The organism is Kitasatospora sp. NPDC017646 (assembly GCF_044329365.1).
In the GTDB taxonomy this organism is placed as follows: Bacteria; Actinomycetota; Actinomycetes; order Streptomycetales; family Streptomycetaceae; genus Kitasatospora.
The window spans coordinates 1-56387 of sequence record NZ_JBIRJC010000035.1 but is presented as its reverse complement, the minus strand read 5'-3'; the positions used below and the strand labels follow the sequence as shown (position 1 = coordinate 56387).

Sequence of the window (56387 nt, the reverse complement as noted above, 5' to 3'; positions counted from 1 at the left end):
TGTCGATGTCGACCGGCACCGTCGTGCCGAGGATCGGCTCGATGAGGTCGTCGTCCCACACGGGTGCCACCGAGTCGTCCAAGTGCAGACGCAGCCCGCGGTCCTGGTGCTCGAAGGCGATGTCGACGACGGAGCCGAGCGGTTCACGAAGGTGGACGGTGCCTTGGTGGTCCTGTTCGAGGAGCCAGGTCGTGGCGGCGGACTTCATGTAGAGGTGGTCGGCGCTGGACACGTCCCGGGCCCTGCGCTCGCAAACGTGCAGGCCGGTGGGGTCGGGGAAGTGGGCGAAGTGGCAGACTCGGTCGGTGTAGAGCTTTGTTGTCAGCTGGTCACCGCAGCCGCCGAGCAGTAGTCCGCACCAGAACGTGTCCTCGGCGTGCTGCCGGCGGAAGGCGTCCAGCTCGATCGCTTCCAGCGGAAGAATCAGCGGCTCCTCCGAATCCGCGCTGCCCAACACCGCCGTCTGGATCCGCCGCTTGTCATCCGGCAACGACAACCCCCAACTCGCGCCTGACCGTGGCACTTTATCGTGCCACCACGCCGAACCGGGCACCGAGGAAAACGCAACTTCCCCTTGGCCCGGCCCGATGCCGGGGTCAGGGCGTCGGCGGTGACGTGACTTGACAGACGACGACGATTCCCAGGCACGGGACGACGTAGTAGTCGAGCAGGCCGCCGGCGACGTCGAGGTAGCGCATCGGCTCGCCACTGCCCTGGTAGGGGGTGCCGTCCAGGTAGAGCGCTTCGGCGGCGCGGCCGAGTTCGGCAGCCCGCTGCTCAACAGCGGCGAGGAAGTCGGCCGGGGCATCGGCGGTGACGTGCTGCTCGCTGAAGCCCGATCGCCGCCGCTTCGGGCCTGAGGCTCGCATGCCGAGCAGCCCCCGCGAGCGCGCGGCCGACGAGCCACGGGACATACGGGTGACCGGAGAGCAGGAGCGACTCCCGCTCGCGCGGGGAGGACGGGGTCGGCGTAGGTGCCGGGGTAACACCGGTCGGCTGACCCCCGCTCGCTCGGGGAGGACGCATCCGCATTGAAGCGAAGTTGCATGGCTACCGGCTGACCCCCGCTCGCGCGGGGAGGACATGCCGATCGCGCCAGTGACGGTGTTCCAAAGCGGCTGACCCCCGCTCGCGCGGGGAGGACCATGCCAGCCTGTGGATAACTCCGGCATTCGGCGGCTGACCCCCGCTCGCGCGGGGAGGACCGCCGTGGGAGACCTACACCAACAAGTCGTACCGGCTGACCCCCGCTCGCGCGGGGAGGACTCGCCAATGCCACGCCGGAGACACTCCAGCGACGGCTGACCCCCGCTCGCGCGGGGAGGACACGGTGCGATCGCGGTCCTCGAACTCGGCGACCGGCTGACCCCCGCTCGCGCGGGGAGGACGTGCGCTGGCGGGGCAGGCGGATCGGCACGTGCGGCTGACCCCCGCTCGCGCGGGGAGGACCCGAACACGATCCTGCGTGCCATCGGTGCTCCCGGCTGACCCCCGCTCGCGCGGGGAGGACCGCATCATCACGCCGGACAGCGACAACTACGGCGGCTGACCCCCGCTCGCGCGGGGAGGACTCTGTAGCGGTTCCGCTACCGGGGAAGCCCACCGGCTGACCCCCGCTCGCGCGGGGAGGACGTGCGAACTCATCGGTACTAAAACCGGAGGAGCGGCTGACCCCCGCTCGCGCGGGGAGGACCGCCAGAAATCGCGGTTGCAGTAGAGCACAACCGGCTGACCCCCGCTCGCGCGGGGAGGACCACTCCTGACCACCAGTCAGCCAAGATCAAAACGGCTGACCCCCGCTCGCGCGGGGAGGACACCGCACGGGAGATCCTCCACGACCAGATCCGCGGCTGACCCCCGCTCGCGCGGGGAGGACCATGCTCACTTCCCCTCGATCGTGCGCCGCAGCGGCTGACTCCCGCTCGCGCGGGGAGGACTTCACCGAGGCGGACCGGCTCAACGTGCAGGACGGCTGACCCCCGCTCGGACGGGGAGGACGGCCAGCCCGCCAGCTCCACTTCGGCCGGCTCCGGCTGACCCCCGCTCGCGCGGGGAGGACCGACGCGCACGGGCCGCCTCCGCCCGCTCGTTCGGCTGACCCCCGCTCGCGCGGGGAGGACACCACGACGCTGTGCAGGACGACGACGACATCCGGCTGACCCCCGCTCGCGCGGGGAGGAGGCTCAACGGTCACCGGGTGCGTGCCCGGGACCGGATGACCCCCGCTCGCGCGGGGAGGACAGTCGCTCGGAGCCATCGCGGCTGCTGCTGGTGGGCTGACCCCCGCTCGCGCGGGGAGGACGTCATGGGAGCCGCGTCCCTCGCGGGCGTCGCCGGCTGACCCCCGCTCGCGCGGGGAGGACGACAACGAGTCCCGGATCGACCTGGGCTCCTACGTCCTCCCCGCGCCCGCGGGGGTCAGCCGGTCAGCGGTTTCCTGACGCACTGGGTCGGCCAGTCCTCCCCGCGCAGGCGGGGGTCAACCGGTCTACCGGGGCAGGCCGGAGGATTGTTGGTGGTCCTCCCCGCACCCGCGGAGGTCAGCCGATCAGCGTTTTCCCCGAACCGTGGGGCGTGCGGAGGCCAGTCGGCGGTCTTTCCCAAGCCCATCCCGGCTGACCCCCGCGCAGACGAGGAATGCCACGACCGCGAGGCGAGCGCGCGGCAGCCGCTCCTACGCGCGCTCCGTCGGCCGTACCAGCAGCAGCCCCGCACTGTAGGAGCGGGCGCGGCCGACACCGGTGGCGAGGGCGTCGGTGAAGGCGTGCGGGTCAGTGACAGTGAGGGCGCCCTTGATCTCGGCCCGGCCGATCTTGGCGCCCTGGTGCTTGGCGCTCAGGCCGAGCTTGGGAAGCATCCGGATCGCCATGGTGTCCGGATCGCCGTCGGCGCCGATGCGGCGGACTCCGGCCGGGCCGACGCGGTCGGCGCCGACGGACTGGAGCCGGGCGGCGAACCACTCCTTGACGTGGCGGGGGGTGGTGTCGGAGAGCCGCTTGCGGACGACGGTGCCGTCACCGGCGCGGGTCTGGCGGTCCCGGGTGGGGTTGACGACGATCCGGAAGCCGAAGGTGTCGCCGGTACGCACGGTGGTGTCGACCGGGAGGAGGCCGATCTTGTCGGCGAGCGCGGCCCGCGGGATGGAGGACCAGTCGGGCTGGACGCGCGACTGCACGATCACGACCAGGCTGTTGTTCCTCAGGTCGAGCGTCCAGGTGTTGAGGATGCCCATCTGGGCTCGCGGGTCCGCCTCACCGGGCTCAGTCCAGCCGTAGAAGCCGGACATGACGAGCCGGTGCATGACGTGCGGATCGAGGATCGCCTTCTGCGCCAGGGCGTGGGTGGCGTCCAGGTGCAGAATGCTGTGGCAGGCCACGAAGCGGGCGGTGTCGGTGGAGGCAGTGGTCACAGCAGGTGATCCCATCCGATGGACTCGCCGGGTTCGATGCGTACGCGCCGCTCCCAGCGGGGCGCGTAGGACCGGTGCACGGTGTGGAAGCTGACGGGGTGGTCGGCGACGGAGGAGGCTCCGGCAGTGCCCGGGGGCACCTCGGTCCACGTCCAGGGGCGTTCGGCGGTGGCGTTCGGCAGCAGGCGGGTCCGCGCGAGGACCTCCTCGATACCGCCCTCGTGGACGCCGCCGGAGATCTCGCCGGCGGGCGGGCAGTTCTTGCGCCCGAGCCACAGCAGGCGCCGGGGTTGTTCGAGGGCGGTGGCCAGTTCGTCCAGCAAGTCCTTGTCCGTGTGCTCGACGACGGCGACGAACGCGGCGTCCGCCAGGTAGCTGCGGCTGGTGATCATCGGGTCGCGCCCGACCTTGCGGGCGAGCAAGGGACCGCCCTCCGGGTCGGGGGCGATGCCCTTGGGGGCGCCGTACCAGCCGGTGACGGACAGGGCGGGCAGGGTGCCGAACATCGGCCCGGTGGCGGCCTCGAGGGCGGTGGAGGCCTGCTGGGCCCGCCGGTGGTCGGTGATCAGGTCGCGCGGGCGCAGCGGGTACCTGCCTCCGCCGACGGTGTGGTGGTCGCGCACGGCGGTGCCGGGCCGGTCGGCGCGGACGGCGAAGCGGAGTTCGTCGAGCGGCTTCAGTGGCCTGGCAGTGTCGTGCGGATCGACCGGTTCGTCGCGGGAGTATCCGGCGGCGGCGGCGAGCAGGCCGATGAAGCCGGACTTGGTGGGCCTGAGGTGGGTGTCGCGCCGGTCGAAGCGCGCCACCAAACCCCAGGCCTGGAGCGGCCCGGCGAGCCGGGCCAGGAGGACGTACGGCTGGGTCACGGGGCGGTCAGCTCCTCGGCGGTGCCGGCCTCGGCAGCGGCCAACGTGCCGGCGGCGGACAGCTCGTCCAGGAGGTCCTGGATGCCGAGGTCGTAGGTGAGCACGCGGCCGCCGGCGATGTCGGAGCGCTTGCGGGTGACGAGCCGGTGGTGCTTCAGGAGCCTCTCGGCGGCGGCGCGGCTGGCACCGCCGCTGGCCTGCTCGTCGATGGGGTCCTCGAAGACGGCGGAGTAGTTGAAGGGGCGCTTGCCGTCGAAGGCGAGGACCAGTTTGGGCAGGGAGCCGGTGGAGGCGGTGGTGTTCTTCTTGGCGGCGGGCATGGCGTCGATGAACGCCTCCACGAACTGGCGCTCGGCGGCGACGGCGGCCTCGTCCGCCTTCTCGGCGCTCATTCCGCCGGCCATCAGGTTGACGCGCAGCTGGACGCGGTCGAGGGCGGCGTGCCGGTAGAAGGTGCCGGAGATGAGGGACTGGTAGCCGGTCATGCCGGCGCCCGCGTCATCGGCGGCGTCGAGGTAGTCCAGGGCGTTGGCCTTGCGGCGGATCTTGGAGTCGTCGGCGGCGCTGTAGAAGTCGTCGATCTGGGCGGCCGCGTGCACGGTGAAGGCGGGGCCGGTCATGATGGCGCCGTCCACGTTCGGCGAGTCCGCGATCTCCGCGAGAAAGCGGCCGTAGAGGGCGATGTCGATGGCGTCCCGAGGGGCGAGGGCCGCGAGCACAGCCGCGCGCACGGCCTTGGGAAGGGCCGGGATGCCGGTCTCGGCGGCGCCCTCCTCGACCTCGACGGGCAGGGCGTCCTCGTCGGCCGCCGCCGTGCGCCGCTTGCTCTTGGCCTTGGCCTTGGCCGTCTCCGCGGCCTTGCGAGCCTCCTCGAACTCGCCGACCCAGGAGACGACCTCGTCCCGGTTGGCGTGGAGGAACCCCGCCAGCTTCGCCCCGGCGTCCTCGGGGGCGAACAGCAACACCTTGGTGAGGTTGCGGGTGCGCTCCTTGTCGCCGAACTTGAGGCCCACGCCCTCCAGGACGGCCTTGGCAACGGGCAGGGCGTCCTGCTCCTGCCAACCGAGGCCGCGCAGCGACTCCGCGGTGAGCAGCGCCCACTCGCGGGTGCGGATGCCCATGGTGTAGCTGGCCAGGGCACCCTCGCCCGCGTTGGCCTTCTCGCGGCCGAGGGTACGCTCGGCCCGACGGCGGGCCTGCGAGGTGATCAGGTTCCGGGTCTCGCCACCGAACGGGATGGTCTTCGCCATGCCGTTCTCGTCGCGGACCGGCAGCACGGCGACCAGGCTCTCGAGGGCGTGCAGGGACAGGAACTGGTGGCCGTCGAGCCGCTCGGCGACGGCGCTGGTCCGGATGATCGTCATGTCGTCAGCCGTTCTTCTTGGCGGGGTATTCGGGGGTGTAGAAGTCGCGGGCCCAGCCGTACGGGGTCTTCCTGCCGGGCGCCTTCCACGCGGCCAGGTCCTCGGCGAGTCGGTCCCAGGCGGGTGGAGTGACCTCGCAGGCGCGGGCGCGCTCGACGGCGTGGTGCAGGTGGCGCACGGGGAGCTCGCGGGAGGCCACCAGACGGTCGAGCAGGCGCTTGGCGCCGGGGTCGTCCTTTCCCCGGCCCGCCGGGGAGCCGATGCGGCGCAGGGCGTCGCCCATCGAGCCGAAGCCGGCCTGCGGCACGCTCTTGCCAGCGTGGTAGCGGGCGAAGAGGAAGGCGACCTTCTCGAAGACCGGCCGGTGGTCCTCCTCGGGGCTGAAGGAGGCCGCCCGCAGCCGGGGTTCCGACAGGGCCTCGGGGCGACGCAGGTCGGCGAGGCGGCCGTAGTCGTGGGACCACACCAGGCTGCACAGCCAGTTAGTGAGGCGCTGTCCGGGGGTGCGTTCGGGCGCCTCGGGTGCGACGGGTTCGCAGTCCAGGAGCTCGAAGAGGTCGAACGGCAGCTGCTGAGGGTCAGGCACGCGGGGGCTCCTTGAGGTACGCGGGGCAGGTCGGACCGGTCAGCCGCTTCCGAAGCCGCTGCTCCGCCTGGGCCCGGGCGTTCATGCCGCGCCCGTCGGGCGGCAGCGACCTCAGGCGGTCATGGAGGACGGTCTTGGTCAGGTTCCGGATCTCGGTCCCGAAGGCCTCGAGGGGGCCTTCCCCGGGGTTGGTGCCGCAGCTCACCTCGGACATCAGAGCGAAGAAGTGGTCGGCCGCGCCCGCCCACAGTTCGGGCTCGGCGTGGAAGCGCTTGAGCTGCTTGGCCTTGTCGGCCGGCTTTGGGTTGGGGTAGGCCGCGTCACGGGCGGCGACTGCGGCCGTATAGAGGGACTTGGCGGCGTACTCGCAGATCGCCAGGCCCTCGTCAGCGGCCTCCTTCAGCTTGTCCTCCTCCCCGGGCACGTACGGATATGTGCCCGACGCCCAGGCGGTGGCCGTCGCCTGCCGGGAGATCAGGCCGACCGCGACGAGGTCCACGCGGCGGTCCCGCAGTCGCGCGAGTCGGTCGTAGAGGTCCGCTCCCTTGGTCAGGTCCTGGGAGGCCGTGGCCGCGGCCGCGTACACGGCGTGCGACTCCCGCCACAGCGCCCGATCCTCGCTGGGACGCAGGGGCAGGACCTTCCCGTCCTTCCGCGTCTTCTCCAGGACAGCGTCCTGGAGGTACATCGGCGGCAGCGGGTCGAGCAGTTCGCCGGCCGCCTGCAGGACCCGGTCGACCATGACCCTGCCGTCGACCAGGACAGGGCGAAGGAGGATCGAGCGTCCGAGGAAGGAGTGGAGGTCGGCGGGGCCGTCCGGCTGCCGCGACACCTTGCGGGCCCGGAAGGTGCGCCTGCCGGCTCGGCCGTCGGTCCATGAGTAATTGAAGGTCCCAGTGCGCTTCTCCCCGGTGGGCGTCCTTTCGCAGGGGGCCAGGTTCAGCCGAAGCGTGTCGCCGAGCGTCGGGCCCGTGGCCACCACGCGGATCCGGGTGCCGAGCCGTCCGACGGCCTGGTAGGTCAGCTGCGGGCCTAGCCAGTCCGACTTGGCCATCGCCCGACCGCCAAGGCCGTACGCGTGCTGGGTCAGCATGGCCCGGAAGGCGACGTCGGGCGGCATCGGTTCGGGGCTGTGCAGGTGCACCTTGTCGAAGAACTGGTTGTAGTCCCCCGCGCGCTCGATGACGAGCTGCGCGGAGCCCACCCCGTGCTCGGCCATGAACGGCGCCAGCAGGACGTTCTGCCCGAGCGGGCGCTCGGGGTGGAAGAGGTCCCAGTGGTCGTCAGGCTGCTCGGCCAACCAGTCCGCCGCAGGTCTCAGCGGCTGCCGGGTCTCCACCCAGTACTGCCACTCATCGGCGTCCACGGGCGCGTGGCCGGCCGCGTAGAGGATCGCCATCAAGTACTCGAGCACGGCCACCTCCTCGCCGGGAGTCGAACCGACCAGTGCAGCGAAACTCTCCGCACCGCGCAGGAGGTCGACCAGCCCCACGTGTCGCACCTCAGGCTGCCGCCCTTCCCAAGCCACTGTCAGTGCCGCCTGGAAGGCTTCCGTACGGGGATCCCACGGCCGGTGCGGATCTCTGGATTTGATCAAAACTCGGCACCTCCTTGTGATCTGATGCTCAATCACATCGAGACTCTACTGACCGGGGAGGCATTCGGGTGACGAATTCTCAGAAAATCACCGTTTCGAGGGTCGCGGTCTGGGGTAAGACCGACCAGCTGAACCTCCGTGGTGACACGTGCGGGACGCCGTGGAACCCTCTCCTCGCCCACCTGCTCGATGTCGCCGCCTGCGCGGGAGAACTCTGGGACCGCTACCTCGCCCGGCCCGTCCGCGACCGCCTGGTCGAGGCCCTGGGAGCGGGAGACGCCGACACCGCCCGCCGTAACGCCATGTTCTACGCCGCCCTGCACGACTTGGGGAAGGCCTCGGCCTGCTTTCAGCTCCAGTTCGCCCGCACACCGCGTCGACACCTGCGTGAGGCCGGCGCCAAGTGGCTCCGACTGGCACACCAGGTGGGGCTCCCCCTCCCCGCGGACCACCGCGCGGCCTCCTGGATCCGGCACGAACACATCACCGCCTTCCAGCTCCCCCGCCTCCTCGGCTGCACATGCCGGGACTGCGGCGGCACCGGCGAGCGGCACGACGGCCTGCACCGGATGGCTCTGCTGCTCGGCGGCCACCACGGACACATCCCCAGCGCCGACACGGTGCAGCGGGCCAAACGCGCGGTCCGCGACGGCGCGTGGGACGACCTCCACCGGTACTTCGTCGACGCCCTCGCCGACCTCCTGGAGGTCGACCTCGCCCTGCTGGCGGACCGGACCACCCTCGAACGCCCGGCTACCCTCCCGGTATTCGCCGGCCTGGTCGTCACCGCGGACTGGCTCGCCTCCGACGAGCAGCGCTTCGCCTACCGCCGGACCGACGAATCGGCCGCGCAGTGGTGGGAGCAGTCGAAGAAACAGGCCCGCGCCGCGTTGACCGCGCTGAGGCTCGACGCCTGGAGCCCGAAGTCCACGACCTGGGCGGAGCTGTTCCCGCGCACCCCGACGCCGCGCCAGTTCCAGAACGCGGCCATGGCCGCCGCCCCGGCGCAGGGGCCGGTGCTGGCCATCGTCGAAGCCGGCACCGGATCGGGAAAGACCGCGCTCGCCCTCTGGTACGCGCACCACCTCGCCCGTACCAACGGCTACCACGGCTTCTACACGGCGATGCCCTCGCGCGCCGCCACGGACCAGGCCGCCGTCGAGCACATTGACTTCCTGACCGAGGCGTTCGGCACCCCGGGCGAGGCCAACCTGGCCATCGTCCACGGCACGGCCGAGGCGACCGAGAACGTCGGACGCCTTCTCGACGCGGGGGACGCGGGTGACGCGACAGGCCGTCCGACCGACTTCACCGAACTGATCCCGTTCATCGAGCCCACCCTCTGCGAGCACGACGACGAGGCCCACTCCACCCGCGCGGTCCTCGACCCCTGGTACCTCAGGCGCTGCGTCGGCCTGCTGTCCACCTTCGGGATCGGCACGATCGACCAGATCGCCCTCGCCGCCCAACGCTCCGAGCACTGGTTCCTGCGTCTGTTCGGCCTGGCCAACAAGACCGTGGTCATCGACGAGGGGCACGCCTACGAGCTCTTCCAGGAGCGGCTGCTGGAGGCGGCCGTCGCCTGGCTCGCCGACGCTGGTGCCTCAGTGGTCGTGCTGTCCGCCACCCTCCCCAGCGCCACCCGTGAGGCGCTGGTCCACGCGTGGTGCCGCGGTCATCGCACCACGCCACAGCCCACCGACACCCGTGGCCCCGTCACCCTCGTCGACCGGCACGGGCAGCTCACCCACGCCTCCCCTGACGAAGCACCGCCCCAGCTCCATACCCGGGTCGAGCTGCGCCCCGACCCCGGCCCGGTCGTCCTCGCTGGCCACCTCCTGCACGAGGCCGCCACCGGAGGCATCATCGCCGTCGTCCGCAACCGCGTCGACGCCGCCCACGACCTCTACACGCAGGCCCGGGCCGAGGCCGCCGAACACGGCTGGCATCAGGACGAGATCGTCCTCCTCCACGGCCAGATGCTCTCCCGCGACCGGCTCCCGATCGAGAGCCGGATCCGCAGGCTCCTCGGCCCGGCCGAGAACCGGACGGCCCCTAACCCCGACCGGCCCCACCGTCTCCTCATCATCGCCACCCAAGTTATCGAGCAGTCCCTGGACCTGGACAGCGACCGCCTCTACACCGACCTCGCCCCCGTCGACCTGCTCATCCAACGGCGCGGACGCCTCCACCGGCACGCGTCCAACGACGCCCACCGCCCGGCCGGGATGCGTGCCCCGCGGATGACCGTCCTGTGGCAGCCCGACCACTCAGGCCTTCCCCTCGTCCACCCGCCGACCGGTACCGGCCCCGGCAATCCGGACGGCCACGTCTACGCCCCCTACGCCCTGGCCGCCACCCACCACCTGCTCGACAACATCACCCACGAGCCGGCCTGCCCGGAATGCCAGGAGACCCGCGACACCGCCCCCGGCATCCCCATCGCATGCCTGTCCACCCCGCGCGACAACGAACGCCTCATCGAAGCCGTCTACAACCCCGGGCCCTTCGCCGGCAGCCCGATGGGCGCCCTGCTCTCCGAGGCCTGGAACGCCTGGATCGCCGAACACGACAACCACGAGAACACCGCCTACGCCCGAGCCCTCCAGCCCTACCTCCTCGACGGCTCCCCCACGGACATCGACCGCCTCAAGAGCGGCTCAGCAGAGGGACAGGGCGACGACGGCAGCGCGGGGCTCGCCGCCCGCTCGCGCCTCGGCGAACCGACCACCGACGTCATCGTCCTGTTCCGCCAGCAGGCCGCCGGCGCGGGCCGCCCCCGCCTCTACTACAGCTACGACCAGGGCGGCCTGCATGAAGTGGACTCCAGGTACTACCGGGCCCGCGACGACTCCGTCCGCAACGCCCGACGCGCCCAGGAGCGGGACCGGCTGCTCAACACCGTGCCGATCCCGCACAGCTGGTTCCGACACCTGCCGCCCGTCGAGAGGTGGTACACCCTCAGTGGCGTCCGCATCAACCGACGGCACGTCATCGTCTTCGCTCCGGACGGTGCCTGCCTCAGTGGACCCGTCGGACGGCTGCGCTACAGCCCGACCCGAGGGGTGCACCCCATCCACCGGCCCTGAGGCGATACGCTGCCCCCTCCTACTCCCAGTGAACACCGGGGTGAGCCGGAGGTTCCGAGCTCCGAACCGCTACTCCCCGCGTCAGCGGGGATCAGCCGTTCGGCCAGGCCGAGGACGACCGCGCCGTTACCTCCTCCCCGCACCCGCGGGGGTCAGCCAGTCTTCACCAACGGAGCGGTTCCACCGGCCGAGTCCTCCCCCGCGCCCGCGGGGGTCAGCCGGCCATGGCCCGAGGCGGTTCCTACGTTGGATAGTCCTCCCTGCACCGGCGGGGGTCAGCCGGAAGACGGCCCGATCACGCGGATTCAGGTCCAGTCCTCCCCGCACCCGCGGGGGTCGGCCGCGCACCGACACCGGCGGCAGCCAGGTGGAGTTGTCCTCCCCGCACCCGCAGGGGTCAGCCGCCCGGGCCCTGGACCTCCTGCTGCTGGATGGAGTCCTCCCCGCGCTCGCGGGGGTCAGCCGCCCGCCAACATCGAACCACTCGACATCCTGCGCTCCTCCCCGCACTCGCGGGGGTCAGCCGCGGTCGGCGATCTCCTTGTTGCTGTAGTCCAGCTCCTCCCCGCACTCGCGGGGGTCAGCCGGCGTTCCCGATGATCAGGAGTGCCCAGTTCTTCTCCTCCCCGCACCCGCGGGGGTCAGCCGGTCGAACTCACTTCCGCGGGCCCTCAGATGGACTCCTCCCCGCACCCGCGGGGGTCAGCCGCCGGTTCACACGTACGGTGCGGTCAGTGACGACTCCTCCCCGCACCCGCGGGGGTCAGCCGCCGAGCACGATCCGGGTACCGGGCGGGACCGGGTCCTCCGCGCGCCCGCGGGGGTCAGCCGTCGCCGACCCGGTTGTCTGTCATCAGGCGGTCGTCCTCCCCGCGCAGGCGGGGGTCAGCCGATCAGGGCCATCGCCGCGCCGGAGCCGGCCAGGTCCTCCCCGCGCACGCGGGGGTCAGCCGCCGTCCGCGTAGGGGTGGAGCATGGAAAGGGCGTCCTCCCCGCGCACGCGGGGGTCAGCCGGATGAAGCGGAACCGGCGCCCGGGCTCGTAGAGTCCTCCCCGCGCACGCGGGGGTCAGCCGCCAAGGCGCTCCCAAGCCATCTCCCGCGGCAGGTCCTCCCCGCGCACGCGGGGGTCAGCCGCAGCACCGCCGAGGTCCGCAGACCGAGGACTAGTCCTCCCCGCGCAGGCGGGGGTCAGCCGGTGTAAAGGGGGATGCCGTCGATCGCGCCGGGGTCCTCCCCGCGCAGGCGGGGGTCAGCCGTGGGTCGGCGGCCTGTTCATGGTCGCCCTGGTGTCCTCCCCGCGCAGGCGGGGGTCAGCCGCACGATGGTCTGCCGGGTGCGTATCCGGTGATGTCCTCCCCGCGCAGGCGGGGGTCAGCTGTCGTGGTGACCGTCCGCCGGATCCTCTACACGGTCCTCCCCGCGCACGCGGGGGTCAGCCGGAGCAGGCGCGGCGTGGGAGCCCGACTCCTCCCCGCACCCGCGGGGGTCAGCCGGCTGGCGACGTCCTCCCCGCGCAGGCGGGTCAGCCGGAGCAGCTGGAGGAGGCCTCGCACACTCCGGAGTCCTCCCCGCGCAGGCGGGGGTCAGCCGTGGGCGGATACGTACGCTCGCACGACGTCCATGTCTCCCCGCGCAGGCGGGGGTCAACCGTGCCAAAGCACCTGGAGGTGGGAGAACTCCTCGTCCTCCCCACGCAGGCGGGGGTCAGCCGGCCACCGGCAGCGCGAGGATCGAGCACCCGCAGTCCTCCCCGCGCCCGCGGGGTCAGCCAGCGGCGGTCGGGGGTCCGGTCGGCGTCGTACCCTCCTCCCCGCGCGAGCGGGGGGCAGCCGGAGACCGCGAACTGGGCGCGGTCGGTCATCAACTCCTCCTCGCGCGAGCGGGGGTCAGCCAGCCGGGTACTGCTGGGCGTCGAATGGGATGATCTCCTCCCCGCACGTGCGGGGGTCAGCCGCCGCGGGGGAGGTGCACACGGTGGCCATGGCCCTCCGGGGTCAGCCGACCGACTCCACGGGCCAGGACAGTGTCTGCTACTCACATGCGGGGGTCAGCCGCGGACGTGGCCGGTGTCCGGCTCGTACTGCAGCTCCTCCCCGCACATGCGGGGGTCAGCCGGAGTCGGTCTTCCACTCCTCACCACGCGGGTCCTCCTCCCCGCACATGCGGGGGTCAGCCGTTGAACGTCTGCTGGATCTCAGCCCAGCCGTGCTCCTCTCCGCACATGCGGAGGTCAGCCGCCGAGCTGGACGTCGGTCGCCCGGTAGAGCAGGTCCTCCCCGCACCCGCGGGGGTCAGCCGCTGATGCTCGGCATCCCGACGTCGCTGATCCAGTCCTCCCCGCACCCGCGGGGGTCAGCCGAACTCAAGGGCTACACCCGGGCCCACCCCGAGGTCCTCCCCGTACCCGCGGGGGTCAGCCGGGTCAGCAGCTGCTCAATCCGGTCGAGATGGCGTCCTCCCCGCACCTGCGGGAGTCAGCCGTCGCCGAGGGCGGAGAGGGCTGCGCCGTGGCGGTCCTCCCCGCATCCGCGGGGGTCAGCCGATGTAGGCCAACGACGTGCCGGTACATATCGCGTCCTCCCTGCGCCGCGGGCGTCAGCCGGGCATGACCGCTCGGCATCACGCCCACCCCCTCTTCCTCGCAGGCCCGGGGATCATTCCCCGCCAGACTCCCGACCAGCTACGGTAGGAGCCGTGGGTGTCCGGTCGAACACACCACAGCCAGGCCGGAGGAGGCGAACCGTTGAGCGCGCAGCCGATCGCGTACGCGGACGTGAATCACGAGGCCGCGTTGAAATACGCCGTGCAGCTCATCGATCACCGGTGGGCCCAGGTCATCGAGGGGCGGATCGTCCTGGTGTCACCCACGTGGGACCACGAGAACGTGGCGGCGAAGGTCCGCCGCCAGCTCGACCGCCGCGTCGATGAGCTCGGTTGCATCAGCGGGTCCGGGAACCTCGACCTGCCAGGCTCCCCCAACTGGTACATGCCTGACCTTGCGGTCATTCCCGAAGACCTGGCCAAAGGCGCGGGCGCTCTCACCCCCGACCAGACCCTCCTGGTCGTCGAGGTCACCTCCGAGTCCAATGGCGACACCGACCGTGTCACCAAGCGCAAGCGCTACGCCCAGTACGGTGCCCCGCTCTACTTGCTCGCCGACCGGCAGAACCGCGCCTGCACCCTCTTCTCCGAGCCTCACGACCTCGGCTACGCCGTCATCGACGGCCCCCACCCGTTCGGGACCGCGCTCCGGCTGCCGGAGCCGTTCGATCTGATCCTGGACACCACCGCGTTCTGACCACACGAGGCCAGCCGACACACCAAGCCCAACCGGCCAGTCAAGAAACAGCAAAGCCGCTGCTGCGCCGCAGGCCAGAAAGCCTCCTCCCCGCGCGAGCGAGCGGGGGTCAGCCGACATCAGCAACCACTCGACACGGACACGACAGCTCCTCCCCGCGCGAGCGGGGGTCAGCCGCCCCTACAGGCATCCTGTAGTCAGCTTCAGAGCTCCTCCCCGCGCGAGCGGGGGTCAGCCGCCGTTGCCGAGACCGACCGTCACCTCGGTGGCCTCCTCCCCGCGCGAGCGGGGGTCAGCCGCGCACGCGCCAGCCGCTGCCGGCCTCGGCGGTCTCCTCCCCGCGCGAGCGGGGGTCAGCCGAGCTCCCACCCCCCGGTCCGGGGAGGCGGGCCTCCTCCCCGCGCTAGCGGGGGTCAGCCGTCCGCGAGCGCGCCGCCCAGCTCCTGTCAGTACTCCTCCCCACGCGAGCGGGGGTCAGCCGTTCTACCCGGAGTGGGTTTCCCGGATCGAGAACTCCTCCCCGCGCGAGCGGGGGTCAGCCGGTCGACATGATGCAGCGTACCCGTACGCGCTCCTCCTCCCCGCGCGAGCGGGGGTCAGCCGTTTGAACGCGGAAGCGCCCCCGACTGTTGAGACTCCTCCCCGCGCGAGCGGGGGTCAGCCGCCGAGCGGGGGCGGAGTGGTTCATCGGGCAACCTCCTCCCCGCGCGAGCGGGGGTCAGCCGGCCAAGTCCGACGGCGCCCACTCCGAGTACTCCTCCTCCCCGCGCGAGCGGGGGTCAGCCGTAGACGCGCTCCACGTCGGCGGGCAGCACCCGCTCCTCCCCGCGCGAGCGGGGGTCAGCCGGACGGCTCCGGCCCGTCGACCGGAACCGGCTCCTCCTCCCCGCGCGAGCGGGGGTGAGCCGGTCGGCGGCCTGGTGGCGGGTCAGCTCGACCACTCCTCCCCGCGCGAGCGGGGGTCAGCCGGGGCCACTCTGTCCCCGGGTGTGTCCACAGAACTCCTCCCCGCGCGAGCGGGGGTCAGCCGGTCATCGAGCAGAAGGCGACCATCACCGTCGTCTCCTCCCCGCGCGAGCGGGGGTCAGCCGCTCTCGACCTTGTGGGTTTCCTCCACGTCCAGCTCCTCCCCGCGCGAGCGGGGGTCAGCCGTCCGTGGCGGCCGCGCAGGCCGCCCCGGGCCGCTCCTCCCCGCGCGAGCGGGGGTTGTCGGCAACGGCTCAAAACGGGCCGGTTCCAGCGGTTCAGTTGTGGGCCATCCGTTGGTCTCGTTGGATGGTGTGCGTCAGTCGTTGTCGTCGGTGGGAACGCGTCCGAGTTCGCGGCCCCGCATGCGGTAGGACTCGCCCTTGAGGGAGTGGACCTCGGCGTGGTGGACGAGTCGGTCGATCATCGCGGCGGCGACGGTCTCGTCGCCGAAGACCTCTCCCCAGCGCCCGAACGGCTTGTTCGAGGTGACGATCACGCTCGCGCGTTCGTATCTGTTCGAGATCAGCTGGAAGAACAGGTTCGCGGCCTCGGATTCGAAAGGGATGTAGCCCACTTCATCGATCACGATCAGCGGGTAGCGTCCGAGCTTGACCAGCTCGTCCTGGAGCCGTCCGGCCTGATGGGCGGCGGCCAGGCGGTCGACCCACTGGGCGGCGGTGGCGAACGCGACCCGGTGGCCGGCCTGGCAGGCCCGGATGGCGAGTCCGGTGGCCAGGTGTGTCTTGCCCGTGCCCGGAGGCCCAAGGAAAATCGCGTTCTCCCGGGCGGCTATGAAGTCCAGTGTGCCCAGATGGGCGAGCTGCTGGCGTGTCAGGCCACGCAGGTGGGTGAGGTCGAGTTCCTCGAGGGTCTTGATCGCGGGGAAGCGGGCGGCCCGGATGCGGCCCTCGCCGCCGTGGCTGTCGCGGGCGGAGACCTCGCGCTGCAGGCAGGCGACGAGGTATTCCAAGTGGGTCCAGGACTCGGCCTGGGCGCGTTCGGCCAGGCGCTCGGCGGCGTCCAGCAGGGCGGGGGCCTTCATCGCGCGGGCGAGGAACGCCAGGTCGGCGGCGGTCTGCCGACCGGTGCGGGCGGCGCGTGCCTCGGGTGGACGGTCACTCTTGGCGGTGGTGGTGTTCTGGCTGGTGGGGGCGGTGGCTGGGGTCATCAGGGATTCTCCTTTCCGGCTCCGCCCTCGATGAGGGTGAAGATACGGTCGTAGGTGGCCAGCTCGCGCTGCTCGACCTCGACGCCGAGGCCGTCGGGCGCCATGAGCGCGGCCTGGGCGGTCCGTGCGCGGTCGGCCCGTTGCTGCCAGACCTGATCGCGCAGATGCCGGGCCGCGGCGACGTGCTCGGGGTCGGTGATCGACTGGTGGCGGGCCCAGCAGCGGGCATGGCGGGCCACCACGTCCTCGCCGCAGGTCACGGTGATCTCCTCGGTGTCGGCCCGGACGGTGACGAGGCGGCCGATCGCGCGGGGGTGGACGGAGTAGTCGTTGGTGTCCAGGCGGATGTAGTGGTCGCGGCCCAGGCGGGTGCGAAGCGGCCACCAGGTCGGCGGGTGTCGGCGTACGAGTCAACATGCACCACCTTGTACGAGTGACTGTGCACCAAAGTTAACGCGGTGAATGGCTGTTGTCCGTGAGCCTGCTGTCGTCGGTTCGGGCGGCAAGGGAGGCGGTTGACAGTGGTCTTGGACCCGCATCGCTGGTTGGAGTTGAGGCGATATCGCGCGTTGTACGACTCCGGCGCGATGAGCCAGCGGCAGATCGCGAAGGCGAGCGGGTTGAACCGTCGCACGGTCGCGAAGTACCTGTCCGGCCAGGTCCCGGCCGCGCCTCCGCAGCGGGCACCAGGTGCCCTTCCCCGGCCGCGGACGGTCGACGAGATCGCGCCGCTGATCGACGCGATGCTGCGGTCCGAAGTCCTGCTCAAGGGGACGGTGATCCACGAACGGCTGGTCCAGGAGTACGGGATCGCCATCAACTATCAGCGGATCAAGATCTACTTGCAGGAAGCACGGCCCCGGATCGCCGAGGAACTCGGCATCAATCCGGGCGAACTCGCGGGCCTGCACCGCCGCTTCGAGGTCGTGCCCGGCGCCCAGGCCCAAGTGGACTGGGGCGATGAGGGCAAAATTCTCGCCCACGTCGGCATCCCGAAGGTCTACTCGTTCCACATGACGCTGTCGTACTCACGGGACCCGTTCTGCTGCTTCACCACCAGCCAGGACCTCGCGACGTTCTTCGACTGCCACCGGCAGGCGTTCGCACACTTCGGCGGTGTGCCGATGAGCATCGTTTACGACCGCACCAAGACCGTGGTCCGCCGGCACGTCGCCCCCGGCGAGGCGGTCCGGCTCCACCCGGAGGCGGTCGCGTTCGCCGGCCACTACGACTTCGACATCGATGTGCTGGCCGCCTACCGCCCCACCGGCAAGGGCCGGGTCGAGCGCCAGGTGCTGATCGTCCGCGACCACGTCCTGGCCGGCCGGGCCTTCTCCTCCGTCGAAGAGCTCGACGCCGCGTTCACGGCCTGGGTTCCGCTGCGGCGAGCGCGGGTGCACGGCACCCACGGCGAGGTCATCGGCGTGCGCGCGATCCGCGACCACGTGGCCCTGAGGCCGCTGCCGCGGACCCCCTACGTGGTCGCGCAACGCCACCTTCGGCACGTCGGCAAGGACTGCCTGGTCGCCTTCGACGCGAACCTCTACTCGGTTCCCGCCCGCCGGGTCCGCCCGCGCCAGTTGGTCGAGATCCGGGCCACGAGGTCGCAGGTCGTGCTGCACTCCACGGTCCCCGACTCGGCCGGCAGCACCCTGCTGGCCGTCCACTCCCGGGCGGTGGGCCGCGGCGCCCGCATCGTCGACGAGCGGCACTGGGACGGCCTGCCCAAGGGCGACACCAGGCGGGTCACGACAGGGGACGTCATGCCCCGACCCCGCCACGAACGGCGCCTGGCCGAGGAAGCCAGCCCGCTTCGGGCCCTGCTCAACCGGGCCGCTGCTGCCCACATCGAGGTCGGCCGACGTCCGTTGTCTGTCTACGACGAGCTGACCGGAACCCGTCCGTTCACCACCAACTCCAGCAAGAGGGACGCCCGTTGAGCCAGCTGGTCAGCAACCGCATCCGGACCATGGCCGTGAAGCTGGGCCTGCCTCACCTCGCCGAGAGCCTGAACCAGTACGCCAAGCGGGCGGACGAGGCGAAGATGGGCTACCTCGACTTCCTCGACCTCCTCCTCGCCGAGGAACTGGCCGTTCGAGACGACCGCCGCTTTCGCCAGGGCCTGAGGCTGTCGAAGCTGCCGCACCACAAGACCCTGGACGACTACGACTTCTCGTTTCAGCCCGAACTCGACCCGCGCAAGGTCAAGGACCTGGCCACGCTGTCGTTCGTCGAGGCCAAGGCGAATGCCGCCCTGCTGGGGCCGCCCGGGGTCGGCAAGACCCACCTGGCCGTCGCTCTGGCGGTCGCGGCTTGCCGGGCCGGCTACTCGATCTACTTCACCAGCCTCGACGACATGGTCCGCCACCTCAAGGCTGCCGAGGCCGCCGGGCGCCTGACCAGCAAGCTCCGCACCTACCTGCGGCCGAGCGTCCTCGTGGTTGATGAGGTCGGCTACCAGCCCCTTGAACGCACCGAGGCGAACCTGGTCTTCCAGGTGATCTCCAAGCGGTATGAGAAGGGCTCGATCATCCTGACCTCGAACAAGACCTTCAGCGAGTGGGGCCAGGTCTTCGGCGACGAGGTCCTCGCCACCGCCATCCTCGACCGGCTCCTGCACCACTGCGACGTCATCTCGATCAACGGCAACAGCTACCGCCTCAAGAACCGCCTCCAGGCCATCGACCGGGATACCGACGTAGCTTGAGCGGTTGACCCGTCTCACCGAAGTTTGGCTGCTACCTGAGCTGCAAAGCGGCTTCAAGCTGTCACTGGAGCACGGAGGCCTTATCGTCGCTCAGAGCCTGGTAGACGGTCACGATCTCGGCGACAGCGTCGACTTCGATCGGTCCGGTGATCCTCAGCCAGACCAGTTCGGGCAGGTCATCGGAGCGGTCGAGTCAGCCGACCGCCTCGGCGGGCCAGGGCGACGGCAGCTTCGGCAGGTGGATCAGGGAGATCCCGTCAATGAAGATGGGGGCCAGTCCGGGTTCCCACGGGCGGACCGAGCGGAGATCGGACAGCGAGATCACTACATCGGGCTTCCGCGGCCCCCCGCCCAGCCACACATCCAGCGTGTTCTCCTTGCGGTCCTCGTTGGACTCGTCCAACGAGATGCGCTCGATGAAGTAGTTGATGCAGGATTCCAGCATCCGTGCCGCATTCGTGCATCGGTTCTTGAAGGCGTCGGGTGCCCCATGTTCGTCGACCACGGCACGAGCCTACGATGAGCGGAACGGTCCACAGGAGCACTCTTCAGCACCCGGTCACACCTCGTTGAGACGGGTCAGTGGTGCACAGAAGTCCGTACGCACTGGAGCACTCAGATCAGTACACGGACAGCGGGTCGACGGGCGGGATGGCCAGCATGGCCGCTCTGTCCGTCTCCCAGCGGTCGAGGGGCCGGGCATCGATCGTGCGGTGCCTGCGGCGATTGGCGATCCGCAGCCAGGCGGCCAGCTGGGTGTTGAAGTCGCCAGGGCCGGTGAAGGTTCGACCGGGCAGGAAGGACGTCTCCAGGTAGCCGTTGGCCCGCTCGACCAGGCCCTTCGCCTCCGGATCCCGGGGCCGGCAGAAGTGGATCCTGGTGGCGAGCAGTCCCGCCAGGGCGGCGAACTCGCTGGTCGGCCTGCCCCTGCCGACGCCCGGCTCGTTGTCCCAGACCAGCGTCTTCGGGACGGCGCCCCAGCCGGTCAGCAGCCGCCAGTGCCCGTCGATCAGATCGTTGGTCTGCCGTGAGGGCAGCATCCTGGCGGTGATCATCCTGGAGTAACCGGCGACGATGACCAGCACCGGAGGACGCCCGCTCTGGCCGTAGCCGAGCGGGATGTCCGCCTCCGGGAACCACAGATCGCACTGGGCCAGCTCGCCGGGCTCGTAGACCGTCCGCGAGACCGGGTCGACGGGAAGGTAGGCAGGCCGTAGCTCGCGTACCCGCTCCCGCAGGATCGTCAACCCCCGCTCCCAGCCGATCCGCTCGGCGATCACGGTGGCCGGCATGGTCGGGGTCTGCTGCAGCAGCTCGCGGATCCGGTCCTCGACGGTGTCCACCGCGGAGCCCTTCAACGGCCGCTGGTAGACCGGCGGCCGGTCCGAGCCCAGGGCCCGCGCCACCGTGCCCCGGGAGATCCCCAGCTGCCGGGCCACAGCCCGCGCCGATAAACCCTCGGCCCGATGCAGCCGCCGGATCTCGGCCCAGTCCTCCACCCCGATCACCTCTTTCCTCCCTGACTCCCGCTACCCATGAAGTCAGGATGATCAAGAGATCACGAAGTGACCCGCTTTTGATCCGCTGTCCGTGGTCCTCGTTTCACCCGTTGCGTGTGCCACGAATGCGAAAGGAACCGTATGTAGGAACAGTTCTGAAAGCAATGCTGTGCAAGAGATGAAGGTCTTGGCCCTTCGGAGCCGCCCTGTGGGGGGAGGCTTCAAACCGCCACATGCTGCGAAAGCGGCGACGTGATCGTGGTGAGCGATGTGGAAAAGGCGTCCGGGAGGCGTCAGGTGGGGATCAGGAAGACGAACGCAAGTGAACCACTGCTGAAGTGTCGTTAGTGAAATCTAAGTGGCATCAAAACCGGGAGCCTGCGACGGAGTCCGGGATAAGTCTGGCGGGAGCCCGCGTATTGGCCAGGCGGTGTCCGGCATGGAGGTGGCGTGATCCTGGTCTGCTGCTCTTGCATGGAACGCGGGAAGGCACGTCCCGACACCGCCGCCGAACACGGCGGCAAGAGGGAGCACCTCAAGTGGCTGAACCGCAAGGGGCTGAGTACCGTCGCGGGGCGTGTTGGCGGACCGGTTCGTAGTAGTGACGAAGCCTCTGTAATGGGGGTGGAGCGAAGGGGCCGGGTCATCCGTGGCTGTGTGTGTCTGGTCAACCGGACGTTCTCCGGGAGGAGCCGATGGACAAGCTGAAGTCACCGGGCAAGTCGTTTGATATCTCGAAGTGGGAAGTTCTGGAGGCGTATCGGGAGGTCAGGAGAAACCAGGGAGCGCCAGGTGTGGACGGGCAGTCAATCGATGACTTCGAAAAGGATCTCAAGGGGAACCTCTACAAGATCTGGAATCGGATGTCATCTGGGACGTACTTTCCACCTCCGGTGCGAGCGGTGGAGATTCCCAAGCAGCACGGCGGCGGCACAAGAATGCTCGGCATTCCCACTGTCGCTGACCGCGTTGCTCAGACCGTGGTGGCACGGCATCTCATGAGACGGGTGGATCCTGCATTCCATCCGGACTCTTACGGATATCGACCCAACCGGTCGGCTCTTGACGCTGTGGAGACCTGTCGGCAGCGGTGCTGGAAGAAGGACTGGGTCATTGATCTGGACATCCAGAAGTTCTTCGACACCGTCCGCTGGGACCTCGTCGTCAAGGCCGTGGAAGCTCACACTGACGCCGTTTGGGTGAAGTTGTATGTCGAGCGGTGGCTTCGCGCCCCGCTGCAACTACCCGACGGCACCTTGCGGAAGCGGGACCGGGGGACCCCACAAGGGTCGGCGGTCTCGCCCGTCCTCGCCAACCTGTTCATGCACTACGCGTTTGACCTCTGGCTCGTCCGGACATACCCCGGCGTCCAGTTCGAACGGTATGCCGACGACGCGGTCGTGCACTGCGTCAGCGAGCGCCAGGCCCAGCAGGTCCTGGCCGCCCTCGCGGACAGGATGGAGGAGGTCGGGCTGCGGCTTCACCCCGACAAGACCCGGATCGTCTACTGCCAGGACGGCTATCGGCGAGGCTCGTACGAGCACACGTCGTTCACCTTCCTGGGGTTCACGTTTCGGGCCCGCGGGGCGCGCAGCAGGAAAGGGAAGAACTTCACCGCCTTCCTGCCGGCGATCAGCAAGGACGCCCTGATGAAGATCAGCATGGAGATCCGCTCCTGGCGGATCCACCAGCAGATCAACCTCACCTTCTTCGACCTCGCCCGTCGGATCAATCCGATAGTGCGGGGTTGGATGCAGTACTACGGCGCGTTCTACCGCTCCGCTCTGCATCCCCTCCTTCATCGCATCAACGCCTACCTGATGCGGTGGATCCGCGCGAAATACAAGCGACTGCGGGCGTTCAAGAAGGCCCATGCGTGCTGGCTGCGTGTGACCCGCCAGTACCCGAGGCTCTTCGCCCACTGGGCATGGACGCCCCGAGCCTGGCGATCAGGATGACAAGAGCGGAGTGACGGGAGACTGTCACGCTCCGTTCTGTGGGAGCCCGGGGGTGCGATTCCCCCGGGCGACCCGACCGACAGGGGTCAGCCGGACGACCCCGACAGCCCCAACCACTCCATCGTCTCCTCCCCGCGCGAGCGGGGGTCAGCCGCGGCTGGTCGGCGGCGACCAGATCGAGGCGAACTCCTCCCCGCGCGAGCGGGGGGCAGCCGTCACAGACCGTCACAATGGGGCGGCCCCAGCGCTCCTCCCCGCGCGAGCGGGGGTCGGCCGGGCAAGCCCCCGTTCCACGCGTGGTTCCAGATCTCCTCCCCGCGCGAGCGGGGGTCAGCCGCCGTAGTAACGCAATCCGCCGGATGTCCGGTCCTCCTCCCCGCGCGAGCGGGGGGCAGCCGGAGGTCCTCCCCGTGCAGGCGGGGTCAGCCGTCGTCCGGCAAGTGGGGGTTCGACGGGAGCCGGTCCTCCCCGCGCCCGCGGGGTCAGCCGTCAGACGCACCCCGGTGTGGTGGGTGTGTGTGGTCCTCCCCGCACCCGCGAGGGTCAGCCGACGCACCGCGACCGGCATGGGCGAAGGCACATGCAGGGGTCAGCCGCCGGTCTGCGCGGTCACACTGACCTGGTTGTCCGGACAACGCATTGAGGGTGGGCTGCATCCGTTGGTAGCACGACGGCACCCCCATCACCGGTGACTCCCAGCAGGTCCTGGCCCGCGAGACCGTCTGTCTCCTCGACGTCCCGCCCCACAAGACCGGCACCGCCTTCACCAAGCCGGTCGACCCGATCCTCTGCCAGGCCGTCGATGCCTGGCAGGCCGTCCGCCCGGATCAGCCGAAGTTCACCGACCGCCGCGCCGGCGAGCGCGTCGACCTGCTGTTCACCATCCGGGCCTGCCGCGTCCGCTGCGCGGAGGTCGTCCCGCGCCTGCGGGGTCCCCCGTCGGTCCTCCCCACCAGCACGGGCCCGCCGCGAACTCGTCAAACACCGACCATGCGCCGTGACACGATGAGAACCCGCACCTTGACACCACAACAGCACACCACGTCGCGCAACCAGTCAAGAAACAGCAAAGCCGCTGCTGCGCCGCAGGTCAGAAAGCCTCCTTCCCGCACCCGCGGGGGTCAGCCGCGACTGGTGAAAGGGACTCGGCTCGCGAGGTGCTCCTTCCCGCACCCGCGGGGGTCAGCCGGAGATCTGACATGGCCGCCCCGCGTCACGCCCCTCCTTCCCGCACCCGCGGGGGTCAGCCGTCGGGGTGGTGAGTTCGGGAGTTCACCGGCTCCTCCTCCCCGCACCCGCGGGGGTCAGCCGGCCATGAGCGCCGAAGCCGTCGCCGACGCCAACTCCTCCCCGCACCCGCGGGGGTCAGCCGGTGTACCTTCCGCACGCCCCGCCGGTCCATTCCTCCTCCCCGCACCCGCGGGGGTCAGCCGGGCCAGGACACCGGCACCGGCGGCATCATCAGCTCCTCCCCGCACCCGCGGGGGTCAGCCGCCCGCGCAGTAGGCGACCACCCCGGTCCCGGCCTCCTCCCCGCACCCGCGGGGGTCAGCCGCCGGGACCCGTTCCGGGCCCTCGCTCGATCGGCTCCTCCCCGCACCTGCGGGGGTCAGCCGCCTCCGGCGAAGCGGGCTGAGCTGCCCCGTTCCTCCTCCCCGCACCCGCGGGGGTCAGCCGCCCCGGTTCCTGTACACGCTCGCGGACCCTCACTCCTTCCCGCACCCGCGGGGGTCAGCCGGCGGCCTGGAAGCTCGCCAGGAACCTGGGCCACTCCTCCCCGCACCCGCGGGGGTCAGCCGGCGCTCCGCCTCCGCGACGATCTCCGCCATCGCTCCTCCCCGCACCCGCGGGGGTCAGCCGGCCGCGCGGGCGTCCACGTCGCCGACCTCCTCCTCCCCGCACCCGCGGGGGTCAGCCGATACGGCAATGCAGCTCATCGCGGTTTCCGCGCTCCTCCCCGCACCCGCGGGGGTCAGCCTCCCGGGCGGGGCGCTTTCTGCTGTCTGGGGCCCTCCTCCCCGCACCCGCGAGGGTCAGCCAGTTGCCCACGTAGTGGCGGCGGTCAGCGGCCGCTCCTCCCCGCACCCGCGGGGGTCAGCCGGCCTCTCCGGCACCGAACCTCACTGCTGATCACTCCTCCCCGCACCCGCGGGGGTCAGCCGTTTGACCGCCGCCAGTGCAGATGTCGGCGGCGGCTGAACCGTGACCCACTTTGGACGGTTGAGTTCTGACCCTCGCGTCGTCGGTGGTCTTGTTCAGTCGTTGTCGGTGGTGCGGGTGCGGCCGAGTTCGCGGCCCCGCATGCGGTAGGACTCGCCCTTGAGGGAGTGGACCTCGGCGTGGTGGACGAGTCGGTCGATCATGGCGGCGGCGACGGTCTCGTCGCCGAAGACCTCTCCCCAGCGGCCGAAGGGCTTGTTCGAGGTGACGATCACACTGGCTCTTTCGTATCTGTTCGAGATGAGTTGGAAGAACAGGTTCGCGGCCTCGGCCTCGAACGGGATGTAGCCGACCTCGTCGATCACGATCAGCGGATAGCGGCCGAGCTTGACCAGTTCGTCCTGGAGCCGGCCGGCCTGGTGGGCGGCGGCGAGGCGGTCGACCCACTGGGAGGCGGTGGCGAACGCGACCCGGTGTCCGGCCTGGCAGGCCCGGATGGCCAGACCGGTGGCGAGGTGGGTCTTGCCGGTGCCCGGCGGCCCCAGGAAGATCGCGTTCTCCTTGGCCGCTATGAAGTCCATTGTTCCCAGATGGGACAGTTGTTGGCGCGTCAGGCCGCGCAGGTGGGTGACGTCCAGCTCTTCGATGGTCTTGATCGCGGGGAAGCGGGCAGCTCGGATGCGGCCCTCGCCTCCGTGGCTGTCGCGGGCGGAGACCTCGCGCTGCAGGCAGGCGACGAGGTATTCAAGGTGGGTCCAGGACTCGGCCTGGGCGCGTTCGGCCAGGCGCTCGGCGGCGTCCAGCAGGGCGGGGGCCTTCATGGCGCGGGCGAGGAAGGCCAGGTCGGCGGCGGTCTGCCGGCCGGTGCGGGCCGCCTCGCTATCAGGCTTGACCGCGTCGGTCGTGGTGGTGCGGGCCATCAGGCGCCCTCCTCCCTTCCGGCGCCGCCCTCGATGAGGGTGAACATGCGGTCGTAGGTGCCGAGTTCGCGTTGTTCGACCTCGATGCCGAGGCTGTCGGGGGCCAGGAGGGCGGTGCGGGCGGTGGCGACGCGGGCGGCCTGCTGGTGGATCACCTCGCCGCGCAGGAGGTCGGCCGCGGCGGCGTGTTCGGGGTCGGTCAGGCTCTGGTGTTTGGCCCAGCAGCGGGTGTGGCGGGCCACGATGTCGTTGCCGGCGATGACGGTGATCTCCTCGTTGTCGGCGCGGACCATGACGGTCTTGCCGATGGCGCGGGGGTGGACGGAGTAGTCGTTGGTGTCGACGCGGATGTAGTGGTCGCGGCCGATGCGGGTGTGGAAGCGCCACCAGTTGGGCGGGGCGACGGGTGGGATGGTGAGCATCGCGGCGCGGTCGCTCTCCCAGCGATCCACCGGACGGGCGTCGATCGAGCGGTGCCGGCGCCGGTTGGCGATCTGCAGCCAGGCGGTCAGCTGGGTGTTGAAGTCGGTGGGGCCGGTGAACGTGCGTCCGGGCAGGAAGCTGGTCTCCAGGTAGCCGTTCGCGCGCTCGACCAGGCCCTTCGCCTCCGGGTCGCGGGGCCGGCAGAGATGGATCCTGACCGCGAGCAGGCCGGCGAACGCGGCGAACTCGCTGGTCAGTTTGCCTTTGCCGACGCCCGCCTCGTTGTCCCAGACCAGCGTCTTCGGGACGGCTCCCCAAGCGGTGAGCAGGCGCCAGTGGCCGTCGATCAGGTCGCCCGTCTGGCGGGAGGGCAGCATTCTGGCGGTGATCACCCGCGAATACCCGCAGACGATCACCAGCACCGGCGGTCGGCCCGACTGGCCGTAGCCGAGCGGAATGTCCACGGCCGGGAACCACAGGTCACACTGGGCGAGCTCACCGGGCTGGTAGACCGTGCGGGAGACTGGATCGACGGGCAGGTAGGCCGGTCGCAGCTCGCGCACGCGTTCCTTGAGGATCGTCAGCCCGCGCTGCCAGCCGATCCGCTCGGCGATCACCGTGGCGGGCATCGTCGGGGTCTGCTTGAGCAGCTCGCGGATGGCCGGCTCGACCGCGTCCACGGCCGAGCCTTTCAGCGGGCGTTGGTAGACCGGCGGCCGGTCGGTGGCCAGGGCCCGTTTCACCGTGTTCTTCGAGATGCCCATGTGCCGGGCGATCGCCCGGATCGGCATCTCCTCGGCCCGGTGCAGTCGACGGATCTCAGCCCAGTCCTCCACGGGAATCACCCTCTCCTCCTGACCCTCGATGGGGATCAGGATGATCAGACGATCGCAAGAAGGGTCGTATCTACTCCGGTGGGTCCCGTTTCATCCGCCGTTCAGCGGTCACAATTCGCCCGTCGCCGAGAGCAGACCGTCCTTTGTCTCCTCCCCGCACCCGCGGGGGTCAGCCGATGAGCGCGGACCAGAGCGCCCAGGCGACGAACTCCTCCCCGCACCCGCGGGGGTCAGCCGTCGACATCCAGGTGTCCGGGCCAGCGGCGGCGCTCCTCCCCGCACCCGCGGGGGTCAGCCGTTCCTGGCGGACGTCGAGAACCTGGGGATCAACTCCTCCCCGCACCCGCGGGGGTCAGCCGCAGCAGTTCCGCGACGGCTGTCAGGTGCTCAGCTCCTCCCCGCACCCGCGGGGGTCAGCCGTTCCGGGCCCGTAGGTGTCCCGCCCTGGCGGCCTTCTCCCCGCACCCGCGGGGGTCAGCCGGTCATGAGCGACCCGGCGACCCGGGCCACCGTCTCCTCCCCGCACCCGCGGGGGTCAGCCGGCCCGCCAGGCCGCCAGCCGAATCGCCGTGCGCTCCTCCCCGCACCCGCGGGGGTCAGCCGGAGAATGTAGCTTGACCACTCCCTATGGCGCTCTCCTCCCCGCACCTGCGGGGTCAGCCGCCTGGCCAGCGAATTTGCCGAGCTGCGCAGACCTCCTCCCCGCGCCCGCAGGGGTCAGCCGCCGAGCACCGAAAACCTCGAACGCCTGAGCAGGTCCTCCCCGCACCTGCGGGGGTCAGCCGCGCCGTCGAAGCGGAGGACATCGCGAAGCTGTCCTCCCTGCGCCCGCGGGGGTTAGCCGGTGACGACACCGTTGTCCTCCGCCGAGGTGATGTCCTCCCCGCGCCTGCGGGGGTCAGCCGGTCAGGGAGGGAACGATCACCTCCTGGCCGAGGTTCTCCCCGCGTCTGCGGGGGTCAGCCGTCGACCAGCCAGTAGCCGGCCCGGCGCTGGTCCTCCTTCCGGCGCCCGCGGGGGTCAGCTGGTGGGGCGGAGGAGTCGGCTGCTCGCTCGTGGGGATTGCTCCATGGTGCCCTGGTTGGTGAGCTCAGTAGCGGGCCGGGCCGGACTGGCGTGCTCGCACAGCGGTAGACGTCAATCCGTATCGAGCACCCAGGCACCATTGCCGGTAGCGACCAGGAAGGGGCCCGGTCATGCGGCACCTCTGACAGGGGCGGGCTGCGGCTGGCGGGCGGTGCGCAGGGGCATCGCGTGGCCGCGGGCGACGGCGAGGGCGGCTCGGTGGCTCTCGCGGAGCCGGCGGGTGCGGGCGGCCTCGGTCAGGGCCTGCTCGTCCTCGACCGGCGGGCGGTGGGCGTGCTCGGGTTCCCGGAGCTTGTTGTAGTGGCGGCGCAGGATCTCCTCCCGGGCGGCGGCGGCCTCGTCGAGGGTGGCCTGGCGGGCGGCGGCCTGCTCGCGCATCTGCTGGCGGAGGTGCTGGTAAGACGGGCTTTCAGCGAGCGGCGGCACCACCGGCGCCGGGGCCAGCTCCGCCCGGTGCTGGACGGTGGCGGTGGCCGGGGCGCTCTCGGGGGCCCGGGAGGGGGCGGCCGAGCTGACGCGGATGTTGAGGGCGCGGACGGTGTCGGGGCGGGCGCCGTTGATCTTGGCCAGGATGGCGCGCTGCTCGAGGCGGAGCTTGGTGGCCCAGGCCGGGGAGTCGCAGGTGACGCGCAAGGTGCGGGTGTCGGCGTTGAACCCGGCCGGGTACCAGTGCGCGGCCTGGTCCGGGCCGACGAGCTGAGCCCAGTTGTCGCGCATGGTGCCCTGGGCGGTGCCAAGCGCCCAGCCCTGGGAGGATGCCATCGCGGGCACGACGGCTGCCAGGGCGGAGGGCTCGCGGGCGTCCCGGCCGGCACGGGCGATCTGCTGGCGGGACGGCGCGTTCTTCTTCAGCGGGGCGTTGCCGTTGAGGCGGGCAGCGCGGCGGGCGGCGCGCAGCGCGGTGCGGGCGAGGTCGGCGCCGCCGGGCGCCTGGTCGGTGGTGTTGGTCATGCGGGGGACCTCCGTTCCGGGGGCGAAGTAGTCGGTGGCGCTCAGCGGGTGACGCCGAGCTGGACGTATGGGCTGGCGGCCAGGGCGGCGTAGCGGGCGACGATGTCGGCGCCGAACAGGTCGACGGCCAGGTCGCCGGCGGTTTCCATCCGGGCGGCGGCAGCGGCCGGGAGGTAGTACGCCTCCTGCCGGTCCTGCTCGGTCACCGGTGCGGCGGTGGCGGTCGCGGCCTCGCCGAACAGTCCGGCCAGGAACTCCAGCTCGCCGGTTCGCTCGCGCACTGCGGCCACGGTGGTGTCCTCGACCCGGGCCGCCGCGTCTGCCACGACCTGCTGGTCGTGCCGGTCCTGCTCGATGTCCTGGCGCAGGGCGTGCGCGATCAGCGAGTGCGGGCGCTCCGGGCGCCACAGCACCCCGGCGCACCCGTACTGACCTGCGATATCGCCCAGCCAGGCCACGACGCGCTCCTCGGTCCAGCCCCGGTCGGCCAGGTCGTTGAGGATCCACCGCAGCTGGTCGTGGCTGGCCTGGCGCACCCACGGCAGACGCCGGTACGCGGCCCGGGCGAGCCGGTCCCCGGCCGCCATCATCGCGGCTGTGACGACCTGCCCGAGCACCGTGCGACGCCGCTCCCCGGCGGGCTTGGCCGCACGCTTCCTGGTGATCGAGCTCGTGTCACGGGCCGCGCCCGTAGTTTTTGAATCACCTACGGAGGAAGAGCTGACGTAGGGGGTGGTACCGCCCTCCATTGGGGTGCAACGCGAGGTGCTGACGGGCTGCCCGGTACGGCTGAGACGAACGGTACGGCGGGTGCGGCGGAGCTTCTTCGCGGCCTTCTTCCCCAGCTCCGCGATGACCGACCGGCCCTCCTCCGAGATACCGGTCATCCGCCGCTCCAGACCCTCACCCGCGGTGCGGATGCCGAGCGCCCGGTCATAGGAGACCGGGATCAGGCGCTCGTACTCCGACGCCAGGCAGTCCACTCGGGTCTGCCCCTCCTGCATCGGCAGCCGGGTGCCGATCGAGCGCCAGGCCAGCAGGCCGGTCGTCCGCAGGATCTCCAGGTGGTACTGCACGGTCCGCTTGCTGCACTTCAGCTTCCGCATCAAGAACGCAATGGTTGGCCGACACGGCGTCAGCTCCGACAGCACCTCCACCAGGCGCAGCGTCGTCGCACCGAACTTCGGACCGTGAGTCGGAACGTAGAGGCCGGCACCGTGCACCCAGTGCGCGGCCTGCCGCCAGCTGTAGCCGTCCAGAGCGATCCGGCCCGCGGTCCCGGACACCATCTGGTGATCCTGCGGCGTCCACCGCTCCCGAGGGGGGACTACCGGGGCGACGCCGGTCGACTCTCGGCGCTGGCCGGGAACGACCGGACCCACACGGTTCGGACCCGATCGGGGGACACTCGGGACACCACCCATAAGAGTGATGTGCGTCACATTGTCGGCAGCGTGCGCGGCGGATTCGACAACCAGTCCGCCAACCGGTCCGCCAACGAATGCCAAGGCAGGAGCGGGGGAGAAGATCTCTCCCCCCTCCCGGATCCCATCACCCGAGCTCAAACCGGGGACACCATGATCGACAATCGTGGGTCGGTGAGACTGGAAAGGGCTTGTGAGCTGCTGCAAAATGGCAGACGCCTCCTACTGGACCTGCACGTGCAGGAAAGTGGACCGCCCCGCATCAGCGGGTCGGATGGTGCGGACCCCTCGGGGACCGCGAAGACCGGCCCCTCACGGGACCGGGCAAGACGCCCCTTCACGGGGCGGAACTGGATCGGCGGCCTCCTTCTAGGTGGTGGATCTGGTTACAGCCGAGGCCCTTGGCGGGGCCCCGACTGCGGGTTGGCTCCTGGCTAGGGAGCCGGTTGTTGATGACCTCTTGGCGGAGGTCAGATTTGGTGCAAGACCGCTGGTGGTCGGTTGGTCCCGATCTCCAGCAGGCCCGCTCAAGGGTTGGTAGCCCGAGAGCAGGTTGGTGCAGGTGGCCACGTTGATCCGGGATGGAAAACCCAGGGGAGCGGCCAGCGGAGCTAGACCCGTGGAACGGTCCGGCGCCGCAGACGAGGGCTAGGTCACGGAACACCCCCGCCTTGGGGGCCGCCGTGGCCAGCCACATACACGACGACGGCACCCCGCCGGAGCGAGACCTGGGAACTCCCGGTCGACTCCACGGCGGGGTGCCGCGTGTATGAGGGGGTGCCGTTGCGGGTACCCTGCATCACGTCACCACCCCTTACGTGGCTGACCGGGACGGGCCCCTGGCCGGGCGCCGACCCACTTGAACGCCGTCCGGACCCTCGGGTCCGGGCGGCGAAGTCCTTTTGGATCACTGGCGATGCCACCCTACCCCTGTGGACAACGCGCGGAGTAGCCGTCAGTTCACCGTGTCGATCCGGACCTTTGACGTTCAGGCAGGTGGGTCACGCGGCCCTGGTCTCGCCAGTCGCGATGCAGTGGTCAGCGTGTTCCTTCGCCTGCTGGGAGATCAGCTGGTAGTCGAGTCGGTCCTGCGTACTGGCGTCCGACCAGCGGTTGCAGCCCCGGCACTGCCAGGTGTACGCCTCCATCCAGCAGTCAGTCAGGACGAGGACCTCGTTTCCGGCCTGGGTCGTGAACTGGCTGGCGATCTGCATCCGCATGATGTCCTCCGGGTTCGGTCAGGGTTGGATGGTGCAGAGCACGGCCGTGGCGTCGTCGTGGGCCTTGCCCCGGAACGTGCCGGCATCCGTCGTCGCCTCAGCGGCGCGGGTCGCGTCGATGATGTGCGTCGGTCCGTTAGACGCCAGATCGGCCATGAACCGATCCCATGTCCAGCCGTATCGTTCGGGGAGCCGGCTAGCGCCGTCGGACAGCACCGCAACGGCGCTGACCTCCGATACGGGGATCGATGCAACCACCGCCCGGTCCGCGGCTTCCGGCTTCGTACTGGCAACCCAGAAGCCGCCGTTGTCGTTATTCCGGAACCCTCGGACGGCGTCCCGGGTGTACGACGCGAGGTGGGAGGTCCGGTCGTCGACCACGACCTGGATGCTGCCGTCGGTTCGCTGGACAGCCACCGGCGAGTCGGCCAGGGAGAGTACCTCCAATACGCCGCCGTGCGCCCGGACCATGGCGACGGTAGACGAGGGGCTGTCGGGGTTGGACATGTCGCACGTTTGGCCGTGGTCGACGACCAGGTCCTGGATCGCCTCCCGCAGGATCTCGCGCAGTTCCCCGTCGTTCGTCAGGAGAGCGGAGGAGAGGCGCGCCGCCAGCTGACGCACGTACCAGGCCACGGAATGGATGCAGCCGGTGGGCGCCCCCGTTGCGGTCGCTCCGTCGAGTACGACCGCGAAGCCAGCGCCCGTGACGACGGCGTCCTCGTTGACTCCGCCCGGCGTCGGGGCCGTGGCGTGGGTGATCTCCAGGTTAGCCATGATGCGTGCTCCTACTCGGGCGCGTCGAACTCGTAGGCGAACGTGTGGCGGTCGCCAGCCATGACGGACTGGAAGACCTCGATGGGTCGGTCCCCGGCGAAAGCAATTCGGTGTAGGTGCACCACCGGGACGCCAGGGCGCAATTGCAAGGCAGAGACCTCGGCCGGAGTGGGCATCTTGGTCTCCAACTCCTCGCGGAACCGGGTCAGGTGAAACCCGCGCTCCTCGAGCCGGGCGTAGCCGCCGCCCGGGCCGGTATCTTCCTCGCGGATGCGCGTGCCAGCCACGGTCTCCAGCTCGTAGTAGCTGTCGGCGAGCTGAGTGGGGGTCTGCTCGATCCAGGTGCGGCGGCGTCGAACGAAGACTGGCGTGTCCGCGGGGATGCCGAACCATTCGGCGACCCATTCGGGTGCCGGTACGTCGGCGAGTTCGAGGACCTCCTGGCGCCACTTCAGGCCCATAAGCTCGACCTCGGCTTGGAACGGGGCTTTGCCGGCGGTCCGGAGGTGGCGGGCGTAGCGGTCCGACCCCACTCGGATCATCGGGGGGCGCTGGACGACGAAGACGCCGCGGCCGCGCTGCCCTTCGACCAGGCCCTCGCTTTTCAGCACTGCGATGGCCTTGCGCGCCGTCTGAGGTGCGGTCTTGTACTGCTCGACCAGCTCGCTTTCGGATGGCAACTTCTCGCCTGCGGCGATTCGCCCGGCCTTGATGGCCGCCCGCAGGTCGTCAGCGATCTGCCGTGATGGCGGTCTCGGGTCGGTGGGGTCGATACTCATAGACACATCCTAACCTCGGTAGAGAGGTATTGAACAACCCCCACGCAGAGTGCTACGTTCGTCACGTCGAAACCTCGATAGAGAGGTAGCGGGGTAGGGATACGGCTGCTATGGCACATCCTCTGACCTGCGATCTTCCCAAGGAGTCTTCGACATCCAGCGGTCGCCGCCCACAGGTCGGGTGCCGGGTAGCTCCACCAAACCCATGCGACTGCCTCGCGGCAGTGCTGATGCGCTGTCCGCTCTCCAGGGCGCCGGGATCTCCCGTGCGGCCTGGCGGGCGGAGAGAGCACCGCGACGCGGCCCTCACCTTCTCCGTACAGACGAGGAGTACCTGATGACCACCTCGACCGCGATTCCCACCGCCCGAAAGCGCAAGAGCCGGACTCGCACGACCAACGTCTCCTCCCAGCCGGCGCTCCTGGTGTCGAAGCTGCCGCTCAACTCGGTCCAGCTCACTCACCGCGCCGAGGTCCTGGCCTGCCCGGCCTGCCAGACCTGGTGCCCCTTGACCCTGAACAAGGGCACCAAGGAGTGGAAGCTCGCCCCGCACCACGCCACGAAGGCCGGCACCCCCGGTGCCCGACGCTGCAGCAACTCCAACCGGCTGGTCATCATCGACGTGACGCTGGTTCGGTGGCAGGAGCAGCGCGTCGAGGCCAGCGCCGATGTCGCCGCCCGCCGGCCGACCAAGGTCCTGCGCAAGGTGAAGGCCCCGCTGCCCAAGGCGATCCACCAGCTCACCCCGGCCGCGCCCACCGCCGAGACCGCCCACGCCGCGTACGTCGGGCACCGCAGCCGCTGCGCGGCCTGCACCACCAGCAAGAAGGACGGCACGCTCCGGGTCAAGCACTGCGCTGACGGCGAGCGCCTGGCCGTCACCTACCTCCAGTTGCTGCGCCAGGAACCGGAACGCCGCGCCGCCCAGGCCCGAGCCGAGGAGGAGCAGCGGCTCGCCGAGCGCCGCCAGGCGAAGGAGCAGGTCAAGCAGCGCGCCGCCGAGTGGCCGGACGCGCGGGTGGGCTTCCTGCTCGCGAAGCGCCGCCGGGCCCAGCACATCACCGGCCGTCTCGTCGAGCCGATCCAGGGCGCGGCGGTGCCGGTCGGAGCCCGCCCGATCGGTGCGGTGCGCAGGGCGGAGGACGTGCTGGCCGAGAGCCCCATCCGGAAGCGCCGGCAGCTGTCCGCTTGACCAGCATCACGCCGGGCTCAGCCCGGTTCCAGAACTGAACAGCACTCCATCAGCCTGCGGCGGCCCGGAATCTCCGGGTCGCCGCTTCGCATGCCCGAACACGCCACCAGCAGCGTCACCCGTTCCGAGGAGACCGAGATGCACGACACCCACAACCAGCTGCTCGCCGACGCCTACACCTGGTACTCGACCGGTCTGCGTGACCGGGTGCAGGACCTTCTGGATGAGACGGGCCTGGCCACCGGCAGCGACACCGTCGACGACATCTGCGGGGAGCTGTGGCTGCACGCGGCGGAGTTCACCGCGACCCGCTGTCTCTCCTTCACCGAGGTTCTGGATCTCCTGGATTGGAGCGCCGACGTCCTGGTGAACCGCCTGCGCAACCAGCCGGCGCCCATCCTCGCGGGCCGGCTCGGCACCGCCGCCGACCCGGCCGACATCGCCGAGGTCGTCACCAACGCGGTCGGCGAAACCGACTACCGGCCGGCCGCTCGCCCGCAGCGTCCCGCCACCACCAGCTTCGCCTTCGCACACCTAACCGCGCTGCGCTCTGCCGCCTGAACAGAGCTCTTCTCCTGCGACGCTGCCCGTCGCCTCCGCCCCGGCCTGCCGGTGCGGGGACGGCGGGGGGACGGCAGGAGCTGCCCTCAAAAAGCGACGGCCCCGGGATTGCCCTCCCGAGGCCGTCAACGTCGCGCCTAAGTAGGAGGCAACGACTGTGCTGCACAACATCATTGCACGCCCCGCCCTCAACCTCGCCCCGGGTGACAGCGACCCGGACATGGACGAGGCCCTGCGCCGCGTCCGCGGTGGCCGGTGATGACGGCCCGCAGCTTCGCCGGCGGCACGCCGGTGACCAAGCCCAGTACGCCGGCCAAGCCGAAGGGCGGCAAGCGATGACCACCACCTACGGCACCGGCACCGTGCCCGGCCTGACCGCCCAGGAGCCGATCCTGCCCGCCCCGCGCCCCGGCCTGTACCTGGTCCCCCGCCTCGGCGGGATCACCGCGCACCTGACGGCCGACCAGGACACCGTGCAGACCGTGCGGGCCCTGGCGCTGACCGTCCTGGTCGCCCACGGCGTCGACCTGGAGACCGCCGAGTCCGCGCAACTGGTCCTGTCCGAGCTGATCGGCAACGCGGTGCGCGCCTGCGGGGACCACGTCCCGCTGGTCGTGGAGATCTACCGCTCCCGAGGAGTGGACGCGGTCGTCACCGTCCACGACCCGCTCGCCGGCGCCGGCCCCCGCCGCACCGACACCACCCCCGACAGCGACGAGGCGGAGTCCGGCCGCGGCCTGCTCCTCCTCGACATCCTCGCCCCCGGCTGGACCGTCACGCCCTCGCCCATCGGCAAGGCGATCCGCTGCCGCATCCCCGCGGCCGGCTGACCAACCACCCCTCCCCACGCTCCCGCTGCGCCCCGGACCCCGGCCCGGGGCGCAGCGGGAGCTCCTGAACTTCCCGGCCGGAGGCCACCATGAAGCACCGCGCCCGCATCTCCACTGACGCCCGCCGCGCGTACTACTGCGCCGACAGCACCCGCCGCTGGATCGCCCGGTGCATCGGCCCGCGCCGCGTCGGCGGCATCTACCGCGGCCCCTACACCGGCGACACCCCCTACGAGGTCCTGGCGATCGACCCGGGCCCGCGCGAGGGCTGGCCGACCTGGCAGATCACCGTCCGCACCGTCGGCGAGGACCGGATCCGCCGGCACTGCACCGCCTGGGACCACGACCGCGACGTCGTCATCAAGCAGCCCGAGGACGAGAACTTCGCCCAGGCCTGGGCGGCCTGGCAGCTGACCCACGACCCCGACCCGTGGACGCCGCGCGAGGCGGACAGCCCGGACTGGCAGCACGTCCTGGACGAGATCGCCCACCCGGTGAGCACCGCCGCGTTCCAGAAGCTCGCCCACACCGCCCGCATCAGCTGACCGAGAGGAGCCCGCACCATGAGCAAGATCATGCTCACGACCGCCGCCGAGACCGACTGGCGGAGGCGCGCTGTCTGCGCCGAGGAGGACCCGGAGCTGTTCTTCCCGATCGGCAACACCGGCCCGGCACTGCTGCAGATCGAGGAAGCCCGGTCCGTCTGCCGTCGATGCCCGGTGATGGAGGAGTGCCTGACCTGGGCGCTGACGGCCGGTGAGGACGCCGGCGTCTGGGGCGGGATGTCGGAGGACGAGCGGCGGGCGATGAAGCGCCGCGCCGCCCGCAACCGCGCCCGCACCGCCTGACCCTCGCAGCGGTTGCTGTCGTTCGCCCCCGCCCCGGACGCCAGCGCGGGGGCGTTCGACGGTGCCCGACGCACCGCCCCGATAAGAGAGGACACCTTCGATGGCGCTTCCTACCTGGATGCTCACCCACACCGACACCTTGAAGCCGGTGCCACTGGCCGCGCTTGGCCAGCTCTTGGTCTGGCTGGACAGCACGGAGAACAGGGTGGACTGGAAGGCCGCCCGCCTGGCCCGCGAGATGGACCTGATCGAGGCCGAGCGCGCGCTGGAGGAGGCGCAGTACGGGCGGGAGAAGGCCACCGCCGAGCGCGTCGTCCAGCTGCGCGAGCGCGTGGCCGACGCGCGCGGCCGCGCCGGCCTGGCCGCGCTGGTTGAAGAGCTCGCCGAGCGGACCCGGCTGCGGATCGCCGCGACCGCCAACCACCCGGGCACCGACGCCGACGACAGCGTGCTGCGGGCGCTGGCCGTCGACCTCAACCTCGGCATCCGCAACCTGATCGACGCCCTGGCCGACACCGAGCACGTCCACCACCCGGCCGAGGCGCACCGCAACGCGGCCGCGGCCCTGACCGAGCTGACCTCCGCGCGCCGGGCGGTCGAGGCCACCGGCGCTGCCCGCGACCTGCGTCGCTGGGCCGAGGCGGTGAAGCTCGCGCTCGACGTGACCAGGCTGACCGCCATCCCGGCCTGACCGATCCCCATCACGCGCAGTTGAGAGGAGCCCCTGTGGCGACCCGACGCACCCCGGCCCGACGCTCGGCGGGGACGAAGACCACCACCACGAAGACCACCACCGCGCCGGAGGCTGTTCCGGCGCCCCGCGAGCCCGAGCTCGACCAGGCCGCCGCTTCCACCCTTGTGGAAGCCGCCCAGGCCGAGGCCGAGCAGCTGCGTGCCACCGCGCAGGCCGAGGCCGAGCAGCTGCTCGAGGCGGCCCGCCAGCGGGTGGCCGACGCCGAGCAGCACGCCGAGCAGATCCAGGCGCAGGCCGAGGCCGTCCTGGCCGGCGCCGAGCAGCAGGCCGCCGCGCGGAGCGCCGAGCTGGAGGAGCGGTTGCAGGCGGCGCGCGACGAGCTCACCGACGCGGTCAAGCAGCGCACCGCGACCGAGCAGTCGGTTGCCCGGTTGCAGCGGCTGACGGAGCAGCAGCTCCAGGGGGCCGAGCAGACGGTGGCCCGGGCCCGGGCGATCGCCGAGTCCGACCTGGCCGCCGCTGAGCAGACGGTGGCCCACCGGCGCGAGGTCGCCGCCAAGCTCCACGGCGAGGCGCAGGCGGAGGCCGGCCGGATCGTGGCCGCCGGCCGTGAGCGGGCCCAGCAGCTCATCGCCGAGGCCGAGCTGGCCAAGAAGCAGGCCGAGGCGGAGGCCGCGGCGAGCACCGCGCACGCCGAGCAGCTGGTCGCCGACGCCAGGCAGCGCGCCGAGGAGCTGGTCGCCGCCGCCGAGCAGGACGCCGCCGCCCGGCGCGAGTTGGCGGCGAAGGCCCGTGAGGAGGGCCGGGCCGACGCGGAGGCGTTGCGCGAGCAGGCCCGCGCGCAGGTCGAGGCCGCCGCAGAGGAGGCGGCGCAGTTGCTGGACGAGGCGCGGGAGCGGGCGGACGGGATCGCGGCGCAGGCCGAGGTGGAGGCCGACCAGCTCCGCCAGGAGGCGGCCGAGCTGCTGGCCGGCGCTGAGGCGCAGGCCACGGACGCGGTTGCCGAGGTGCGGGCGATGGCGGAGGCGAAGGCCTCCGGCGAGATCGCCAAGGCCCAGAGCGAGGCCGCCCAGCTCCTGGTCGCCGCCAAGGACGAGGCCTTCCAGCTGGTGGCCGCTGCCGAGGGGCGGGCCCGCGGGCTCGACCTCGCCAGTGGCCGGCAGCAGGAAGCGGCCGAGCAGCGGCTGGCGGCGATCCGTCGGGAGGCCGAGCGGGCCGAGGCCCTGGTCGCCAAGGCCCGGGTGCGCCAGAAGTTCGTCGACCTCTGGGGGCCGAGGGTCGCGCTGGGCGCGACGATCGTGCTGACCGCGTCCGGCGAGTTCGCTCTCGCTCGGCTGTCCGGCTGGCCCGCGGGGATCGCGTGGGCGCTGCCCCTGTCGATCGACGTCTACGTCGTCCAGAGCTTCCGCCGTCACCGGGACGTGCTGGGGGCGATCGTGCTGATGGTCGCCGCCAACGCCGTCTACCACCTGGCCAACGCCGGCTTGTTCGGCGTCGATGTCCACGGGCATCCGAAGTGGTGGCTCATTGTGACCGTCGCGGCGATCGCGCCGTGGGTGATGTGGCGCCTGCACCACATCACCCAGGAGGACGAGGACGGCTCCGACGAGGCCGGACCGGACGCCGGTGAGAGTGAGACCGGCGAGGGCGAGGGTGAGATCGACGGGCCGCTGTACGTCGGTCTCACCGATGGCCTCGCCGCCCTCCCCGCCGGTCTCACGGCTGACGTGAACGGAACGCGAGACCGGGTTGAGACCTGGCCCGGCCTTCATGAGACCGAGGCCGGTGAGACCGCCCCGGTGATGAGACTGGTTGAGACCGGCGACGGCGAGCGTGAGACCCGCAGGTCAGAGCGTGAGACCGATGCTGAGACCGGGCCGGGCGCGGCGCTGGTGAAGCGCACCGGTGAGACCCGGCGCCGCTCCGCGACCCAGGAGCTGGAGATCGAGGGCGAGGTCACCGCGCTGCTCAGTCTCATGTACCGCCGGGGCGACAAGGACGCGGTCTCACTGGACGACGCGATGAAGGTCATCGGCAAGTCCCGGGCGACGGCCGGGCGGCGGCTTGAGACCGCCCGGGGCCGCTTCAAGCAGACCGGCTGAGACCGGGCCGGTCCCGCGAACCTGACGGTGCGACGGACGAGCGGCCCGGTCCCCGCCGGATCGTCACTGAGAGCAACACATGTGGTCGGCCGCTCCGGTGGCCACCAGGGCGCGGGATTCGCCCTGGTGGCTTTCCGAAGGTGCCGACGGCACCGAGCACCACCGTAGCGACCCGTGCATCCGGCCGGAGCCCGGGTCGGTCAACTTCCCCTTCCTGGAGGACCCCATGAACCAGCACCACAAGAACGGGTGGACGTCGGAGCACCTGCTCCGGCCGCAGGGCACCAACCTGTACGCCGCCCAGCAGCGAGAGCGGCTGCGGCAGATGGCCAACGAGGTCCAGGCGCTGCTGCACGAGTACAAGTCGGCCCTGGAGAACATCCGATTCGAGGGTGACAAGCCCATGGAGGCGAAGGTCCGCGCATTCCGCGCGACCCGGCCGATGGCCGCCCTGGAAAAGCACCTGCGCGACGCGGTGAACGCGGCCGGAAAGATCGACGCCTCCTACAACCGCTTCTACGTGGAACTCCCGGTCAAGCGCGAGGCCCGCGCGAAGGCGAAGGCACTCCAGAAGGCCAACAAGGCCGGGACCCAGAACGCGCAGGGAATCCAGGCGGTGAACACGGCGGCGAACCTGCACGGAATTTCCGCCGGGCTCGCCGAGAACCCGAACGGAAACGGCGCGGGAACGCCCCAGGATCAAGCTACGGCGACGTTCCTGGATTTCCTGAAGGAGGCATGAAATGCCGCTCACTCCGGGGCAGCTCGCCCACTGGAATGCGCGGGTCTTGGCGGCCGGAACGAATGCGGAACGGGCGCCGGTCCTGTGGGACCTGGCCCGCGTGGTGGCCGGCAAGGACGAGGCCGCCTGGGCGGACCTGGTGCGCCTGCTCACCCAGTGGACGCAGGCCCGCGCCGGCTCCTGACGACCCTGTCGGCGGGGTGACTCTTCGCGCTCACCGAAACCGCCGCGATGCCGCGATCCGGGGTCTCCACGTGCGCGCACTGTGCGCGCACGCGAGAGACCCCGGATCGGTAACGGACAGTGACGAACGATTGGAGGCGGCCCGATGGCCGACGACACCACCGGGGGGACCGTGCACACCCTCCCCGGACTGAGCCTGCCGGGGGTCGTGGGCGAAGACGGCCCGGGCGACGGGCTGCCCACCCTCGCCCCGCTGACCACCGAATTCGCGCCGCCCGCCTCCCTTTCCGTGGAGGAAGGCCCTGACCTTTCCGGCCGGGAGGAATCCACCGCCACCGGAATGGAGGCCGCCCCGGCCGCCGGGTCCGGCTCCTTCGCCGGGACCGCCGCCATGTCCACCGTGATGATGGCGGGAATCACGGTCGCCGCCCTGCGCGGCGCCTATCACGCCGTCGGCTACCTGAAAGCCCGAGCGGAGCACTTCAAAGCCGTCCGGGACCAGCAGAGCGCCGCCGCCGGAAAGGCGAACACGGAACTCGAAAAGGCCCGCGTATCCGCCCTGGCGGCGCAGCAGCGGGGCCGTTTCCAGTCCGGCCCGGAATTCGGCCGGAGCATTCGGAATGGCGGCCCGAATTCCCCTCAGAATTCGGGCCGGATTAATGGCCCGGTGCCTTCCACGTTCCGCTCCACCGGGCCCACCGGGCCGACCGGTCCGCAGCCGAAGAAGCCCGAGACGGGCCGTGGAGGCGGGCAGGGCGGCGGCCCGGGGCCGGGTGGCAGCATCGGGCCCGGGCGGGTCCAGGAGGCCCGCAGGGGCGCCCTGGAGGCCTCCGGGCGAAATAGCCGTCTGGAGCGCAATTCCGGGCCCCAAAACGGGCCCCAAAGCGGCCCCCGGAACGGTCCCTTGAACTCCCGTCAGGACCGTCCTGGCCGCCAGCTCGCCGGGCCGGACACGATCCGCGGAGCGACCCGCCAGCGCGCCGCCGACCGGATCCTGAACGGCCCGAAGGACCGGCCGCCCGGCCCCGACCGGAGCAAGCCGGACCGGCAGACCAAGGCCGACCGGCAGACGCGGCCCGAGCGGCCAGCGGCCGGGCCGGACACCGTGCGCGGCGCCGCGCGGCGCCGGGTCGCCGACCGGATCACCACCGGCAGCTGGAAGCCCACCGGCGCCCACAACGGCGGCGGCGCCACCCCGGACACCATCCGCGGCGCGCTGCGCAAGCGGGCGGTCGACCGGATCCTGAACGGCAAGAAGCCCAAGGAAGCGAAGGACGGCACGACGGCCGCGGCGCAGCCGGCCACGCCGAGCACCGAGCTGGCCGTGCGGCCCGGGACGCCCGGCACCGGAAGCGGCCCGACGGGCGCGGCCGGGACAGCGTCGGCGGCCGGCGCCCGCAAGGGTCGCCGCTTCCGGCGGCTGTTCACCCCGGGCGGGGCGCCGGGATCGCGGCCCTGGCGGGTGCGCAGGCCCGGCACCACCGCACCCGGCAGCCCGGAAGGCCTTCGGGCCCGAAAGCGCCAGGCGAGCCAGGAACGCAAGGCCCGCAAGAGTCAGGAACGCCAGGAACGCCGGGCGCGGCAGACCCGCGAGCGGGCGGAGCGCACCAACACCCGCCGCTCGCAGAAAGCCCGCCGCACCGGCCGCGCCACCGGCACGGCGACGGGCCAGGCGGCCGGGACGGGGACGGACGGGTTCGGCCCGCCGCCCGGCTGGTTCCACAGCCCGGAGCACAAGGTGCGCCGCTACGACCGGCCCGACCCCGACAAGGCCGCCCCCGCCATCGGCCGCGGCCAGGCCGCCCTGCCCCGCGCCCCGTACAGCAACCCGCACACCCGGCCGGGCACGACCCGCCCCAACCCGATGCCCCCGGCATCACCGACTGGAGGACGACCCGTGACCATCCCCGCGCCCAGAGCGGCGGCCGGAGCCCAGTACGCCGGCGACTCGGATCTGACGATCTACGACGTCATCGAGGCGGATGCCGACATGGCGGAGGAGATCCTCGCGGGCGCCGACGACGCGCGCGAGGCGGCGGAGGGCTGCGAGAAGCTGCTCGGCCGCCTGGAGGCCCTGCACGCCAAAGTCCTGGCCCTGAAGGTGCCCGGCGTCCTGGAGGGCCTGGTCGCCTCCCTCATCGAGAAGGCCGAGGAGGTCAAGGCGAAGGCCGACGCGGTCGCCGAGAAGATCCCGGCCGCCGCCGAGGCCATCGCCGTGGCCGGGACCAACGCGGCCCGCCGCGACCAGCAGGTCGCCGACACCACCCGCGACATGGGCCACGCCGCACCCGCCGAGCGCGACTACCACCAGAAGTAAGGAGGACCCGCCTGATGTCCGACACCGACCTCGCGCCGGTCACCAGCCACGCGCCGGCCGCCGTCCACGACGCCCCCACCGACCGGCCCCCCGGCGGCGAGGTCGCCTCCACCGGCGGGGCGCTCGCCGCCGCCGGCGAGGTGATCCACGACGCCGTCAGCTACGGCGTCGTCATCACCCAGCTCGCCATCGCCGCGGCGCGCCTGGCCCACCTGTCCGAGAAGGTCACCGGCACCTACGAGTACGTCGAGAGCTGCGCGACGTCGGTACAGCGCCTCGCCGACCAGGCCGCCGGGATGAACGTCGACCGGGACACCGTCGGCGAGCACCGCGACGCCGCCGCGGTCATGCTCTCCGTCCTGGAGGAAGCCGAGGCCATGGCCACCGCCACCGCCGAGCTCTCCACCCTCTTCCAGCAGACGGCGGATGCGCACGAGGCCGACTACGGGCCGGTCGACGACGCGATCGCCAACAAGGAAGGCGAGATGGCCGACCGCGAGTTCTACGCCAACCGCTGACCCCCTCGGGGCGGCCGGTGCCGCCCCGCCAGGCCGGTGCCGGCCGCCCCTTCGCACCCCCAAATCCCCGCCGCTTCCCCGGCGGCACCCGCGAAGGAGCACCCCCGTTGATGTCCCTCGGCCCGCTGCGCGGGCGCATCGCCGTCGCCCGCGGCTACGTCGGCCGCACCGCCACCCTCGCCGGCACTGCAGGCCTTGCGGTCGGCGCCCTCACCACCGACACCCTCCCCTTCGCCGTCACACTCGCCGGCGCCGGAGCCGCCACCGCCTGGGGCCTGGCATGGTCCGCGACCCTGCCCGCAGGCCGCGTCCGCGACGCCGCCACCGCCCTCTACCTCGCCTCCCCCGTCAGCGCCGCCGGCCTGCTCGTCACCGAGCACCTGGTCCACGCCAGCCCCACCTGGTGGGAGTTCGCGCTGGACGCGCTCTGGGCGGTCGCCACCTGGAAGGTCCGCCCGGCCCGCATGGCCCGCGTCCTGGCCGGCCGCGAACGCTCCCTCACCCCGCAGGCCGTCCAGCAGGTCCAGGAGCAGCAGGCCGCCGACCTCGCGGTGGCCGGCTCCAACCACCCGATGTCCCTGTGGTGGGCGCAGCGGGTCGCCGTCGAGGGCGGTGTCGCCCCCGGCACCGTCCTGACCGACGTGGAGCGCACCGGCGAGAAGTCCATGACCGCGCTGATCCGCGCCGCAGCCCCCGGCACGCCGGTGCCCACGATCTCCATCACCGCCCTTTCCGCGCTCCTGGACTGGGACGAGGAGGAGATCACCGTCACCAAGGTCAAGGGCCACGGCGCCGGCATCCGGCGCCTGTACGTCGGCATCGCGCCGCAGCAGGTCATCGACCCCTACACCAACTGGGTCCAGAACATCGCCCCCAAGGGCATGCCCGGCACCCAGATCACCGAGATCCGCAAGGTCCCCGTCACCAACCTCACCAAGGAACTCCCGTGAGCGGCACCATCTACGAACTGACCGTCCAGGCCCCGCCCGGCGACATCATCACCTGCGACCCGGCCCGTCTGGCCGACGCCATGAACATCGACGACCCCTCCCGGCTGTCGATCGAGATCATGGGCAGCCGGGCCCTGGTCACCATCTACCCCTACGACCCGCTCGCCGACGTCCTCATGCCCGACCCCGACTGCCTGGTCATGGACGTCACCGGCCGGATCTGGATCGGCAGCTACCACAACGGCCGCCCCACCAAGCTGCGCCTGTACGACCCGAAGTCCGGCTCGGCGCAGCGCATGCTGCTCTTCGGCACCACCGGCGCCGGCAAGTCCACCGGCGGGCAGATCATCCTCGCCGCCATGAAGCGCTCCGGCGTCGGCGTGTTCTACGCCGACCTCAAGGGCGGCCAGTCCGCACCCGAGGCCCGCGACAACGTCGACTGGTGCGTCTACACGCAGGAAGGCGCCATCGCCCAGCTGCGCACCTACTGGAACATCATGAAGGAGCGCGAGCGCCGCTACGCCGAGGCCGGGCGCTCCAAGTTCCTGATGAACCGGCCCGATCCGCTGATGTACATGGTGGTGGACGAGGCGAACCGGCTGCTGGAGAAGGGCGCCCCGTACCGGGACGAGGCGACGTTCTACATCAAGGACATCGGCCGCACCGGCCGGAGCCTTGGGATGGGGATCGCGCTGTTCGCCCAGGCCGGCCACCTCGAGGAGCTCGGCGGCTCCGACACCCTGCGCTCCATGCTCAAGGAGGGCGAAGTCATCCTCCTGCGCTGGACGTCGAACCTGATGCGCCAGCTGGTCTCCGACGGCCTGCTGCCCGCCGGGCAGAAGCTCGCCTCCATCCCGAAGTACGCGGGCGCCGCCAAACTGGTCTCCCAGTTCGACACCACGGTGGAGGACGAGGACCGGCCCGGCACCCAGGGCAGCGGCTACCTGCTGTCCGGCCCGTCGCCGACGGCGCGGATGCGGTTCTTCCGCGTCGGCTCCCCGGTGCCGACCGAGGGCCTGGACCCCGAGATGCTCGCCCTGTACGGCGACGGCCCGCACCAGGTACTCGAAGAGGAGTCCTGGGAGGCCGCGGGCGAGGCCTACGTCAAGAAGCTGGACGGCCTGGAGGCCTACCAGCTGGCCTGCCCGGAGAAGGTCGACGACCCCGAAAGCGGCGGCGCAGGCGGCCGGGGACGGGCCGGCAACGGCGGGGGAGGGAACCGGGGAGGCAACGGCGGTGGTCGGGCGCGCAGCGCACCGGTCCCGGTCATCCCCACCCCGGAGCGCGAGCCGCGGCCGGCCTCCCGCCTCACCCTCGCCGACCGCGTCCAAGCCGTCCTGGAGAACACCGACGGCGAGGACCTGGACATCCACGAGATCCTCGCGGCCGTCAACGCCGACGGCGGCCGCCAGGTCGGCCTCGGCAGCGTCCGCAACGCCCTGCGGGGCCTGCGCGAGTAAGGGCGGGACGGCGAGGGCTCAGCAGTAGTCCTCGTCGTCCACCAGGTACACCCGGCCCCACTCGTCGGTGCGGGCCTCGTAGATGAACCCGCCGATCACGACCCCGGCCACGCGGATCTCCAGGCCTGGCTCGTAGTCGTCCGACAGGTGCACCACCCCGTCGTCGTCCGTGTACGCGTCGTAGATCACGTTGTCGTCCGAGACCACCTGCTCGAAGACGAACCCCTCACGCCGGATGAACCCCACGCCGTGCACCCTCTCTCCCGCTCCACCGTCTGCCGGCCACCAGCCTGACGCACCGTCGGCCCGCCCGGCAGCCCTTCAACCGCACCCGTTCCCACACGCCGCCAGGAGCCAACCGTGATCGTCACCGCCTCCCTCACCGCCGTGCTCGGCATCGTCGTCGTCGTCCTCTACCGGTTCGGCCGGCTGCGGATCCTGCCCAGCCTGACCGTCGGCGCCTTCGGCTTCAGCCTCGCCACCACCGGCGCCGCCCCGACGATCCAGGCCTTCCTCGGCGGCGCGGTCCACCTCCTCGCCAGCATCCGCTTCTGACCACCCGCCAACCGCCCCCGCACCGCCCGGGAAGGACCCCGCCCATGGACACCCGCCGCACACCCGCCGCCCCGCTCGGGCCCGTCGACCTGCTCCTCGCCGAGGCCGCCCACGACCCGCGCATGCGACCCCGCCCCTTCAACAACACCGCCGAGGAGACCGTCCGGGCGCTCACCGCCCTGCGGGAGGCGATGCAGCTGCGCCACCGCAGGGCACTGCCCGCCGCGCCCCGCCGGCCGCAGCTGCAGCCCGGCCCGCCCCACACCATCGTCATGGTCGACGAGGCCGAGCTCCTGATCGGCCAGGTGCGCAGCGGCAAGCAGTCCCCCGAAGCAGCCCGCCTGATCCGGGAGATCCTCGCCGCCGGCCCCACCCGCCGCATCAACGGCGACCGCCGCCTCCCCAAGCAGTAACCGCTCCCGGCCTCTCCCAGGGCCGCCGGATGCGCCCGCCACCGGCGCGGGCACATCCGGCGGCCCGAGAAGGCGCCGCGGCGCCCCGCCCACCCGCTTCCCCGAAGGAGACCCCGTGCCCGGCACCGACCACACCCCGAACCACGACTCGCAGGTCATCCTCCTCGAGCGCGGCTACGCGCCCACCACCATGAACGGGCAGCTCGTCGCCGTGCCGCTGAACGCGGACTGCGGGGACGCAACCTGCGTGCCCGCGATCGTCGACGGCCAGGCCACCGCCGTGCCCGTCTTCGACGTGAGCGCCCACCTGGACGCCATGGCGGCCCGCCTGGCCGACCACCGCCGGGCCATCGACGCCCTGGGCCCCGCCCCCGTCGCGGCCGCGCCGGCCGTCGACCCGGGCCTGTCGCTGGCGGTGCGCCAGTACGTCCTGTACGGCTCGATCGCCGCCCTCGCGGCCGGTGGCGCGGTGTGGATGCTCGGCGCCGCCGTCGCCGAGGTCGCCCCGCACGCCGGCCAGATCGGTGACCTCCTCAAGTGGGCCGGGCTCCTGGTCGCCCTGGTCGTGCTCGGCGTCTCCGGGCTGCTCGGCAAGCTGCGCTCCGTTGCGGCCGGCACCGGCGCCGGGGCGAGCGCGAACGCCGCCGGCGAGGGCGCCAGCGCGACCGGCACGGTGCTGGCCCTGGTCCACCGCACCCACACCACGACCATCGGCAAGCAGTCCGCCGGCTGGCGCGGTTCCATCAGCAACCACAACGGCTGACCAGCCGGTCCACCGGCCTCGCCCCCGGCCCGCCTGCGCCCGCCCCGCCACTCGGCCAGGCGGGCGCGGCGCGTCCGGGGACGTCGCCGGCCGACCGGCCGACCCCACCATGTGAAGGGAAAACCGCTGTGAACCAGCCCTCCGTCCAGCCCGCCCGCACCAAGACCTCCACCCCCGTCACGGGCGACTACGTGCTCTACCGCGACATCGACCGCTACCTCAAGGGCGAGAACGACCACACCCTGATCTGCCGTGTCCTGGGCGACTGGGGCCTGTACGCCCCGGGGAAGGTCAAGCTCCTTGTCCTGGCCAGCGGCGCGGTCATCGAGAAGGCCCCCGTCCTGTACACCCGGCCCTTCGACCCGGCCGAGTTCATGCACGACATCGACACCGCCCCGCTCACCGCGCTCGACGACGGCCGGATCATGACCGCCGCCGGTGCGTGGATCGCCGCCCAGCGCACCACCGCGGTGACCGGCACCGACACCCCCGCCCTGCCCGGCGGCGCGCAGGACTGACCGGCCGCCCGGCCTCGTCCCCGGCCCGCCTGCGCCCGCCCCGCCGAATCGGCCGGGCGGGCGCGGTGCGTCCGGGGGCGACGTCGGCCGACCGGCCACACCCCAATCCGATGTGCATCCGCCCCGGCGTCCGCGCCACCAACCCGAGAACAGGACCACGCCATGAACCAGCCCAGCCGGCCCAACCCGTTCGCCCCCTTCGGCCAGGAGCAGCCCGACCCGAAGGCCGGCGACGCCCCCGGCACGCTGCGTGCCGCCGCCGCCCAGCGCGCCCGCAAGCTCACCGCCCCCGGCAGCGTCCTGGACCGGCGCCGCCGTGAAGTCCTCGCCGCGCTGAACGGCGACTGGGACGACGCCCAGCCGTGGATCAAGGCCGTCGTCTACCTGCTCGCCCTCACCGCCGGCGTGCTGCTGCTCGCCGCCGCCGGCGGCATCCTCCTGACCGCGCTCACCGACCTGGTGAACGCGGTTCACCTGCCGACCACCCTGCCCGCCCACAGCACCGGCCTCGTACGGACCGTCACCGACCCCGTTCACCGCTACCTGGACTCCCGCACGGCTGGCATCCTGCCCGTCACGGGCACCGTGGCCTACACCCTGTGGAAGGCCACCGGCCTGGCTGCCGCTCTGATCGCGTTCGTCACCAGGGGCGCCACCGCGCGCCTGGCGTGGACCACCTGGTCGTGCGCCGCCCTCGCGATGGTCTGGGCTGGCACCGACCCCGCCGGGCGCCCGGTCGCCGTCGGCATCACCGCCGCCGCCATCGCCTTCGTCTCCCTGTTCGCCCTGCGCGGGCTGTCCTTCTCGCTGCGCCCGGTCATCTACAACATGCCCCGCAACGAGGTCGCCGCTCCGACCATCAACGTCACCATCCCCGCGCAGCCCGGTCCCGCTCAGGACACCGACCCGGCCCGGGAGCAGTAGCACCACCACGACCCGGGCGGTCCGGCGCGCCCAAGCGTGCCGGGCCGGCCGCCACCACACCCACCCATCCGCCCATCCGAAAGGGGCACCCGCCCGATGGCCTGGTCCATATCCCGTGACGCACGACTTGCCGAACTTCGCCAGCTGCACCACGCCCGCTCCGCGACCCTCGCCAACTCGGTGCCTGGCACCTTCGCCCACGACGGCCTGACCAAGGAATGCGACGCGATCTACGCCGAGATCAAACGCCTGGAGGCCTCCAGAGGCATCTCGCCGAAGGCCGTCCTCCTGGCCCTGGCGGTGCTCGCCCTGCTCGTCTACAGCCTCTCCCACTGATCCCGTCCGGGTCATCACGCTGACCACCGGCCCCACCCCGCAGCCCGGCACCCAGCCGGGCCGCAGGGGGCGGGGCCGGTGTGCGGCGCGGCCACCCGGCCGACACCAACACCAGGGAGCGACCATGTCCAAGACCGCCACCCCGACCTTCGCCAGCCTTGCCGAGCACCACGGCAAGGCGCTCGCCTACATCGCTGGCAGCGACACCGGCAACACCGTCCCCGCCGACCCGACCGCCGCCACCCCCGCCGAGCTCGTCCAGCTCGCCCGGGACGCCGCCGACACCCTCAACCACTGCCGCTTCTGGAACTGGGCCGAGGCGATGGAGGACGTCGCGATCCGGCTCGGCTACGCCCATCAGGCTGAGGACGACGCCGCGCGGACCGCCCTGCTGCAGGGCGCTGGCAAGGCGCTGCGCTCCACCGCCTACGACGCCGCGTGCGAGCTCGCGGACGCCAACGGCGACCCCCGCGACTTCTGACCAGCCCGGCCGGGACCGCCCGCGCGGTCCGGCCGCTCGCGTGCCCCCAACCAGCCCACCGAGAGGAAGCCGCGCCCGACTTCGACGTCAAGGTGATCAACACCGACGACTACCCGCTGATCATCACCGTCGACAAGAACAGCGTCGCAGACGTCCACGGCCGGATCCCGGCCGCCACCGTGGTCGGCATCCTGCGCCACCTCGCCGACCACTTCGAGCAGCAGGCCGCCGCCGACTGAGCCCAGGAAGGAGAGTGCAGTGCGCGCGATCGACCTCGACCCGACCGGCGAGCACCACGGCGGCACCCCGACCTTCCCCTGGAAGTTCGGCCCCGAGAAGGAGCGGCTGGCAACCCGCCGCCAGCTGCGCGAGATGGGCCTGCGCCCGGGCGGTCAGCCGGTCGCCGCCCAGGTCGTCTGTCGGGGCGGCAAACGCGTCGGCCATCTCTTCCCGGTCGCCGGCGCCAAGCCGGTGCGGCCGATGACCCCGGCCCGCGCCCTCGCCCTCGCCGCCGCGATGAAGGCGCGGATGACGTGCCCAGTCTGCAAAGTCACCTACGACTTCTGCCTGCCGCTGCGCTCGCTCGGCTCCTGCCTGCCGTGCAGCGAACTGTCCGACGAGGAGCGCGAGCAGCTCGCCGCCCTCGCCGCGGCCTGACGACCCCCCCGTTCCACCGGGCCGTGACGCTGCCCACCACCGTGCTCCGCCCCCTGGCCACCAGCCAGGCCGCGGCGGCGGGGCGCGGTGGTGCGCGGCGCGGCCGCCCGGCCGACATCCGCCACCACCCCCGGAGGCCACCGTGAACCGCCTGCTTCGCTTCCTGCCCGCCCGCCTGGTACGCCGCCTCGGCCACGAGCTCGCCCTGCACGACCCGGCCGCCCTGGCCGCGGCTCTGGAGGCCAACCTCGACGCTGCCCGCGGCCGAGCTCCGCTCCGCCTTGCGGAAAATGACCGGCCCGCTCGCTTTCCAGCCCGGGCTGGTCGACCTGCACCAGGAGAGCGCCGACATCGTCGTCTACCTGTGCAGCCTCGTGGCCGCGGCCGAGACCAACCTCGACCTCGACAACCCGGGCCAGTACGCGCTCTACCGGGAACTGCTCGACTCCCTGCGAACCGCTGAGGAGCTGCGCCAGCGCGTGGCGGCCGCCGCCTCCCGCGCCCTGCCCGCCGCCCCGAGCACCGCCGAACTCCAACACCTCTGACTCTCGTCCCGGGCCCTGACGCTGCCCACCACCACGCCCCATCCCCCGCGCCCACCAGGCCCGGGCAGCGGGGCGCCGTGGTGCGCGGCGCGGCCGCCCGGCCGACACACGAATCCGGAGGCACCGTGAAGACCGCCCACACCGCTCCCGCCGCCCGCTTCGCCACCGCCTACGCCCTGCTGCGCGCCAGCGCCGACGTCGGTGACCACTGGATTAACGCGGCACCCGCCGTGTCCAGCCACTCCCGCGTCCCGGTGGAGGTGGCCCGATGAAGCACCTCAACATCGAGCGCCTCGCGCTGCTGGGCGCGCTGATCGGCCTCTTCGGCGAGCTGCACCCTGCGCTCGATCAGTGGGCCCAGAAGTCGAATGACGCCTCCTGTAAGGGCATGTACGGGGACCACCTGGTCTACCGCGACGGCACGCCCGTCGGGCAGGAGACCGAGGACCGCACCGGCGAGCCGACCATGACCGCCACCGAACTCGGCCGCCTCAGCGTCGCCCGGCACGTCGCCTCGTACACCGCCGGCCAGCTGAACGGTCGCGGCCACCCGGGCGCTGGGCTACCGGGTCCCGACCGGGGCCCTGCTGGTCGGTGCCGCGATCAACGCGGCCACCCACGCCGTGATCGACCGACGCGAACCGCTGCTCTGGCTCGCCAAGAAGGCCGGCAAGAAGGGGTACATCGACCACTGCACCGCCGCCCGCGTCGCCGCCGACGGCACGGTCAGGGCCGAACTGTCCGGACCTGGCAGCGCTCTGATGGAGCTTGACCTTCTCTGCACCAAGGACCTGGCGCTCAGCTTGCGTTGAGTGAACTCGAAGTGAGGCATCAAGATCGGCTTGCGAACGGCTTCGCGTCGGCCCATTCCCAGAAGGCATGGCCAGCGTTGACCACCGCCTCCATGACAGAGAACAGTCCGGAGGGCTCAACGCCGGGCGGGACATCTACAGCGACGAAGCGGTCGCCGTTCCACTCGCTCAGCAATCCGGCAGCGGTGATCTCGGTCTTGACCCTCTCAGCAACTGGCTGAAGGTCGCTGGCAGGCAGATCAGGAATGAACAGGAACCGCAGCGTTCGATGCCGAGAGGTCCCGACCACGGCGCTGACATAGTCGTCGTCATTGAGGAGCACGGTGTCGCCCAGGGCGAGCCCGTAGACCGAGAACGGAACGCAGGCGACCTCGTAGGTCTCGTCGTTGATCGCTTTGAGCCAGAGCTGCTCGACCTGGCCCTCCAGTCCGAAGGGAGCCAGGTCGGCGCGCGCGATGTAGTTGGTCGCGGCCCGTCCGACCGGGTGCTCGTGGACGATGAACTGCATGACGGCACTCCCCAAGGCCAGCTCCGATGGCCTGCCATGATGCCGTAGCTGATCACTGCTGCTGTCGGCGGGGCCCGGGCAGCCCGAGCACCTCGACGTTCACCTTCCCCGCGTGCTGAAGAGCCGCGAGCGGTGACCGGTTAGCTCTCAGCGTCGAACCAGGACCCAATGTTGTTCCACATGAAGGGGGCGTTCCAGTCGGACTCGCCCTTCATCCAGCCGAGCATGGCCGCGATGACCTTGTCACGCGAGACAGTCCGGGTCTGGTAGTGCTCGGCAGGAACGCCGTCCCGGTATTCCAGCTGGAACGTGTTGTCCTCACGCATCCAAACCTGGACATACCAGTCTCCTGACTCCTCATCCACACGTTCGAGGATCAGGGCGCCGCCGCGCTGCAGGTTTGCTATCGCCGCACTCACGGTCGGCTTTGACGGTCGTTTGGCCAGCAGACCCATCCGACTTTTCATCACCACCATGCCGGGATCATGCCTCACCCGGCTGACATCCGTAGTCCAGAAAAGTGCAGCCGTTGCAGCTGGTCAGCTTCACCGTGGGTCCTCGCGGCCGGACTGCGGGCAATGTCAGCGCACCGCGACATCGGCAAGTCGGTGATCGACGTCGAGCGCGGCCCGCTGGCGATCCGGACCGGCCCCAATTCCGTTGACCGCTGACCCATGTCCATTGACTGAGAAAGAGGGACGCCGCCATGCGTACCGAGATCCACAACTTGACCGTCCTGGCCACCACCGCCCTGACCCTGATGGTGCTGATGGTCGGCCACAACCTGGCTGACCACGTGCTCGGCCAGAGCGATCGACAGGCCGCCCACAAGGGCGCCCCGAGCCGGGAAGAGGTCGCTGCTGGCGCAAGCCCGCGACGTGGCTGGGGCGCGTGCCTGGCCCACGTCGGGCAGTACCACCTGGTCCTGGCCGTCCTGCTCGGACTGACCTGGCTGGTCCTGCCGATGCACTGGAGCTGGACAGGCCTGACCGCCGGCCTCGCTTGGTCGATGGCGACCCACGCCCTCCTGGACCGGCGATTCCCTGTTCGCTGGATCCTGCAGCACACCGGCTCGCCCGACTTCGCCGAACTGCACAGCGCCGGCCTCAACGGCATGTACCTCGCCGATCTTCTCTGCACTAACGGCAGGAGTGTGGGAAGCCAGCTTCTATGCGGTGGGCGTGGGCGCCGGGGGCAGAACCTCAAGGACGACAGCCGTTCCAGCAACGGTTCGGTCTTCGTGCATGGTGATCACTTGGCCGGGCTGGAGATGCTGCCACTGCGAGGGGTCGAGGGGTGCGAGTCGCACCGAGGATCGCTCGCCGGGCCCCAGGAGGGGTGTGAACTCCACCCAGAGCGCGGCGATGTTGAGAGTCGGTTCGCCGGTCGGGGTTCGGTTTCCGATGTTCCACATCGGTCGCAGGACGCCGGCTCCGGAGAACGGCGTCTGCCGACGACTCTCGCTGGCCGGTCGGAGGGTGAGGTCGGCTCGGATGATGCCGTTGCGGGTCTCGATGCAGCGCCAATGGCACCAGGCGGCGCTCTTCTCCAGCCGCATCTGCTCGGCCGCCGTGGCCAGGGCTTCCCAGAAGCTGAGCGGAAGCGGGTGGACGTCGCCGAGTTCCTCCAGCAGTCCGAGGGCCACTTCCCACTCGTCGTGGGTGAGGTAGTCCCAGACGTCGTTGACCGTGATGTCGTTCTCGGTGGCGATCTCTTCGGGAACCAGCAGGGAGGCGGCTTCCAGCAGCTTGGGGACATCCATGACCTGATTCTGGACCACGGCGTCCTGGCTGCGGCTGGCGGTGCCCGGTGATGACGATCGAGCAGCTCGCGATGTTGGCGACGTTCGGTTCGACCTGGGCGGTGCTGGCCGTCGGTCACAACGTCGCGGACCACGTGTTCGGCCAGAGCGACCACCAGGCGACGAACAAGGGGGCGCCGACGGTGGAGGACGTGGCCGCCGGGGTGAACCCTCGCCGGGGATGGGCCGCGTGCCTGGCCCACGTCGGCCAGTACCACCTGGTCATGGGCGCGCTTCTCGCCCTGGTGTGGCTGTTCATCCCGCTGCCGCTGTCGGTGACCGGCTTGGCCGCCGGGTTCGCCTGGTCGGCGGCCACTCATGCCCTGTTGGACCGGCGCTGGCCGGTGCGCTGGCTGCTGCAGCGCACCGGCTCGCCGGCCTTCGCCGAGCTGCGGACGGCCGGGCTCAATGGAATGTATTTGGCAGATCAGGCCCTGCATTCCGGAGCACTGCTCGTCTCGGCGCTGCTGATCACCCGTCTGTGACCTGGGGTTCTTGATGAGGAATCACCGGGAGGCCGAGCGAGACGGGGCCCTGACGCTGGAAGCGTCGCGCCTGCTCGCGCTTGCTCCGCAGAAAGGTGAGGGTGAGGTCGAGCCCTTCGATCTCACCCTGCCAGCCCTCGGCGGTAGCCCGATCGCGTCGAGCGAGGAGATCTTGCTCCAGTTCATCGAGCCGCGGGATCATCTTCGGGTTGATCGAGAGCATCGGGCAGCGGATGCAGGCTTCTCTGAACTTGCGATCGCTACTCGAGGCTCTGTGTAAATCGCTGGCAGCTGGGTCCTCGCCGGGCAAAGATGCAGCCATGCGCCATGCCAACACCGACCCCGAGCTGATGGACCTGGTCCGACGATTCGTCACGCCCGGCCGGCGGTACCTGCGGCTGGGTGGAAGCTCGCTGCGGTTGAGCGGGCCTGAGCGTGAGTTGTTCGTGAGGGAGCTGGTCCAGGCTGCCGGGGAGATCACTCCCGCTGAACTCGGCATCCTTTTCGAGGGCGGCTGGCGAGAGTGCAGGACTGCCTCCTGGCTGGTTGCCGTGGCCGGCAGGACCGAGTTCCGCAGCCGCATCGGCGAACTCCTGCTGGCCAGCGGAGGCCCCTACGGCGGGTCATACTGCATCACTCTTGCCACTTTCGGCACCGGCGCGGACGCCGATCTGGTCTGCAGATACCTTGATCGCTACTTGCCTCAACCCGACCTCGTCTGGGACCAGACCTTTGCTCTCAGCACACTGCTTCATCTCGATGCCGTCCTCGGGACCGAGCGAGCATCCCGATACCTTGCCGCCGGTGGCCTGTGGCAGCAGTGGACCGATGCCACGTCGAACATGGTGCGGGATCCGCAGGAGTACCGGCAGGTCGTGGACCAGCTCTGTTCCCTCGCCAGCGAGTGCGCTGAACTCTTCGCCAGAATGAGGAAGTTCCATCGTGATTGGTGCAGGTCACCGGCCCTGGTGTGACGAGTCGTTGGGATGCTCGCGCAGTTCATCACGGTGATCGTCGCGGGGAGATCATCCGTCACCGGGCGACCTGGTGGTGCGTCAGTACCAGCAGGGCCCGCACCAGCGCGGTTGCGTGCCGCGGGTGCATGCGCACCTTGGTCAGGATCCGGAAGGTCTTCAGGCTTGCGAAGCCGTGCTCGACCGGCGCTCGCAGGCTGCTGATCAGCCGGTTCGCGACCTTCTTCGGGGACGAGAGGCGCTTGCCGCCGCTCGCCTTGAAGCCCGTGATGACCGCCGGCTGTTCCTGGGCCCCGTCGTCCAGGCCGACGAACCCCAGATCGGCCACCGCTCCCAGCTGAAACTCCCGCAGCCGCGCGCACAGCTTCTCGTAGCGGGCGGCTGCGATCTCGCTGCAGGCGCCGCGGCGGGCCGAGGAGATCCATAACAGCCGGCCCTTCGCATCGGTCAGGGCGAGAAACAGCAGGCCATGCGCCTTGTGCTTCCCTGAGTAGTTCTTCCGGTTCGCCCGCCCACTGCGCCGCCGGGTACGGATCAGCGTGCCGTCCAACAGCACCACGCACCCGCTGTCCTTGGCCACCTTCGCCAGCGCGCGGTCCAGGCGGGGAGAGCGTGCGGCCAGCAGGTCGATCACCTCCAGCACCCACCGGCGCACCGTGGAGACCGAGACCGCGTTGCCGCCGGCCAGGTCGGCCAGCCGCTCGTCATTGCGCAGGTGGGCCAGCACTATGACCGCGATCCGCCCGGCGTCCAGCTTGCGCCAGCGGGAGCGGATCTTCTTGCGGTGGGCGCGGATCAGGCCGGCCACGTAGTCGACGGTCCGGCCGGACAGCGGCAGGCGGACGCAGTAGACAAGGCTGACAGCGTCCCCGGCTGGGCTGGTGGTTTTGTTCATACACAGCCCAACTCCAGCCGAGGGCACCCGCGTTGCGGCGCAAATCGGCCGTTGTGCCGTGCCAGGCCGGTGGCGGGCTACCTGGGCAGGTAGCGTCCCGCCGGGGTTCGGGTGATCCAGCCGCGCTCGGCCAGCTTGCGCAGCTTCCCGCGCACCGGCTCCACCTTCGCCGGCACCGTATCCAGCCCCAGCTCACGGGCCACGTCCTTGGCCTGCAGCGGGCCGTCGCCGCCCG

55 protein-coding genes, 1 pseudogene and 6 CRISPR repeat arrays (1 of these 62 running past the window's edge) are annotated in these 56387 nt (G+C 71.2%); of the genes and pseudogenes, 32 read left to right on the top strand and 24 right to left on the bottom strand.

Annotated features, from left to right (window positions below; translation table 11 throughout):
• The 7 genes from ACH4J0_RS33955 to ACH4J0_RS33925 all read right to left on the bottom strand — a co-directional run.
• Positions 1-553, bottom strand: partial view of a hypothetical protein gene (locus tag ACH4J0_RS33955; protein WP_396244870.1) — the 5' end (the start) only. It extends 1409 nt beyond the left edge of the window; 553 of the gene's 1962 nt are visible here — the first part of the coding sequence; it begins with the start codon at positions 551-553; the stop codon falls past the left edge of the window.
• Between the two features lie 43 nt (positions 554-596).
• Positions 597-869, bottom strand: a complete 273-nt coding sequence (locus tag ACH4J0_RS33950; RefSeq protein WP_396244868.1) for a hypothetical protein — start codon at positions 867-869, stop codon at positions 597-599.
• Between the two features lie 67 nt (positions 870-936).
• Positions 937-2363: a CRISPR direct-repeat array (repeat unit 25 nt; unit sequence TGACCCCCGCTCGCGCGGGGAGGAC).
• Between the two features lie 311 nt (positions 2364-2674).
• On the bottom strand, positions 2675-3409 hold the full coding sequence (gene cas6e / locus ACH4J0_RS33945; RefSeq protein ID WP_396244866.1) for a type I-E CRISPR-associated protein Cas6/Cse3/CasE: 735 nt from the start codon (positions 3407-3409) through the stop codon (positions 2675-2677).
• Entirely contained in the window at positions 3406-4275 is an 870-nt protein-coding gene (gene cas5e / locus ACH4J0_RS33940; RefSeq protein WP_396244863.1) for a type I-E CRISPR-associated protein Cas5/CasD, read from the bottom strand. The genes cas6e and cas5e overlap by 4 nt, the downstream gene beginning before the upstream one ends.
• A complete protein-coding gene (locus tag ACH4J0_RS33935; protein ID WP_072653757.1) occupies positions 4272-5639 on the bottom strand; it encodes a type I-E CRISPR-associated protein Cas7/Cse4/CasC in 1368 nt (455 codons plus the stop codon). The genes cas5e and ACH4J0_RS33935 overlap by 4 nt, the downstream gene beginning before the upstream one ends.
• A 4-nt stretch (positions 5640-5643) precedes the next feature.
• Positions 5644-6225 (bottom strand): type I-E CRISPR-associated protein Cse2/CasB, encoded by a 582-nt coding sequence (casB, locus tag ACH4J0_RS33930; RefSeq protein WP_396244860.1) that lies wholly within the window; start codon positions 6223-6225, stop codon positions 5644-5646.
• Positions 6218-7717: a type I-E CRISPR-associated protein Cse1/CasA gene (locus tag ACH4J0_RS33925; RefSeq protein WP_396244859.1), complete on the bottom strand. Its 1500-nt coding sequence runs from the start codon at positions 7715-7717 to the stop codon at positions 6218-6220. Before ACH4J0_RS33925 ends, casB begins: the two co-directional genes overlap by 8 nt.
• 173 nt (positions 7718-7890) lie before the next feature.
• On the opposite strand from ACH4J0_RS33925, the gene cas3 reads away from it, so the two are divergent.
• On the top strand, positions 7891-10911 hold the full coding sequence (gene cas3, locus ACH4J0_RS33920; protein WP_396244857.1) for a CRISPR-associated helicase Cas3': 3021 nt from the start codon (positions 7891-7893) through the stop codon (positions 10909-10911).
• A 20-nt stretch (positions 10912-10931) separates the two neighbouring features.
• A CRISPR array of direct repeats spans positions 10932-12406; the repeat unit is 29 nt; unit sequence GTCCTCCCCGCGCACGCGGGGGTCAGCCG.
• 1250 nt (positions 12407-13656) lie between these two features.
• The gene (locus ACH4J0_RS33915; protein WP_396244856.1) at positions 13657-14211 is read left to right on the top strand and encodes a Uma2 family endonuclease; all 555 of its coding nucleotides are present in this window, start codon (positions 13657-13659) and stop codon (positions 14209-14211) included.
• An 87-nt stretch (positions 14212-14298) separates the two neighbouring features.
• Positions 14299-15424: direct repeats of the CRISPR family, unit length 29 nt; unit sequence CTCCTCCCCGCGCGAGCGGGGGTCAGCCG.
• Positions 15425-15496: 72 nt separating this feature from the next.
• Here ACH4J0_RS33915 and istB (ACH4J0_RS33910) read toward each other — a convergent pair.
• The gene (gene istB / locus ACH4J0_RS33910) at positions 15497-16348 is read right to left on the bottom strand and encodes an IS21-like element helper ATPase IstB (protein ID WP_396244854.1); all 852 of its coding nucleotides are present in this window, start codon (positions 16346-16348) and stop codon (positions 15497-15499) included.
• Positions 16348-16737, bottom strand: a pseudogene (locus tag ACH4J0_RS33905) (Mu transposase domain-containing protein); the annotation flags it as partial. The pseudogene ACH4J0_RS33905 and the gene istB (ACH4J0_RS33910), both read right to left, overlap by 1 nt.
• 132 nt (positions 16738-16869) lie before the next feature.
• Here ACH4J0_RS33905 and istA (ACH4J0_RS33900) point away from each other — a divergent pair.
• Together istA (ACH4J0_RS33900) and istB (ACH4J0_RS33895) are read left to right on the top strand one after the other, a co-directional pair.
• Complete coding sequence (istA, locus tag ACH4J0_RS33900; protein ID WP_396244886.1) at positions 16870-18288, top strand: IS21 family transposase; 1419 nt, start codon at positions 16870-16872, stop codon at positions 18286-18288.
• Positions 18285-19055 carry an IS21-like element helper ATPase IstB gene (gene istB / locus ACH4J0_RS33895; RefSeq protein WP_396244851.1) on the top strand — a complete coding sequence of 257 codons (771 nt, stop codon included), beginning with the start codon at positions 18285-18287 and terminating at the stop codon, positions 19053-19055. The genes istA (ACH4J0_RS33900) and istB (ACH4J0_RS33895) overlap by 4 nt, the downstream gene beginning before the upstream one ends.
• Before the next feature lie 193 nt (positions 19056-19248).
• Here the strand turns inward: istB (ACH4J0_RS33895) and ACH4J0_RS33890 are convergent, their stop codons facing one another.
• A complete protein-coding gene (locus tag ACH4J0_RS33890) occupies positions 19249-19560 on the bottom strand; it encodes a hypothetical protein (protein WP_396244850.1) in 312 nt (103 codons plus the stop codon).
• 115 nt (positions 19561-19675) lie between these two features.
• Positions 19676-20563, bottom strand: coding sequence for an IS21 family transposase (gene istA, locus ACH4J0_RS33885; protein ID WP_396244848.1), 888 nt, complete (start codon positions 20561-20563; stop codon positions 19676-19678).
• A gap of 686 nt (positions 20564-21249) precedes the next feature.
• Here istA (ACH4J0_RS33885) and ltrA point away from each other — a divergent pair.
• The gene (ltrA, locus tag ACH4J0_RS33880) at positions 21250-22512 is read left to right on the top strand and encodes a group II intron reverse transcriptase/maturase (protein WP_396244847.1); all 1263 of its coding nucleotides are present in this window, start codon (positions 21250-21252) and stop codon (positions 22510-22512) included.
• 125 nt (positions 22513-22637) lie between these two features.
• Positions 22638-23053: a CRISPR direct-repeat array (repeat unit 22 nt; unit sequence CTCCTCCCCGCGCGAGCGGGGG).
• Positions 23054-23611: 558 nt separating this feature from the next.
• Positions 23612-24674: direct repeats of the CRISPR family, unit length 29 nt; unit sequence CTCCTCCCCGCACCCGCGGGGGTCAGCCG.
• Positions 24675-24767: 93 nt separating this feature from the next.
• On the opposite strand, the gene istB (ACH4J0_RS33875) is transcribed toward ltrA, so the two are convergent.
• From istB (ACH4J0_RS33875) to ACH4J0_RS33845, 7 genes are all read right to left on the bottom strand, one after another.
• Complete coding sequence (istB, locus tag ACH4J0_RS33875; protein ID WP_396244846.1) at positions 24768-25592, bottom strand: IS21-like element helper ATPase IstB; 825 nt, start codon at positions 25590-25592, stop codon at positions 24768-24770.
• Positions 25592-26860: an IS21 family transposase gene (istA, locus tag ACH4J0_RS33870; RefSeq protein WP_072652949.1), complete on the bottom strand. Its 1269-nt coding sequence runs from the start codon at positions 26858-26860 to the stop codon at positions 25592-25594. Before istA (ACH4J0_RS33870) ends, istB (ACH4J0_RS33875) begins: the two co-directional genes overlap by 1 nt.
• A gap of 138 nt (positions 26861-26998) precedes the next feature.
• Positions 26999-27878: a CRISPR direct-repeat array (repeat unit 29 nt; unit sequence CTCCTCCCCGCACCCGCGGGGGTCAGCCG).
• A 167-nt stretch (positions 27879-28045) separates the two neighbouring features.
• Positions 28046-28888: a DciA family protein gene (locus ACH4J0_RS33865; RefSeq protein WP_396244845.1), complete on the bottom strand. Its 843-nt coding sequence runs from the start codon at positions 28886-28888 to the stop codon at positions 28046-28048.
• Positions 28889-28929: 41 nt separating this feature from the next.
• On the bottom strand, positions 28930-30177 hold the full coding sequence (locus tag ACH4J0_RS33860) for a hypothetical protein (protein WP_396244843.1): 1248 nt from the start codon (positions 30175-30177) through the stop codon (positions 28930-28932).
• A 1136-nt stretch (positions 30178-31313) separates the two neighbouring features.
• Positions 31314-31532: a hypothetical protein gene (locus ACH4J0_RS33855; protein ID WP_396244841.1), complete on the bottom strand. Its 219-nt coding sequence runs from the start codon at positions 31530-31532 to the stop codon at positions 31314-31316.
• Between the two features lie 18 nt (positions 31533-31550).
• On the bottom strand, positions 31551-32309 hold the full coding sequence (locus tag ACH4J0_RS33850) for a protein phosphatase 2C domain-containing protein (RefSeq protein ID WP_396244840.1): 759 nt from the start codon (positions 32307-32309) through the stop codon (positions 31551-31553).
• 11 nt (positions 32310-32320) lie between these two features.
• Entirely contained in the window at positions 32321-33088 is a 768-nt protein-coding gene (locus ACH4J0_RS33845) for a GntR family transcriptional regulator (protein ID WP_396244837.1), read from the bottom strand.
• Positions 33089-33425: 337 nt separating this feature from the next.
• On the opposite strand from ACH4J0_RS33845, the gene ACH4J0_RS33840 reads away from it, so the two are divergent.
• From ACH4J0_RS33840 to ACH4J0_RS33780, 13 genes are all read left to right on the top strand, one after another.
• Positions 33426-34280: a hypothetical protein gene (locus ACH4J0_RS33840; protein WP_396244835.1), complete on the top strand. Its 855-nt coding sequence runs from the start codon at positions 33426-33428 to the stop codon at positions 34278-34280.
• A 90-nt stretch (positions 34281-34370) separates the two neighbouring features.
• On the top strand, positions 34371-34841 hold the full coding sequence (locus ACH4J0_RS33835; protein WP_396244833.1) for a hypothetical protein: 471 nt from the start codon (positions 34371-34373) through the stop codon (positions 34839-34841).
• A gap of 335 nt (positions 34842-35176) precedes the next feature.
• Positions 35177-35671, top strand: coding sequence for an ATP-binding protein (locus tag ACH4J0_RS33830; RefSeq protein WP_396244831.1), 495 nt, complete (start codon positions 35177-35179; stop codon positions 35669-35671).
• Between the two features lie 89 nt (positions 35672-35760).
• The gene (locus ACH4J0_RS33825; RefSeq protein ID WP_396244829.1) at positions 35761-36216 is read left to right on the top strand and encodes a hypothetical protein; all 456 of its coding nucleotides are present in this window, start codon (positions 35761-35763) and stop codon (positions 36214-36216) included.
• A gap of 30 nt (positions 36217-36246) precedes the next feature.
• A complete protein-coding gene (locus ACH4J0_RS33820) occupies positions 36247-36519 on the top strand; it encodes a WhiB family transcriptional regulator (RefSeq protein ID WP_030557369.1) in 273 nt (90 codons plus the stop codon).
• Between the two features lie 100 nt (positions 36520-36619).
• Entirely contained in the window at positions 36620-37210 is a 591-nt protein-coding gene (locus ACH4J0_RS33815; RefSeq protein ID WP_396244827.1) for a hypothetical protein, read from the top strand.
• Positions 37211-37245: 35 nt separating this feature from the next.
• On the top strand, positions 37246-39315 hold the full coding sequence (locus ACH4J0_RS33810; protein WP_396244826.1) for a hypothetical protein: 2070 nt from the start codon (positions 37246-37248) through the stop codon (positions 39313-39315).
• A 226-nt stretch (positions 39316-39541) separates the two neighbouring features.
• Complete coding sequence (locus ACH4J0_RS33805) at positions 39542-40057, top strand: hypothetical protein (RefSeq protein WP_396244824.1); 516 nt, start codon at positions 39542-39544, stop codon at positions 40055-40057.
• Position 40058: 1 nt separating this feature from the next.
• Entirely contained in the window at positions 40059-40241 is a 183-nt protein-coding gene (locus tag ACH4J0_RS33800) for a hypothetical protein (RefSeq protein WP_030557373.1), read from the top strand.
• A gap of 144 nt (positions 40242-40385) precedes the next feature.
• The gene (locus ACH4J0_RS33795; RefSeq protein ID WP_396244823.1) at positions 40386-42557 is read left to right on the top strand and encodes a hypothetical protein; all 2172 of its coding nucleotides are present in this window, start codon (positions 40386-40388) and stop codon (positions 42555-42557) included.
• Between the two features lie 14 nt (positions 42558-42571).
• Positions 42572-43075: a hypothetical protein gene (locus ACH4J0_RS33790; RefSeq protein WP_396244821.1), complete on the top strand. Its 504-nt coding sequence runs from the start codon at positions 42572-42574 to the stop codon at positions 43073-43075.
• Positions 43076-43185: 110 nt separating this feature from the next.
• Entirely contained in the window at positions 43186-44025 is an 840-nt protein-coding gene (locus ACH4J0_RS33785; protein ID WP_396244819.1) for a hypothetical protein, read from the top strand.
• Positions 44022-45485 carry a transfer protein gene (locus ACH4J0_RS33780; protein WP_396244818.1) on the top strand — a complete coding sequence of 488 codons (1464 nt, stop codon included), beginning with the start codon at positions 44022-44024 and terminating at the stop codon, positions 45483-45485. The genes ACH4J0_RS33785 and ACH4J0_RS33780 overlap by 4 nt, the downstream gene beginning before the upstream one ends.
• An 18-nt stretch (positions 45486-45503) precedes the next feature.
• Here ACH4J0_RS33780 and ACH4J0_RS33775 read toward each other — a convergent pair whose 3' ends face one another.
• Positions 45504-45731 (bottom strand): hypothetical protein, encoded by a 228-nt coding sequence (locus ACH4J0_RS33775; protein ID WP_141763658.1) that lies wholly within the window; start codon positions 45729-45731, stop codon positions 45504-45506.
• Between the two features lie 114 nt (positions 45732-45845).
• On the opposite strand from ACH4J0_RS33775, the gene ACH4J0_RS33770 reads away from it, so the two are divergent.
• From ACH4J0_RS33770 to ACH4J0_RS33715, 12 genes are all read left to right on the top strand, one after another.
• A complete protein-coding gene (locus tag ACH4J0_RS33770) occupies positions 45846-46040 on the top strand; it encodes a hypothetical protein (RefSeq protein ID WP_030557381.1) in 195 nt (64 codons plus the stop codon).
• A 44-nt stretch (positions 46041-46084) separates the two neighbouring features.
• Positions 46085-46453: a hypothetical protein gene (locus tag ACH4J0_RS33765; RefSeq protein ID WP_030557382.1), complete on the top strand. Its 369-nt coding sequence runs from the start codon at positions 46085-46087 to the stop codon at positions 46451-46453.
• Positions 46454-46568: 115 nt separating this feature from the next.
• Positions 46569-47216 (top strand): hypothetical protein, encoded by a 648-nt coding sequence (locus ACH4J0_RS33760; protein WP_396244815.1) that lies wholly within the window; start codon positions 46569-46571, stop codon positions 47214-47216.
• Positions 47217-47344: 128 nt separating this feature from the next.
• Positions 47345-47734 carry a hypothetical protein gene (locus tag ACH4J0_RS33755; protein ID WP_396244813.1) on the top strand — a complete coding sequence of 130 codons (390 nt, stop codon included), beginning with the start codon at positions 47345-47347 and terminating at the stop codon, positions 47732-47734.
• 162 nt (positions 47735-47896) lie between these two features.
• Positions 47897-48658, top strand: a complete 762-nt coding sequence (locus tag ACH4J0_RS33750; RefSeq protein ID WP_396244812.1) for a hypothetical protein — start codon at positions 47897-47899, stop codon at positions 48656-48658.
• 96 nt (positions 48659-48754) lie between these two features.
• Positions 48755-48994: a hypothetical protein gene (locus ACH4J0_RS33745; protein WP_396244811.1), complete on the top strand. Its 240-nt coding sequence runs from the start codon at positions 48755-48757 to the stop codon at positions 48992-48994.
• Positions 48995-49118: 124 nt separating this feature from the next.
• Positions 49119-49475 (top strand): hypothetical protein, encoded by a 357-nt coding sequence (locus ACH4J0_RS33740; RefSeq protein ID WP_396244810.1) that lies wholly within the window; start codon positions 49119-49121, stop codon positions 49473-49475.
• A gap of 92 nt (positions 49476-49567) precedes the next feature.
• Positions 49568-49714 carry a hypothetical protein gene (locus ACH4J0_RS33735; RefSeq protein ID WP_396244808.1) on the top strand — a complete coding sequence of 49 codons (147 nt, stop codon included), beginning with the start codon at positions 49568-49570 and terminating at the stop codon, positions 49712-49714.
• A gap of 19 nt (positions 49715-49733) precedes the next feature.
• Positions 49734-50132, top strand: coding sequence for an RRQRL motif-containing zinc-binding protein (locus tag ACH4J0_RS33730; RefSeq protein WP_396244806.1), 399 nt, complete (start codon positions 49734-49736; stop codon positions 50130-50132).
• Positions 50133-50422: 290 nt separating this feature from the next.
• Positions 50423-50677, top strand: a complete 255-nt coding sequence (locus ACH4J0_RS33725) for a hypothetical protein (protein WP_396244805.1) — start codon at positions 50423-50425, stop codon at positions 50675-50677.
• A 125-nt stretch (positions 50678-50802) separates the two neighbouring features.
• Entirely contained in the window at positions 50803-50949 is a 147-nt protein-coding gene (locus ACH4J0_RS33720) for a hypothetical protein (protein ID WP_396244803.1), read from the top strand.
• A gap of 351 nt (positions 50950-51300) precedes the next feature.
• Positions 51301-51489, top strand: a complete 189-nt coding sequence (locus ACH4J0_RS33715; RefSeq protein WP_396244802.1) for a hypothetical protein — start codon at positions 51301-51303, stop codon at positions 51487-51489.
• A gap of 19 nt (positions 51490-51508) precedes the next feature.
• Here ACH4J0_RS33715 and ACH4J0_RS33710 read toward each other — a convergent pair whose 3' ends face one another.
• The 3 genes from ACH4J0_RS33710 to ACH4J0_RS33700 form a co-directional block, all read right to left on the bottom strand.
• Positions 51509-51997 (bottom strand): DUF4265 domain-containing protein, encoded by a 489-nt coding sequence (locus ACH4J0_RS33710; RefSeq protein WP_396244800.1) that lies wholly within the window; start codon positions 51995-51997, stop codon positions 51509-51511.
• 140 nt (positions 51998-52137) lie between these two features.
• Positions 52138-52473, bottom strand: coding sequence for a hypothetical protein (locus ACH4J0_RS33705; protein ID WP_396244799.1), 336 nt, complete (start codon positions 52471-52473; stop codon positions 52138-52140).
• Between the two features lie 692 nt (positions 52474-53165).
• Positions 53166-53759 carry a hypothetical protein gene (locus ACH4J0_RS33700; protein ID WP_396244797.1) on the bottom strand — a complete coding sequence of 198 codons (594 nt, stop codon included), beginning with the start codon at positions 53757-53759 and terminating at the stop codon, positions 53166-53168.
• Between the two features lie 50 nt (positions 53760-53809).
• Here ACH4J0_RS33700 and ACH4J0_RS33695 point away from each other — a divergent pair, with 50 nt between their 5' ends.
• Positions 53810-54283: a hypothetical protein gene (locus tag ACH4J0_RS33695; protein WP_396244796.1), complete on the top strand. Its 474-nt coding sequence runs from the start codon at positions 53810-53812 to the stop codon at positions 54281-54283.
• Here ACH4J0_RS33695 and ACH4J0_RS33690 read toward each other — a convergent pair.
• Positions 54270-54506: a recombinase gene (locus ACH4J0_RS33690; protein ID WP_396244795.1), complete on the bottom strand. Its 237-nt coding sequence runs from the start codon at positions 54504-54506 to the stop codon at positions 54270-54272. The genes ACH4J0_RS33695 and ACH4J0_RS33690 overlap by 14 nt on opposite strands.
• On the opposite strand from ACH4J0_RS33690, the gene ACH4J0_RS33685 reads away from it, so the two are divergent.
• Positions 54493-55257, top strand: a complete 765-nt coding sequence (locus ACH4J0_RS33685) for a DUF6000 family protein (protein WP_396244794.1) — start codon at positions 54493-54495, stop codon at positions 55255-55257. The genes ACH4J0_RS33690 and ACH4J0_RS33685 overlap by 14 nt on opposite strands.
• A 58-nt stretch (positions 55258-55315) precedes the next feature.
• Here the strand turns inward: ACH4J0_RS33685 and ACH4J0_RS33680 are convergent, their stop codons facing one another.
• A complete protein-coding gene (locus ACH4J0_RS33680) occupies positions 55316-56065 on the bottom strand; it encodes a transposase family protein (protein ID WP_396244792.1) in 750 nt (249 codons plus the stop codon).
• Between the last annotated feature and the right edge of the window lie 322 nt (positions 56066-56387).

What these genes read in the sequence shown, in the direction of transcription:
- istB (WP_396244854.1), bottom strand. Translation starts at nt 16,348, where the DNA reads ATGACCCCAGCCACCGCCCCCACCAGCCAGAACACCACCACCGCCAAG.
- ACH4J0_RS33705 (WP_396244799.1), bottom strand. Translation starts at nt 52,473, where the DNA reads ATGGTGGTGATGAAAAGTCGGATGGGTCTGCTGGCCAAACGACCGTCA.
- ACH4J0_RS33845 (WP_396244837.1), bottom strand. Translation starts at nt 33,088, where the DNA reads ATGAGTATCGACCCCACCGACCCGAGACCGCCATCACGGCAGATCGCT.
- ACH4J0_RS33710 (WP_396244800.1), bottom strand. Translation starts at nt 51,997, where the DNA reads ATGCAGTTCATCGTCCACGAGCACCCGGTCGGACGGGCCGCGACCAAC.
- ACH4J0_RS33750 (WP_396244812.1), top strand. Translation starts at nt 47,897, where the DNA reads ATGAACCAGCCCAGCCGGCCCAACCCGTTCGCCCCCTTCGGCCAGGAG.
- ACH4J0_RS33815 (WP_396244827.1), top strand. Translation starts at nt 36,620, where the DNA reads ATGGCGCTTCCTACCTGGATGCTCACCCACACCGACACCTTGAAGCCG.
- istB (WP_396244846.1), bottom strand. Translation starts at nt 25,592, where the DNA reads ATGGCCCGCACCACCACGACCGACGCGGTCAAGCCTGATAGCGAGGCG.
- ACH4J0_RS33825 (WP_396244829.1), top strand. Translation starts at nt 35,761, where the DNA reads ATGAAGCACCGCGCCCGCATCTCCACTGACGCCCGCCGCGCGTACTAC.
- ACH4J0_RS33700 (WP_396244797.1), bottom strand. Translation starts at nt 53,759, where the DNA reads ATGGATGTCCCCAAGCTGCTGGAAGCCGCCTCCCTGCTGGTTCCCGAA.
- ACH4J0_RS33745 (WP_396244811.1), top strand. Translation starts at nt 48,755, where the DNA reads ATGGCCTGGTCCATATCCCGTGACGCACGACTTGCCGAACTTCGCCAG.
- ACH4J0_RS33950 (WP_396244868.1), bottom strand. Translation starts at nt 869, where the DNA reads ATGCGAGCCTCAGGCCCGAAGCGGCGGCGATCGGGCTTCAGCGAGCAG.
- ACH4J0_RS33740 (WP_396244810.1), top strand. Translation starts at nt 49,119, where the DNA reads ATGTCCAAGACCGCCACCCCGACCTTCGCCAGCCTTGCCGAGCACCAC.
- ACH4J0_RS33725 (WP_396244805.1), top strand. Translation starts at nt 50,423, where the DNA reads ATGACCGGCCCGCTCGCTTTCCAGCCCGGGCTGGTCGACCTGCACCAG.
- ACH4J0_RS33765 (WP_030557382.1), top strand. Translation starts at nt 46,085, where the DNA reads ATGGACACCCGCCGCACACCCGCCGCCCCGCTCGGGCCCGTCGACCTG.
- ACH4J0_RS33860 (WP_396244843.1), bottom strand. Translation starts at nt 30,177, where the DNA reads ATGGTGTCCGGGACCGCGGGCCGGATCGCTCTGGACGGCTACAGCTGG.
- ACH4J0_RS33785 (WP_396244819.1), top strand. Translation starts at nt 43,186, where the DNA reads ATGTCCCTCGGCCCGCTGCGCGGGCGCATCGCCGTCGCCCGCGGCTAC.
- ACH4J0_RS33935 (WP_072653757.1), bottom strand. Translation starts at nt 5,639, where the DNA reads ATGACGATCATCCGGACCAGCGCCGTCGCCGAGCGGCTCGACGGCCAC.
- ACH4J0_RS33695 (WP_396244796.1), top strand. Translation starts at nt 53,810, where the DNA reads ATGACGATCGAGCAGCTCGCGATGTTGGCGACGTTCGGTTCGACCTGG.
- ACH4J0_RS33820 (WP_030557369.1), top strand. Translation starts at nt 36,247, where the DNA reads ATGCTCACGACCGCCGCCGAGACCGACTGGCGGAGGCGCGCTGTCTGC.
- ltrA (WP_396244847.1), top strand. Translation starts at nt 21,250, where the DNA reads ATGGACAAGCTGAAGTCACCGGGCAAGTCGTTTGATATCTCGAAGTGG.
- ACH4J0_RS33830 (WP_396244831.1), top strand. Translation starts at nt 35,177, where the DNA reads ATGACCACCACCTACGGCACCGGCACCGTGCCCGGCCTGACCGCCCAG.
- ACH4J0_RS33865 (WP_396244845.1), bottom strand. Translation starts at nt 28,888, where the DNA reads ATGACCAACACCACCGACCAGGCGCCCGGCGGCGCCGACCTCGCCCGC.
- ACH4J0_RS33795 (WP_396244823.1), top strand. Translation starts at nt 40,386, where the DNA reads ATGGCCGACGACACCACCGGGGGGACCGTGCACACCCTCCCCGGACTG.
- ACH4J0_RS33850 (WP_396244840.1), bottom strand. Translation starts at nt 32,309, where the DNA reads ATGGCTAACCTGGAGATCACCCACGCCACGGCCCCGACGCCGGGCGGA.
- ACH4J0_RS33840 (WP_396244835.1), top strand. Translation starts at nt 33,426, where the DNA reads ATGACCACCTCGACCGCGATTCCCACCGCCCGAAAGCGCAAGAGCCGG.
- ACH4J0_RS33835 (WP_396244833.1), top strand. Translation starts at nt 34,371, where the DNA reads ATGCCCGAACACGCCACCAGCAGCGTCACCCGTTCCGAGGAGACCGAG.
- ACH4J0_RS33690 (WP_396244795.1), bottom strand. Translation starts at nt 54,506, where the DNA reads ATGCTCTCGATCAACCCGAAGATGATCCCGCGGCTCGATGAACTGGAG.
- ACH4J0_RS33800 (WP_030557373.1), top strand. Translation starts at nt 40,059, where the DNA reads ATGCCGCTCACTCCGGGGCAGCTCGCCCACTGGAATGCGCGGGTCTTG.
- ACH4J0_RS33790 (WP_396244821.1), top strand. Translation starts at nt 42,572, where the DNA reads ATGTCCGACACCGACCTCGCGCCGGTCACCAGCCACGCGCCGGCCGCC.
- ACH4J0_RS33805 (WP_396244824.1), top strand. Translation starts at nt 39,542, where the DNA reads ATGAACCAGCACCACAAGAACGGGTGGACGTCGGAGCACCTGCTCCGG.
- ACH4J0_RS33855 (WP_396244841.1), bottom strand. Translation starts at nt 31,532, where the DNA reads ATGCGGATGCAGATCGCCAGCCAGTTCACGACCCAGGCCGGAAACGAG.